Raw genomic sequence first — 55,392 nt, 5'->3', positions numbered from 1 at the left:
TGCCCTGGTTGAAGCGGGGCTGTAGGACGGACTGGATCTTCTGGGTGGCCGAGAACTTGACCTTGGCCTTGGGGAACGCCTTCTCGTACGACGCGACCGCGTCCTTGGCGTACTGGGTGCCGAAGCCGCCGTCGAACAGGACGAACTCCAGGTTCGCCGACTCGTCGACGCCGAGCGGGTTCTTCGCGGTCTTGGTGCCGGTCTTCGCCTTCTCCTCGCTGTCGCCGCCACTGCTGGCGCAGGAGGTCAGGAACGACAGCGCCGGTGCGGAGACCAGCCCGAGCGCTGCGGTCGTCCGGATCATCGTGCGGCGGCCGACGCCTGCCGGTCCCCGGCTTTCTGCGGATGTGGATCCCATGCTCAAGTCCTCGCCTTCTCCAGGACTCAGGGCGGCACCGGATCAGCTCCGGGGCCGCGTCGGGTCAAGCAGGGTCGTGCAGGAAACGCCGACAGGTATAGTCCATTTCCCGGGGCAGGAGCAAGATCGAATGCAAGGTTGGTCAAGCCTGTTTTCCAAGTTGAGACCTCGCGGAAATCCGAACGGCCCGCTCCGCATCGGACCGTCGAATTCGCGCCGCCACAAGCGCTTTCCCCAGTGAACGTCCTTGACATCACAGGCCACTTGACCACCTACTGATTCCCGTACCACCCAGGGGAAAACGTTGTCCGGTCCGGGGTGTCCGAGCGGTCGGGAGGCCCCGGCGGGGCAAGCGGTTTCACCCGATCGTGGTGGTCCGTGCGAGCCGCCGAGTTGGGGGATTCATGCCGTCGTCCGAGAGTCTCGACCGCCTCGATGCCGCGTGGCTGCCGCCGGAGGCGTTCCGGGCGGTGGGGGTCCGGCGGGTGTGCGTGCGCGGGGGCGGGGGGCTGGTGGAGACCGTGCGGGAGGAGGTGCGGGCGGCTTGCGGGCGGTTCGGTGGGGAGGCGGTCGCGCAGGGGGTTGCTTCGGGGGGCGCTTCGGAGGTGTACGACCTGCTGCTGGAACTCGGCGAACTCGGGGCGTCCGGCGAACTCGTGGGCTCCGGAGAGGAGTTCACGTTCGCCTTCGACGGCTCCCGCGCCTCGGTCACCGCGTCCGGCGGGGCCGGGCTGCTCCACGGGCTCTTTCACGTCGTGCGGCTCGGCGAGGGCGCGTTCAGCGGGCCGGCGCGCAGTGAACTCCACTCCCCCGCGCTGCCGTTGAGGATGGTGGACCACTGGGACAACGTGGCCGTGCACCCGGTGATGGGGCAGGTGGAGCGGGGGTACGCGGGCGGGTCGGTGTTCTGGGCGGACGGGCGGGCCCGGGGGGACGCTGCGCGGGTGCGGGCGTACGCGCGGCTGCTCGCGGCCTGCGGGGTGAACGCGGTCGCCGTGAACAACGTCAACGTGCACGCGGTGGAGGCGCGGCTGCTGACCGAGCGGATCGGTGAAGTCGCCTTCGTGGCCGACGTGTTGCGGGCCTACGGGATCCGTACGCATCTGTCGGTGACGTTCGCGGCGCCGATCGTGCTGGGTGGGCTGGAGACCGCCGATCCGCTGGACGCGGGGGTGCGGGAGTGGTGGGCCGGGGCCGTGCGGGGGGTGTACGACGCGATCCCGGACTTCGGGGGGTTCGTGGTGAAGGCGGACTCCGAGGGGCAGCCGGGGCCGTTCGCCTACGGGCGCTCGCACGCGGACGGCGCCAACATGCTGGCCGCCGCGCTCGCGCCGTTCGGGGGGACGGTGCACTGGCGGGCGTTCGTGTACGACCACCGGCAGGACTGGCGGGACCGCTCGACGGACCGGGCGCGGGCCGCGTACGACCATTTCGCGCCATTGGACGGGGAGTTCGCCGAGGGCGCGGTGCTCCAGGTGAAGCACGGGCCGATGGACTTCCAGACCCGGGAGCCGGTGTCGCCGGTGCTGGGGGCGCTGCCCCGGACGCGGTTCGCGGTGGAGGTGCAGGCGACCCAGGAGTACACCGGGCAGCAGCGGCACGCCTGTTGGCTGGGGCCGATGTGGAGCGAGGTGCTGAGGTTCCGGCCGACGGGTGAACAGGGGCCGTCCGTCGGGGAGTTGGCGGCCGAGCTGATCGCGGTGTCGAACGTGGGGGACGATCCGTTCTGGACGGGGCATCCGCTGGCGCAGGCGAACCTGTACACGTTCGGCCGGTTGGCGTGGCAGCCGGATGCCGAGCCGCTGGACATCCTGGACGAGTGGATCCGACTGACCTACGGGGCCGGGCCGTTGGCGGAGCTGCGGTCGATTCTGGCCACGTCCTGGGCGACGTACGAGAAGTACACGGCGCCGCTCGGGGTGGGGTTCATGGTGCAGCCGGGGCATCACTACGGGCCGAGTGTCGACGGGTACGAGTACAGCCCCTGGGGGACCTACCACTTCGCCGACCGGGACGGGGTGGGGGTGGACCGGAGCGTGGCGACCGGGACGGGCTACGCGGGGCAGTACGGGGAGCCGTGGGCGTCGGTGTACGAGTCGGTGGAGAGCTGCCCGGACGAACTGCTGCTGTTCTTCCACCATGTGCCGTACGGGCATGTGCTGAAGAGCGGGAAGACCGTGATCCAGCACATCTACGACACGCACTTCGAGGGGGTCGAGGAGGCGGAGGAGGCCCGCCGGGTGTGGGCGGGCCTCAAGGGGGTGGTGGATCCGGAGCGGTTCGCGCGGGGGGTGGAGCGGTTCGAGGAGCAGGTGCGCAGCGCCCGGGAGTGGCGGGATCAGGTGAACACGTACTTCTTCCGGAAGTCGGGGATCGCCGACGAGCGGGGGCGGGTCGTCTACTGATCGGCTACTGATCGGCCTTGAGGACCACGACGCCGAGCGGGTCGAGGATGAGGGGGGAGCCTGCCTCGACCCGTTTGCCGGTGAGGAGGTCGGTCGTGGTGGTGTGGGCGGTCAACTCGGCTGTCTCGCGGGCGTGGTTGAGGAGGAAGAGGAGCGGGGTGCCGTCCTCGGTGACGCGGGTGGCGGTCTCGACGGCGGGGTGGTCGGCGTAGGGGCCGATGAGGTGGTGGCGGGCGAGGACGAGACGGACGACGTGGTCGACGCCGGGCTGGTCGAGGGCTGTGGCGACGTACCAGCCCTCGCCGCCCCGTTCACCGAAGCGGTTGCGGGTGACCGCGGGTGTACCGGCGTAGAAGTCCGCGCCGTACGGGGCCACGGGTTCGGCGCCTCTGAGCTGGACGATCTCGAAGACCAGGCGGGCCTGTGACTCGGGGCCGTCCGGAAGTACTACGGGTTGTACGACCTCCGGGGGACGGGAGTCCCACTCGTCGATCCTGATACCCAGGAGGGATGCCAGGGGGCCGGGAAGGTCGGTGAGGAAGGCGCGGTCGTGTTCGTCGGAGCGGGCGGACAGGAACGTCGCGAGCACGGTCCCGCCGCGCTCGGCGACCTCTTCGAGGCGGGCCGCCAGGTCGCCCTTGACGAGGTGGAGGGCGGGGGCGAGGACGACGTCGTACGGGGTGAGGTCGGCGGTGACGGGGACGACGTCGACGTCCGCGCCGGCCTCGCGGGCGGCGCGGTAGTAGGCGTGGACGACGTCCAGGTAGCGGACGAGGCGGGAGGGGCCGTCGGACAGCTCCAGGGCCCACCAGCTGTCCCAGTCGAAGAGGAGCGCGGTGCGGGAGGGGGTGCGGGCGCCCAGGGTGAGGTCGCCGAGGTCGGCCAACTCCCGGCCCAGGGCGGCGACTTCGCGGAACGTACGGGTGTCGTCGCGGCCGGCGTGGCCGATGACGGCGCCGTGGTACTTCTCGCAGGCGCCCCGGGAGGCGCGCATCTGGAAGTACAGGGCCGCGTCGGCGCCGTGCGCGACCGCCTGCCAGGTGGCGAGGCGGAGTTCGCCGGGGCGGTGCAGGGGGTTGACGTCGCGGCACGCCGTCGTGGACGGGGTCTGTTCCATCAGCCAGAAGGGGGCGCCGTCCTTGAGGCCGCGCATCAGGTCGTGCGCGAGGGCCGGGCGGGTCGGCGGGGCGTCCAGGGGCGGGTAGTTGTCCCAGGACGCGAAGTCGAGGTGCGGGGCCCAGCGGTGGTAGTCCAGGGGGCGGTAGGTGCCCATCATGTTCGTCGTCACCGGGGTCTCCGGGTCGTGCTCCCGGATCGCCGCCTTCTCCGCCGTGAAGCAGCCGAGGAGGGCGTCGGTCATGAACCGCTGGTAGTCCAGGGTGATGCCCTGGAACGCGGTGTGGTCGGGGCCCCGCCAGTGCTCGGTGAGCGCGCTCGGGGGTTCGATCTCGGCCCAGTCGGTGTAGCGGTGGGACCAAAAAGTCGTCCACCAGGCGTCGTTGAGGGCGTCGAGGGTGCCGTGCCGCGCCTTCAGCCAGTCCCGGAACGCGTCCGCGCACAGGTCGCAGTAACAGGCGCCGCCGTACTCGTTGTTGATGTGCCAGGCCAGCAACGCCGGGTGGGTCGCGTAGCGTTCGGCCAGGCGGGACGCCATCGCCGTCGAGAGGCGGCGGTACGCCGGGGAGCTGGGGCAGAAGTTGTGGCGCTGGCCGTAGCGGTGGCGGCGGCCCTCGAAGTCGGTGCGGTTGACCTCCGGGTACTTCTTCGCGAGCCACGGAGGCAGGGCGGCGGTGCCGGTCGCCAGGCAGACGCTTCTGCCCTCCGCCGCCGCGCGGTCCAGGATGTCGTCCAGGACCGTGAAGTCGTAGGTGTCCTCGACCGGTTGGGTCAGGGACCAGATGAACACGCCGACGGTGAGCGTGTCGATGCCGGCCTCGCCGAACAGACGGTGGTCCTCCGTCCAGACCTCCCGCGGCCATTGCTCGGGGTTGTAGTCGCCGCCGTACCGGATCCTGTCGGTCATGCGGTGAAGTCCTCCGTCGTCTCGGCGATCACCGGGCGGGCGGTGTGGAGCAGGGAGAGGAGCAGGGGCGCCGCGAGCAGGGCGGGGAGGGCCTCGGTGAGCAGGGCCGTCATCGCGCCGGTCAGGATCAGCAGGGAGAGGGCGCCCAGGGTGACCTTGGCGCGGCGCAGGAGGAAGTACGCGGCCAGGCGGGCCGTGTCCCTCGCGCGGAACGTGAACAGGGAGGTGAGGACCAGGGCGTGGGCGCCCCACAGGAGGGTGGTGAGGGCGGTCGCCGCGATGATCAGGGCCCACCAGGCGGGGAGGCCGGTGGCCTGGAAGTGGGTGAGGGTGAAGGCGGTTACCGTCAGCCAGGCCAGGAGGGGGGTCCAGAGTTTCAGCGCGGGGAGGGTGTTGGCGCGCAGGCCCTGGAGGTAGAGGCGGGTGGGGTGGAGGTCGGTGAGGTCGGTGCCGCGGTGGTGGAGGGCGTAGAGGGCGGCGGAGGTGGCGGGGCCGAGGGGGAGGAGGAAGAGGGCGGCGAGGGGGGTGGGGCCCACGAGGAAGAGAGGGATCAGGCCCGGGGCTGCGGTGGTGAGGAGTAGCGCTTCTGTGGTCAGGAGGGTGTGGATGAGGGCGGCGGCTTTTGAGAGGGGTCCACTGCCGAAGTCCCGGGTGCGGGTTGTGGGGGGCTGGTCGCGCCCCGCGGCGGAGCCGCTAATAGATACAGCCCCGCGCCCCTGAGCGGCGCTGCGCGGCCGCAGTTGAGCGTCAGCGCTCATTTGTCCTCCCCAACAGCCGTCCCTCGTCCCACCAATCGAAGCTCTCGTCCACCACCGGCGCCAGCTCCACCAGCGTCACTTCGTTGCGGGCCAGTGTGAGGCGCAGGTCCGCGCGGCCCTCTGCGAGGGGGAGGCGGAAGTGGGTGCGGGACGGTTCCGCCGCCTCGTGCAGCATGTCCAACTGGCCCTGTTTCGGGGAGCGGGGGCTGCCCATCTCCCGCCATGCGGTGTACGCGTTGCCGTGGTCCTCGTCCACGGTGGAGCGGCGTACGAATGCCTCTGCCCCACGCAGCGGGATCGAGAGGTGGACCTCGTGGTGGGTCGGGCCCAAGGTCTCCCCCGTGGGGTCGACCGGGGCCCAGGCCAAGAGAGTTACCCGGCCGTCGGGATGGCGGGTGACCAAGTGGTGGTCGCCCCTCGACAGGAGGTCGGGGCCCATGCGGGACATGAACGCGTACAGGTGGAACGTCGGCTTCTTGATCTGACGGTGCGTCAAGAGGCCGAAGCCGCCGTGGAAGAGGGCCGTGGGGACGCCCGCCTCCTCGAACATGTCGCTGAACGTCCAGTAGGAGAAGGAGTCGGCCAGCTCGCCGCCCTCCGCGAGGACGGGGGCGAGGTAGGCGGCGTTGAAGGCGGTGTCGTGGATGAGGTTGTCGGGGCAGTAGGAGGAGTTGAACTCGGTGATGTGGACGGGGAGTTCGGCGTACCGGGTGCCGTCGAGCTGGCGGCGCGGGGTGGCGAACTGGTCGAGGAGGCCGGAGGCCGGTGCGAGGGTCTGGTACGAGGTGAACGGGACGCGCTGGGCCGGGCCCGACGTGTAGGCGTGCCGGGAGACGAAGTCGAGGGGGACGTCGTTGCGGTCGGCGAACTCGGCGAAGCGGGGCAGCCATTCGTCGGCGCCGGGCGAGATCGCCGGGCCGCCCACCTGAAGGCTGGCGTCAACCTCCTTCACGGCATGGGCGGTTACCTCGTAGAGCTGGTGGTACGCCTTTTCGTCGGCGTTCTCCCAGAAGCTGTCGAGGTTGGGTTCGTTCCAGACCTCGATGGGCCAGGTGCGGACCTCGTCGAGGCCGTGGCGGTCGATCAGGTGGGTGAGGGTGGCCCGGACCAGGGCGGCCCACTCGGTGTGGGAGCGGGGCGGGGTGACGTTGCCCTTCCACCAGAAGATCGTCTGGGAGCCGGAGGCCAACTCCTCGGGCATGAAGCCGAGTTCGAGGAAGGGGCGGATGCCGAGCTCCAGGTAGGAGTCGATGACCTGGTCGACGTACGTGAAGTTGTGGTGCAGACCCCGGGTGTCCCGGTGTTCGTAGGGGCGGACGACGCCCATGCCGTCGCCGAACAGGCCGTGGCCCCTGATGTGCCGGAAGCCGATCTCGCGCTGGACCAGCTTCAGGGAGTCGAAGTAGTCGCGGCGCAGGGCGAGTTCGGTCCGTCCGGTGCCGACGCAGTGGCGCCAGGCGTCGGAGAAGGGACCGAGGGGCTCGGCGGGGACGCGGATCACCCGTGGTCCTTCCGGTAGCGCTCGTACGCCTTGTTGTGCAGGGCGACGAGCTGGTCCATGTTCTTGGCCTTCAGCTCCGAGACGTAGGAGTCCCATTCGGACAGGGGGCGCTTGCCCAGGGCGAACTGGAGGGCGTTCTGGCCGACGTGGTCCTTGAGGGGGGTGTCCCAGAGGGTGGCCTGTTCCTGCTCGAAGGATTCGAGGGGGTGGGCGGGAGCGACGGGGAGTTCCTTGCGCTGGGCCATCGCGTCCTGGAACTTCTTCTCGTCGGGGCTGAAGTTCGAGGAGACCAGCGCCCAGCTGCCGCCGTAGGTGAACACGCCGTTGAAGAAGCCGAAGTCCTTCTGGAGGTCCTTCGGGGCGTCGGGGATCGAGCCCATGAGGGAGATACCGGGCTCCAGTTTGTACTGGCCGCCGCTGTAGGTGTAAGTCGTGCCCTGGACGCCCCACTTGGAGAAGCGCTGGCCCTCGTCGGAGTACCAGAGCCAGTCGACGAACTGCATCATGGCCACGAAGTCGTCGCTCTTGAGGGCCTTGCTGGAGATCATGAGGCCGTTCTCCAGCCGGCCGCCCCCGAGGACGACGGGCCCGGCGGGGCCGAGCGGCACGGGGACCATCTCGATGGTGGCGCCCCGGACTTGCTTGGTCAGGTTGTAGCGGTACTCCTGGACCAGGACCTGGGGGTTGGCGCTGATCGCGAAGGACTTCTCGGCGAGGAGCTTCTGCTGCGCGTTGTCGTCGGTCTGGGTGAAGCTCTCGGGGTCCATGAGCTTCTCGGAGACCAGCTTGGCGACGAACTCGATCATCTGGCGGAACTCGTCCCGGGCGCCGGTGAAGACGAACTGCTTCTTGGCGGCGTCCCAGCTGAGGTTGTCGTAGGACCAGCCGGCCTGGACGCCGTACGCCTGCCCGAGGTAGCCGAAGAACGCCCCTGGCGGGAACGGGGTGTTGACGTTCCAGCGGTCGGAGAAGGGGTAGCGGTCGGGGTATTCGGTCTTCAGCGCCTTGAAGACGGTGTAGACCTCGTCCCAGGTGGTGGGCAGGGCGAGGCCGTGCTTGTGGAGGACGTCCGTGCGGAAGGCCATGGAGTAGCCGGACTTGAGCTTCTCGTGCAGGCCGGGCAGCAGGTAGTAGTTGCCGTCGGCCTGGCGGATCGCGTCGAGTTCGGGCTCAAGCTTCCATCTCTTCACCTTGTCCTGGAAGTTGGGCATCAGGTGGACGTACTCGCTGACGGGGAGGATCGCGCCGGAGGAGACGAAGGCGGCCTCGGCGGGGTGGTACGTCTTGGGGATGAGGAAGGGCGCGTCGCCCGCGCCGATGAGGAGGCTGCGCTTCTTCTCGTAGTCGCTGAGCGGCACCGAGATCGGCTTGAGGGTGACGCCGGTGCGCCGGGTCAGCTCCTTCCAGAACAGCCAGCTCGACTTCATCGGGTAGGCCGGGTTGTCGTTGTGCAGGACGTCGAAGGACAGCGGCTTGGCCGCCTTGAACTGCTGGCCGACGCGGAAGTCCTCCATCGCGCCGTTCTGCTTCTTCGAGAGGTCCTTGGAGTCGCCGCCGTCGTCGCCGCTGCCGCAGCCGGTGAGGGTGGCGAGGCCGACGAACCCGGCGGCGGCCAGGATCTGACGGCGTGACAACTGGCCTGCGTTGGGGCGGGAGTTCTTCTTCACCGGATACTCCTTGGGAGGTGGGGGCGGTCAGCCCTTGACCGCGCCGAGCATCACGCCCGAGACGAAGTAGCGCTGGACGAACGGGTACACGCACAGGATCGGCAGCGAGGTGAGCACGATCGTCACGGCCTGGATGGAGGCCGCGACCTGTGTCCCCTGCTCCGTGGTGGCGCCGGCGTTGGAGGCCCCGGTGGCGCCCGCGATGATGTTGCGCAGATAGACGGTGACCGGCATGAGGTCGGTCCGGTCCATGTACAGGAACGCCTGGAACCAGGAGTTCCAGAAGGACACCGAGTAGAACAGGATCATCGTCGCGACGACGGCCTTGGACAGCGGCAGCACGACGCGCAGCAGGATGCCGTACGTACTGAGCCCGTCGATCTGGGCGGCCTCCTCCAGCTCGCTCGGCAGGGACTCGAAGAACGCCTTCATCACCAGCAGGTTGAAGACGCTGATGGCGTTGGGCAGGGCGATGGCCCACACGGAGTTCTTCAGGTCGAGGCTGGTGATGAGGACGTAGTTGGGGATGAGACCGCCGGAGAAGAACATCGTGAACACGGCGACGCCGACGAGGAATCCGCGCCCTTTGAGGTTCCTCTTGGACAGGACGTAGGCGTAACAGGTCGTCAGGACCATGGCGACGGCGGTGGCGACGACCGTGTACAGGACGGTGTTGCCGTAACTGCGCCAGAACGTCGAGTCGTTGATGACGATGCGGTACGTCGTGAGGTCGAATCCCTTGGGCCACAGGGTGACTTGGCCGGAGCGGATCTCGCGCTCGCCGCTGAAGGAGCGGGCGACGATGTTGAGGAACGGGTACAGCGTGAGGACGACGACGCCGGTGAGGATCACGCCGTTGACGCCCTGGAAGACGCGGTAGCCGCGCGTCGGCTGGTTGACCGAGGTGCGTACCCTGACCTTGCTCACCACAGGCTGGTCCCCACTGTGCGGCGCGAGAGCTGGTTCGCGGAGGTGATGAGGACGAGCCCGATGACCGCCTCGAACAGGCCGATGGCCGCCGCGTAGCTGAAGCTGTTGGACTCGACACCGGCCCGGTAGAGGTAGGTCGAGACGACGTCGGCGGTCGGATAGGTCAGCGGGTTGTACAGCAGCAGGATCTTCTCGAAGCCGACCGCCATGAACGTGCCGATGTTGAGGATCAGCAGCGTGATCATCGTGGGCCGGATCCCGGGCAGCGTGACGTGCCAGATCTGCTGCCAGCGGTTGGCGCCGTCGATGCGGGCGGCCTCGTACAGGTCGTCGTCGATGGTGGTGAGCGCGGCGAGGTAGAGGATCGTGCCCCAGCCGGCGGTCTGCCAGATCTCGGAGCCGACATACACCGTCCGGAACCACTCGGGTTCCTGGATGAACCGGATCGGATCGTGCCCGAGCCAGCCCAGGACGTGGTTGACCGGCCCGTCGGTCGCGAGCATCTGCATGGTGATACCGGCGACGATCACGATCGACAGGAAGTGCGGCAGATAGGACACCGACTGCACGAACCGCTTCAGCGCGGTGCGGCGCACCTCGTTGAGAAGCAGCGCCAGCACGATCGGGATCGGGAAGCAGAAGACGAGGGTCAGCAGGCCCAGCCACAAGGTGTTGCGGAAGACCTGCCAGAAGGTCGGATCGGTGAGGAACATGCGCACATAGCGCAGCCCCACCCACTGCTCGCCCAGGATCGAGCCGCCCGGCTCGAACCGGCGGAACGCGATGACGTTCCCGATCATCGGCAGATAGCGGAAGACCAGGAAGAACAGCAGCGGCAGGACCACCAGCGAGTACAACTGCCAGTCGCGCCGCAGCGCCCGGCGCCAACTGCGGCGCGCGGACGGGTACTTCGTGCCACCCGGGGACTTCGGGGGTGGCGGGTCCTGGGTGCCCGGCGGGGGCGCCGACGTGGTGGAGGTGCTCATGCTCGGGCCTCCCGGAGCGGGGACGCGGAACCGAAACTTTCGAGCTCTTACCGGTAACTTCGCGGCAACTTATGGGCACGTAGAAACCGCTGTCAATGGGTCATGCAGGAGATTCCTGAGGAAGCGGTGGTGCGTTGGAACCGTCGGCGAGGGGGTAGAACAGGGACGTCCGGCCCTTCCCAGCTCCGCAAGTTTCCCTTCCGTAACCGAATCCTGCGAGGTGTCGCCGTGGGTGCGTTCGATCTGCCGCTGATTGAACTGGAGTCGTTCCGGCCGCCGTTGGACGAGCCCGCCGACTTCGACTCGTTCTGGCACGAGACGCTGAAGGCCGCCGCCGAGGTGCCGTTGCGGGTCCGCACCGAGCCCGTGCGCAACGGGCTGAAGCTGACGGAGACCTGGGACGTCACGTTCCCCGGCTTCGGGGGGCATCCCGTACGGGCCTGGTACAGCAGGCCCGCCGGTCTCACCGACCCGCTGCCCACCGTCGTCGAATACGCCGGGTACGGGCGCGGGCGGGGGCTCGCCCACGAGCGGCTCACCTGGGTCAACGCGGGTTACGCGCACCTGCTCATGGACAACCGGGCCCAGGGGGACAGCTACGGGAGCGGTGGCGTCGGGACCCTCGACCTCGGGCCGGCTGTCGCCGGTGGGCCGGGAGTTGTCGTACGGGGGCTGCTCGATCCGTACCAGTACCACTACCGGCGGCTCATCACCGATGCGGTGCGGGCCGTGGAGGCGGTACGTACGTTGCCCGGTGTCGATGCGGGTCGGGTCGCCGTCGTCGGGAACAGCCAGGGTGGAGGGCTGGCGTTGGCCGTCGCCGGGTTGGTGCCCGACCTTGTCGCCGCGCTCGTGACCGCGCCGTTGCTGTGTGGGGTTCGGCGGGCGTTGGATCTCACGGATGCGGGGCCCTATGGGGAGATCGCCGCGTATCTGGCTGTGCATCGGGGAGTCGAGGCGGCCGCGTATCGGACGCTGTCCTATGTGGACGGGGTCTCGTTCGCCCGGCGGGCTCGGGCCCATGCGCATTTCGGGACGGGGTTGCGGGACCGGGTGTGTCCGCCGAGTGGGGCGTTCGCCGCGTTCAATCGGTACGGGGAGGTGGGGGGTTCGGAGCCCCGGCGGGAGATTCATACGTACGCGTACAACGGGCATGAGGGTGGGGACGCGGTGCATGTCGCCTTGCAGTTGGAGTGGTTGGCGGGGGTGTTTGAGGGGGTGGGGTGAGTTGATGCGTATCCATGTGGAGAGTGAGTGCTCCATGATGGGCGGGACATGGGTGAGATTCGGTGGGGTTGGCGGTCGGCTGCGGGTTCGTCGTGGTTGCTCGCGCCCCGCAGCGGAGCTGCAAATAGATGCAGCCCCGCGCCCCTGAGGTACGGCGCTGACGCGCCGGTACCTATAGCTCGTGCCGGGCTCTTTGCTGTGGTTGGCGCCGCCCTGGGGGGAACTGCTCACCACCTCATCGCCGAGGAACCACCCCACTGGCAGCGCGTGTTGGTCGGCGCGGCTGTGCTGTTCGTGCTCGGACTGCTGGGCGTCCGGCGCCCCCGGTCCCTCCCTGTCGTCGCGCTCGCCTGCGCTCTCGCTCAAGGCGGGCTGCATCAGTGGCTGGCGGCAGGCCACCACACCAGCGGGCACGCCCACCATGCCCCGGAAGCGCACAGTTCCTGGACCATGACCGCCGGGCATGCCCTCGCCGCCCTGCTTGTCGCCGCCCTGCTCCAACGCGCGGATCGAGTCGTCTGGCGGCTCACCCGAGGCATACGGCACCGCACCGCCGCTCTCAGAGCACTGACGCGATTCACCCCCACCGCCCCTGATGCACAGGTCTTTCCCCCTCTCACCAACCCCCTCCCCCACCGCGCCGGCGGCATGACACTCGCACATGTCGTCGTCCGCAGAGGCCCTCCAGCAGCCAAGTCAGCTCACGCCAACTGACCTCCCCCGGACGGCAATTGAGCCGATCCGCACTGCAACTCTGCCTGGAGAACCCCAACCATGCTCAGGAAAACCCTCACCACCCTCGCCGCCACCACCCTCGTCCTCCTCACCGCCCACTCCGCAGCCGCCCACGTGGAGGTGAAGGCCGACAACCCCCAGGCCCTCGCCCAGAACGTCGAGCTGACCTGGTCCGCCGAGTCGGAGTCGGCGACCGCCGGCATCAAGGAAGTCCGCGTGGTCCTCCCGAAGGGCATCGCCCCGTCCGACGTCACGTTCGCGAGCGGCCCCAAGAGCTGGGCGCTCACGGCGACCTCGGACGGCTTCGCGGTGAAGGGCGCCCCCCTCCCGGTCGGCGAGGACGCCGAAGTCTCGGTCACCGTCAAGCAGTTGCCGGACGCGGAGGAATTGGTCTTCAAGACCCTCCAGACCTACGGCGACGGCAAGATCGACCGCTGGATCGAGCTGGAGGAGCCGGGCAAGAAGGAAGAGGAGGGCGACCACTCCCACAGCGGAAACCCGGCCCCGGTCCTGAAGCTGAAGGCGGCGGCGCTGGTCCAGAACACTCCCACCCCCACACCCACGCCGAGCACCCCCGAGAACACCCCGGCCCCCTCCACGTCCCCGGTGGCCGCTGAGAAGGACGACAACGGCGGCATGTCCGGCGGGACCTGGGCCGCGATCGGCGCCGGTGTGATCGTCGCGGCGGGCGCCGGATACTTCGTCGTCCGGCGCCGGAGCCAGGCGGCCGGCTGACACCGGAACGGGGTCGGACGGCACCCGGCCGCCCGACCCCAGGGCACGTCAACTCATTTGACTTAACCGGCAGTTGAGGCTGTACAGTACAAGCACAACCTCCTCGACAACGTTATCCACCGATGACGTTGCCGACCCGCACTCCCCCAGCTCCGTGTCGTCGTCCGGACGCCGGGGGACCTCCCCGGACGGCCCCCTCCCCCCCCTGGGGCCCGTCCGGATCGCGGACCCGGTGGCACACGGCTCGATGCCACCGGGTCCGCTCGGAGCGCCCCAGCTGTCCGACCAGTTGCTCAGCCGACGCGACAGGGCAAGGACGTCGTACTGTCCGCGTTGGCCCCGGTGACGACGTACCCGAAGGTCGTACTCTGCCCCGGACTCAGCGAGCCGTTCCAGCCCGCGTTGTGGACCATGACGTCCTGGCCGGTATAGGTGGCCGCGCCGTTCCAGAGGCTGTCCACCTTCTGCCCGGAGGCCAGCGTCCAGTTGACCATCCAGCCGAGCATCGGGACGTTGCCGGAGTTGGTGACGGTGACCTCGGACTGGTAGCCGCCGCTCCAGCTGCCCGTCGTCCGGCGGGTTGCGGTGCAGGTGCCCGGCACGGGCTCGTTCGGGTTGCCCGGCTCGTGGATGCCGGTGACCTCGCCGTTGCCGCCGTCGAAGACGACGTCGGAGCAGGAGTAGAAGGTCTCCGCGCTGTCCGAGCGCTGCCAGACCATGTAGATGATGTGGCGGCCCGACTTGTTCGCGGGAAGCGCGCCGCTCCAGGAGTAGTTGGCCTCGACCGTGCCCGGGGAGCCGTTGAGCGCCGGGTGGTCGACGCTGAGGAACGGCGTCGACTCCATGTCGTCCCACGTGAGGGTCTTCGTGGGGTCGAAGCCGTCCTTCGTGACGTAGAGGTAGAACCAACCCGGGTGTGCGGCCCAGGCGTTGTACGAGAAGGCCATCGTGCGGCCGGCCGTCAGGTGGGTGAGCGGCCAGTCGTTGCGGGGTGCGTTGAAGCCGGTGAAGTTCGTGTTGCCGCCGCTGCACAGCTGGCCGTCTGGGACGAAGCCCCGGGTTCTGCCGGCGCCGTCCGAGCGCAGGACGGAGAACCAGTTGTAGAACGGCGTCGTCCCGCTGACCTGTTGGGCGTTTCTGCACGCCGGGTTGATGGGCTTGATCTCGCCGGTGTCCGTCAGGCCGTCCTGCCAGCACAGGAAGGTGCGACTGCCGGGCTTCATGGGTGTGCCGTGGGCCTCCGCCTTGCCGCCGGTCGAGACGATCAGACCGAGGGCGGGGATGACGGCGAGGAAGGAGAAGAGGACGAGGAGGAGGGGGCGGGTGCGGAGATACTTCGATAAGTTTGTCGTGATCATGCCATGCGCGGGCGTGGGGGACATGGTGATGGAGCCGTCCTTTCTGTACGGCTGTGCGGGTATGGGGTGGGGCGATCCTCGATGGGTTCCGGTCCACCGGTGGGAGCGCTCCCACCCCACCTGTGCGGAAGGTAGCGCTGCCGGGCGCCTATGTAAACGGGGGTGAAGCTAATTCGGCGACTGCGGGTGCATTGTGGCTGGTCGCGCTCGCGCGGCGGTAGCCGCATATGGGTACAGCCCCGCGCCCCTAGGTAGGCTGCTCCACTGCCACTTTGACAGCCCCGGAAGTTTCCCTCACCAACGGTAGTTCGATCGTGAACTCCGTTCGGCCTGGCTCGCTTTGGACCGTGAGTACGCCGTCATGGGCCCTGACTATCCCCGCTGCCACCGCCAAACCCAGACCCGAACCCACCTGCGCCCCATGCGCCCGCGCCCTCGACGCATCCCCCCGCGTGAAGCGGTCGAACACCCCCGGCAGAAGACTCCGCGGGATCCCCGGGCCCGCGTCCCGCACCCGGATCACGCAGACGCTCCCCGCCACCCCCACGCTCACCGTCACCCGCGTCCCCACCGGCGTATGCACCCGCGCGTTCGTCAGGAGCTGCGTCACCACCTGGTGCAGCCTCGCCTCGTCCCCCAGGACCAACACCCCCTCCCCCGCCCCGAGTTCGAGCTCCCACTCATGCCCCTCCCCCTCGGTCCGCGCCTTCCACACCGCCTCCGTCACCACCCCCGCGAGGTCCACCTCCGCCTTCTCCAGCGAACGCCCCTCGTCCAAGCGCGCCAGCAGGAGCAGGTTCTCGATCAGCCCCGTCATCCGCGCCGACTCCGCGCTCACCCTCCCCCACGCCAACTCCGCAGGCATGAACCCGGCGTCCCGGCTCATCAGCTCCGCGTACCCGGAGATCGAGGCGAGCGGCGTACGGAGTTCGTGGCTCGCGTCGGCGAGGAAGCGCCGCATGCGTTCCTCGGTGTGCCGCCTCTCCGCGGTCAACCGGTCGAGGGCGGTGGCGAGTTGGCCCGCCTCGGTGAGCGGTGTGCGGGACACCCCCGCCGCTGTCGCCAGGAGCCTGTCCAGGGGCCGGAGTTGACGGCGTATCACCAGCGCGCAGCCGCACGCCGCCGCCGTCAGGCCGACCGCCGCGACGGTCGCCTCGATGAGGAGGAGACCGCGGATGGTGTTCTGGACGTCGCGCAGGGGGAGGCCGGTGAGGACGTTGCCGCCGGGTGCCGTGAGGCGGTAGTCGCCGAGGCCGGGGACCGTACGCGTGTGCTTGCCGCCGTCGGGCGTGATGCCGGTGAGCGCCTCGCGCTGTACGGGGGTGAGGTCGCCGTGTCCGGTGACGTGCGCGGCGAGGACGCGGCCGGTGCCGTCCGTGCGGGCGGCGAGGAGCCCGGCAGGGGCGGCGCCCTGTTCGGCGGCTGCCGTGACGCGGTCGTCCAGGTCGCCGAGCAGGTAGGCGCGTTGGACGAAGACGGTCGTCAGCGCCATCGCCGTACAGACGATCGCCAGCATCGCGCCGACGAGGAGGAGCAGGCGGGTACGGAGCGTCATGTCCCGATCTTGTCCCGGTCGGCTGGGGGAAGCCTGTGGTCGAGCTGAGGCGGGGCGATGTAACGGGGCGGATACGGCGGAAGGGCCGCACCCCCGACATTCGGGGATACGGCCCTCAAGCCCGTAAAGAAGGGCCCAACTGCCTTGCGGTGAGCCTTACTTGCGGATCAGGCTGCGCAGGACGTACTGCATGATGCCGCCGTTGCGGTAGTAGTCCGCCTCGCCGGGGGTGTCGATGCGGACGACCGCGTCGAACTCGACGCCCGTGTCGGTGGTGACCTTGACCGTGGCCGGGGTCGTGCCGTCGTTCAGCTCGGTGACGCCGGTGATGGAGAAGGTCTCCTCGCCGGTGAGGCCGAGGGAGTCGGCGTTCTGGCCGGCCGGGAACTGGAGCGGGAGGACGCCCATGCCGATGAGGTTCGAGCGGTGGATGCGCTCGTACGACTCGGTGATGACGGCCTTGACGCCGAGGAGCGCGGTGCCCTTGGCGGCCCAGTCTCGGGAGGAGCCGGAGCCGTACTCCTTGCCGCCCAGGATGACCAGCGGGGTGCCGGCGGCCTGGTAGTTCTGCGAGGCGTCGTAGATGAACGACACCGGCGCACCTTCATCGGACCGGGTGAAGTCGCGGGTGTAGCCGCCCTCGGTGCCCGGCGCGATCTGGTTGCGCAGGCGGATGTTGGCGAACGTGCCGCGGATCATGACCTCGTGGTTGCCTCGGCGGGAGCCGTAGGAGTTGAAGTCGCGGCGCTCGACGCCGTGCTCCGTGAGGTACTTGCCGGCCGGGGTGTCGGCCTTGATGGCACCGGCCGGGGAGATGTGGTCGGTGGTGACCGAGTCGCCGAGCTTGGCGAGGACGCGGGCGCCGGCGATGTCGGTGACCGGCGTGGTCTCCATCGTCATGCCCTCGAAGTACGGGGGCTTGCGGACGTACGTCGACTCCGCGTCCCACTCGAAGGTGTTGCCGGTCGGGATCGGCAGCGACTGCCACTGGAGGTCGCCGGCGAAGACGTCGGAGTAGGACTTGGCGAACATGTCCTCGCCGATCGCGTTCGCGACGACGTCGTTGACCTCGGTCTCGGAGGGCCAGATGTCGGCCAGGTAGACGGGCTTGCCGTCCTGGTCGGTGCCGAGGACGTCCTTGGTGATGTCCACCTTCATCGAGCCGGCGATGGCGTACGCGACGACCAGCGGCGGGGAGGCGAGGTAGTTCATCTTGACGTCGGGGTTGATGCGGCCCTCGAAGTTCCGGTTGCCGGAGAGGACCGAAGTCACCGCGAGGTCATGGTCGTTGACGGCCTTGGAGACCTCCTCCGGCAGCGGTCCTGAGTTGCCGATGCAGGTGGTGCAGCCGTAACCGACCAGGTTGAAGCCGACCTTGTCGAGGTACGGCGTCAGACCGGCCTTGTCGAAGTAGTCCGTGACGACCTTGGAGCCCGGCGCGAGCGTGGTCTTGACCCACGGCTTGCGGGTCAGACCCTTCTCCACGGCCTTCTTCGCGACGAGCGCGGCGGCGACCATGACGTACGGGTTCGAGGTGTTGGTGCAGGAGGTGATCGCGGCGACGGTGACGGCGCCGTGGTCGATCTCGTACGTCGAGCCGTCGGGGGCGGTCACGGTGACCGGGTTGGACGGGACGCCGTTGGTGGCGGCCGGGGCGTCGGAGGCCGGGAAGGACTCCTTGCCCGCCTCGTCGGCGGTGTCGACGTAGTTGAGGACGTCGGAGGCGAACTGCTGGGCGGCGTTCGCGAGGACGATGCGGTCCTGCGGGCGCTTGGGGCCGGCGATCGACGGGACGACCGTCGAGAGGTCCAGCTCCAGCTTCTCGGAGAAGTCGGGCTCGGCCTGCGGGTCCAGCCAGAGGCCCTGCTCCTTGGCGTACGCCTCGACGAGCGCGAGCTGCTGGGGCGAACGGCCGGTCAGGCGCAGGTAGTTGATCGTCTCGGCGTCGATCGGGAAGATCGCGGCGGTCGAGCCGAACTCCGGCGACATGTTGCCGATGGTGGCGCGGTTGGCCAGCGAAGTCGCGGCGACGCCCTCGCCGTAGAACTCCACGAACTTGCCGACGACGCCGTGCTTGCGCAGCATCTCGGTGATCGTGAGGACCAGGTCGGTCGCGGTGGTGCCGGTGGGCAGCTCGCCGGTCAGCTTGAAGCCGACGACGCGCGGGATGAGCATCGAGACCGGCTGGCCCAGCATCGCGGCCTCGGCCTCGATGCCGCCGACGCCCCAGCCGAGCACACCGAGGCCGTTGACCATCGTGGTGTGCGAGTCGGTGCCGACGAGGGTGTCGGGGTACGCCTGGCCGTTACGGACCATGACCGTACGGGCCAGGTGCTCGATGTTGACCTGGTGGACGATGCCGGTGCCCGGGGGGACGACCTTGAAGTCGTCGAACGCGGTCTGGCCCCAGCGCAGGAACTGGTAGCGCTCCTTGTTGCGGCCGTACTCCAGGTCGACGTTCTGCTTGAACGCGTCGTTGGTGCCGAACTTGTCGGCGATGACGGAGTGGTCGATGACCATCTCGGCCGGGGAGAGCGGGTTGATCTTCGCCGGGTCGCCGCCGAGGGCCGCGACGGCCTCACGCATGGTGGCGAGGTCCACGACACAGGGGACACCGGTGAAGTCCTGCATGATCACGCGGGCCGGGGTGAACTGGATCTCCTGGCTGGGCTGGGCCTGCGAGTCCCAGCCGCCGAGGGCGCGGATGTGGTCGGCGGTGATGTTCGCGCCGTCCTCCGTGCGGAGCAGGTTCTCCAGCAGGACCTTCAGGCTGTACGGAAGGCGAGCCGAGCCTTCCACCTTGTCCAGCCGGAAGATCTCGTACGACTCGTCGCCCACGCTGAGCGTGGCGCGGGCGTCGAAGCTGTTCGCCGACACGACAGTCTCCTTCATTGATGTGCGCGTACCACCGCATCCTGCCGCCACGCCTACTTGGCCGATCCGCTAAGGTAGGGCTAAGTTAGGTAACCCTTACTAGAGGGGGCGGCTCCGGTACGCCTTCGGCAGATATCTCGATGTCGAGATAACTCTAGTACATGGGGGCTGGTTGGTCATGCCCGGGGGGCGGTGAGGCCCGTCATGTCAGGGCGAGCCGGTCCACCAGCAGCTTCAGGCGCGCTTCCGTGTGCTCCGGAGGCAGGCGGCCCGAGCGGGTCAGGGTCGCCACTCCGTGCAGGGCCGCCCAGAACGTCTCGGTGAACAGTCCCGCGGCGACCCCCTCCCCCGCGGCCTCGCCCAGGGACTCCAGGAGGGCGGCGAAGGCGTCCTTCAGGGGTTCCGGGGTGTCGTCGCGGGCGTACGGCAGGCCGCCGTCGAGCTGGAAGATCGCGTCGTAGACCGCCGGGTTGCGTTCGGCGAAGTCGAGGTAGGCGCGGGCCAGGGCGTACACACGGGCGCGCGGGCCGTCCGCCGCGGCCGTCGCGGCCCGTACGGCCGCGGCCAGCTCCGTGGCGCCCTGGAGGGCGACGGCGCCGATGATCTCGCGTTTGCCGCGGAAGTGGCCGTAGAGGACGGGCTGGCTGTACTCGATGCTCTCGGCGAGGCGGCGGGTGGTGACCGCGTCCCAGCCCTGCCGCTCGGCGAGTTCGCGGGCCGTCGCCACGATGAGGCGCTCGCGCTCGGCGCGCTCCCGTTGTTTGCGTTCCTGTACCGACATACCTCGATCCTAGCAGTGCTAGACAATCAAGCAGTGGCAAGTCTAGCGTTGACCCATCAGCTAGCAACGCTAGAAAGAGGGGGTCGTCATGTTCGACGTATTCGACGTACTGGAGATCGTCACCATCGTGGTCGTCGGCGTCATGGTGGGCGTGGAGTTCTCCGTCGCCTTCGTCCTGAACCGGATCCTCGACGCGCTGCCCGAGGACAGCGGGCAGCTCGGGCACGCCCACGGCGGGCGGATGCTCGGCGCCGTGATGCCGGTCTGGTACGTCGGCTCGCTCGTCCTGACCGGGATCTGGGCCGCCGCCGACCGCGCCGGCCTCGTCGCCGCCGCCGGTGCGCTGCTGCTCCTCAGCGTCGTCATGTCGGTTCTCCTGCTCGTCCCGATCAACAACCGGAACAAGACCTGGACCCCCGAGAACCGGCCCGCCGACTGGAAGCGGCAGCTCGACCGCTGGGGCCGGCTGCACCACATCCGCCTCGGCGTCATCCTCGCGGCGTTCGCGTCGCTGGTCACCGCGCTCACGTGAACGCGCCGGCGTTCTCCTCGGCCCACTGCCGGTACGTCCGTCCCGGGGCGCCGGTGACCTCCGGGACCGTCGTGCGGACCCTGAGGAGCCCGTCGTTGACGTCTCCGCCGGTCAGGTCGAGGATCGCGTCCGCCGTCCCCGGGTCCATGGCCGCCGTCATGGCGTCGTGGGCCTCGGCGCGGCTGAGTTCGGTGAGGGCGAGGGGGCGGCCGAGGACGTCCGCGAGGTCCGCGACCTGCTCCCGCACGGTGACCCGGGCCGGGCCCGTCAACGCGTACGTCCGGCCCCGGTGGGCCGGGGTCGTCAGGGCGCGGTGGGCGACCGCCGCGATGTCCGCCGGGTGGATCGCGGGGAGGCCGGTGTCGGCGTAGGGGGCACGGACCTCGCCGAGTTCGCGGATCGCGGGCGCCCACCACAGGGTGTTCGACGCGAACTGGGTGGGGCGCAGGACCGTCCACTCCATGCCGCTCGCCCGGAGGGCCTCCTCCACGGCGCGGTTGCGCCGCGCCTCCGGAAGGTGGGGGTGCGTCTCGACGGTGATCGAGGAGACGAGCACGACGTGCTCGACGCCGGAGCGGCGGGCGCGTACGAGGACCTCCTCCTCGGCGCCGGTTCCCTGGAGCAGGAACAGTGAACGGGCCCCGGTCAGCGCGGAGTCGAGGGACTCGGGGCGGGTGAGGTCGCCGGCCACGGCTTCGGGGAACCCGGCGTGGGCCGCGTCGCGGGTGAGGCCCCGGAAGGGCGTGCCGCGCAGCTCCTTCAGCAGCGCCCGCCCGATGTTTCCGGTCGCGCCGGTCACGAGGATCATCGCCGTGCATCTCCTTGGTCGTCGGTGGAGCAGCACGTTAGGAACTCAACTCGGCTTGAGGTCAAGGCGGTTCGGGAGAGCCCCGGGATAACCGCGAGCGTGCGCCCCCCGACTCCCCCTACGATCACCCCACATGCCCCTCCACATCACCGAATTCCCCGTCCCCGACGCCAAGTCCGGCCCCTACGGCATCACCCTCGGCCCGGACGGCGCCCTGTGGTTCACGATGGTCCACAGCGGGCACATCGGCCGCCTCACCCCGGACGGCGACATCACCACGTACCCGCTCGACTCCCCCGGCACCGGCCCGACCGTCATCACGCCGGGGCCGGACGGCGCGCTCTGGTTCACGGAGTTCCAGGGACACCGGGTGGGCCGGATCACCGTGACCGGCGAGGTGACGTCGTTCCCGCTGCCGACCCCGGACGCGGGCCCCTTCGGCATCGTCGCCGGCGCGGACGGCGCCCTGTGGTGCACGGAGGCGAACGCCGACCTCATCGCCCGCATCACCCCCGACGGGCACGTGACCGAGTTCCCGCTCCCCCTCGCCGGCGCCTTCCCGGCGGGGATCGCCGCGGGCGGGGACGGCCGGCTCTGGTTCACGCTGAACCAGGCGAACGCGATCGGGGCGATGACCTACGACGGTGAGATGACCGTCCGCAACCTGCCCACGCCGGGCGCGGCGCCGGTCGGCATCACGGCCGGGGCGGACGGCGCGATGTGGTTCGTGGAGATCGGCGCGGGTCAGCTCGGCCGCATCGAACTCACCGGCGAGATCAGGGAGTTCCCCCTCTCCGACCCCACCGCACGCCCGCACGCGATCACCGCCGGCCCGGACGGCGCGTACTGGTTCACGGAGTGGGCGGCGAACCGGATCGGCCGGATCACCCCGACCGGCGAGATCACCTCCACCCCACTGCCGACCCCGTCCTCCGAGCCCCACGGCATCACCCTCGGCCCCGACAACTCCCTCTGGACGGCACTGGAGACGGGCAAGATCGCCCGCATCACACCGCCCACGACAGGCTCTTGAGCCCGGCCACTCCACAACACGCCCCGCAGCAGAGGCAGTCACCCATCAGGGAACGAGCCGCGACAGCCCCTCACACCACCGACTCCCGGTGCGGATCCGTCGGCAACAGGGCGTGGTCATCGAAGAGTTGCTCCAGCGCCTCCGTGCCGTGTTCCCGGCGGTAGGCGATCTCCTCGGGGGTGACGGGGAGGGAGTGGCCGGCGTCCAGGGGGTGGCCGGTCCGGTGGTAGACGGCGAGCATCGTCACCAGCTCCACGAACCGCTCGTCCCGGGCGTGTGCCTCCACCGCTTCACTCATACCCTCAACACCCGCCCCGTCATGACCCCTTCGACGGCGTCCACATACGCCTGGGCCACCTCGGCGACAGGCGTCCCGGCCGTCGTCTCGTCGCCGAGGCCCCGCAGCGTCTCCTCCACCCACCCCGGGCTCACCGCGTTCAGCCGTACCCCGCGCGGGAGTTCGTGCGCCGCGTTGGCCACGAACCCCTCCAGGCCGGAGTTGACGAGGGCGCCGAGGGAGCCGTCGGGGAGGGGGGCGGGGAAGGTGCCGGAGGTGAGGGTGACGGAGCCCGCGTCGGGGAGGTGGGCGGCCGCGCGGCGGGTGAGGGCGATCTGGCCGAGGAGTTTGCCGTGGAGGGCGGTGGTGAAGGCGGTGTCGGGGAAGGCGGCCAGGTCCAGCAGGGGGGCGAGAGGGCCGCTCGCCGCGCAGCAGACGACCGCGTCGAGGGGACCCGCCTCCTCGAACAGTGCGTCCAAGGTCGCCGTATCCGCGAGGTCCACCCTCAAAGGCCCGCTCCTCGATGCGCGGAGAACCTCGTGCTCACCCGCCAGCGCCTGCGACACCGCCCGCCCGATGGTCCCCGTCGCCCCGATCACCAGTACACGCATGCGGCCGAGGATGTCAGAGGACGCCGGATCGGGGTACCCGATCACGGCACCGCGACAGCCGTAACGGCATTTCAGGCATAAGCCCATAAAGGCAGATCAGAGCCGCCTCGTTCACCCGAACGGTCCACCCGTCGGGCGGCATCTCATATCTGAGATAACCTCAGCCTCATGGCAGACGACTACCTCGTACGCATCGGCAAGCTCATCCGTGACGCCCGTCAGCACCGCGGCTGGACACAGAGCCAACTGGCGGAAGCGCTCGGCACGAGCCAGAGCGCTGTCAACCGGATCGAGCGGGGCAACCAGAACATCAGCCTTGAGATGATCGCCCGCATCGGTGAGGCCCTCGACAGCGAGATCGTTTCGTTGGGATACGCGGGCCCGATGCACTTGAGGGTCGTCGGCGGCCGCCGCCTCTCCGGCGCGATCGACGTCAAGACGAGCAAGAACGCCTGCGTCGCCCTGCTGTGCGCCTCGCTGCTGAACCGGGGCCGTACGGTCCTGCGCCGCGTCGCCCGCATCGAGGAGGTGTACCGCCTCCTGGAGGTCCTCCAGTCGATCGGCGTCCGCGCCCGCTGGATCAACGACGGCGTGGACCTGGAACTCGTCCCGCCCGCCGAGCTGGACCTCGCGGCGATCGACGCGGAGGCGGCCGTACGCACTCGCTCGATCATCATGTTCCTCGGCCCGCTGCTGCACGAGGTGCACCGCTTCAAGCTGCCGTACGCGGGCGGCTGCGACCTCGGGACGCGGACGATCGAGCCGCACATGATCGCGCTGCGCCGGTTCGGGCTGGACATCGCGGCGACGGAGGGGCAGTACCACGCGGTCGTCGACCCGACGGTCCGCCCGGACCGCCCGATCGTGCTGACCGAGCGCGGGGACACGGTTACGGAGAACGCGCTGCTGGCCGCCGCCCGGCACGGCGGGGTCACCGTCATCCGCAACGCGTCGTCCAACTACATGGTCCAGGACCTGTGTTTCTTCCTGGAGGCGCTCGGCGTCAAGGTCGAGGGGATCGGTACGACGACCCTGACCGTGCACGGCGTGCGGGACATCGATGTCGACGTCGACTACTCCCCCTCCGAGGACCCGGTCGAGGCGATGAGCCTGCTGGCCGCGGCCGTCGTCACCGAGTCCGAACTCACCGTGCGCCGGGTGCCGATCGAGTTCCTGGAGATCGAGCTCGCGGTCCTGGAGGAGATGGGCCTCGACCACGACCGCACGCCCGAGTACGTCGCCGACAACGGCCGCACCCGCCTGGTGGACCTGACCGTACGGCCCTCCAAGCTGGAGGCGCCGATCGACAAGATCCACCCGATGCCGTTCCCCGGCCTCAACATCGACAACGTCCCCTTCTTCGCGGCGATCGCGGCGGTCGCGCAGGGCCAGACCCTCATCCACGACTGGGTCTACGACAACCGCGCGATCTACCTCACCGACCTCAATCGCCTCGGCGGCCGCCTCCAACTCCTCGACCCGCACCGCGTACTGGTCGAGGGCCCGACCCGCTGGCGGGCCGCCGAGATGATGTGCCCGCCCGCCCTGCGCCCGGCGGTCGTCGTCCTCCTCGCGATGATGGCGGCGGACGGGACGTCCGTCCTGCGCAACGTGTACGTCATCAACCGGGGGTACGAGGACCTCGCGGAACGCCTCAACTCGATCGGGGCGCAGATCGAGATCTTCCGGGACATCTGACGAGGCAGCGGCCGCTCCGGGCGAACGGGCGTTCGTCCGGAGCGCAAGACGTACGCCGTCACCAAGGAGTGCGCGCTCCCTCAACTGTCCGAGGCATGCGTAAATCGCGCCGCCGGCCAGCGGTCGACGGTCTTCCGGACTCACACTGCACCTGGAGACGAGGATCTGTTCCCGGGGGTTGCTGAGTATGGAACCGCTCGCCCTGAACACGGTGGCCGGCTGGCTCGCCGACTACGCGGCGCAGGTGGCAGGAGGCGTCGTCGACTCGGCGGTGGCCGATGGAGTGCGCCGGCTGTGGGACGCGGTCGCGGCGCGCTTCGGCGGCGATCCGGTGGCCGAGGGGGCGCTCGACCGGCTCCGTGAGCAGCCGGAGAACACCCGGCGGCAGGGGGCCGTCGAGGATCACCTCGAAGAACTCGTGCGCAGCGACCCCGAGTTCGCGCGCACGCTCGCCGAACTGGTGCGGGCGCTCGGGGAGGAGTCCGCCGCCGAGGGCAGCACGCACGTGCACGGCTCGGGTGCCGTGGCGGCCGGGCAGGGCAGGGTCAGCATCAGCGGCACCTACGCGGGCGGCAGGGACGTCCACGTGCACGGGGTGACGCCGCCCGCCGGGAACGAGTGACGCCCGTGCGTACCAGGGCGGTCCGACGCGCGGCGCTGGTGACGGCGGTGCTGGGCGTGCTCGTCACAGGATGCGGCGGCTCGCCGGGCGGCAGTGACTCGGCCGAGGCCACAGACGGGGCGACCAGCAGCGGTCTGCTGGAACCGTGGGAGAAGGAGTCACCCGAGAGCACGCCGACGGGATCGGCCGGGGACACCGACGATCCTGGCCCGTCGGGCTCCGCGAAGAGAGACGGTACGACCAGGGGCACGAGTCCGACCGGAAGCAGTGATCTGACGAAGCAGAAAGGCACCGTCGGGCCGACGGGAGACGTCAGATCCTCGCGGCCCGCCACGAGCAGCACCCCGGACGACGAGGACGACCGGGACCCCCCGGTCAAGAAGTGCGGCATCACCGCGCCGACCGGCACGCAGGACGGCCGTCGAGCGCAGACCGTCGTCCTCCCGCCGCTGGGCACGCATCACACGTTCCCCCACATCACCGTCCCCCTGCGCGGCTGTGCCACCTCCGGACTCCCCGTGGTCTACACGGTCGACCGGGCGTCCAACTGGAACAACTGCAATCTCGAACCGGCCGAGAATCCCACCCACGTCGAACTCAGCGGCACCTCGGGCGGCTGTACGGTCATCGCGTCCCAGCCCGGCGACAGCACCTGGGCCCCGGCGGAAGCGGTAGGTCAGCAGTTCCGCGTCGGCTACCAGCCGGTCACTCTCAGCTGGGCCGATCCCAGGGCCGATCTGCCGTACCCGGGCACTCTCGCCGTACGCGTCGGGATCAAGAGCCCGGACCCCCTTGAGGCCGACATCCGCATGAGGGCCACGGGCTCCTGCGACTTCGGCGGCAGCGGCACCACCTACGTGCGTGCCGCGCGGCAGACTCGCGTCACAGCGACCCTGAACGCGCGCGACCCCGGCCCGGGCGGCAAGGGCGGCTGCGAAGTCTCAGCCTCGGTGGTGTCGGACCACACTGTCTCCAACACCATCGACAAGCGCACGTACAACGTGATCGCCTCACCCGCACCGCCACCCCAGTGACCACCCCTCCCCCAGACATCGACGACTCCGGAGCCGTCGCCTTCGGCCATGGCCAGGTGTCGATCAGCGCGCCCGGCGGCTTGGCGGCGGGTCGCGACAACAACCTCTTCTTCACACTGGTGCGTCCCGCCGGAGGCCCGCGCGCGGCCGGGTCCTGCCCCTACCCGGGCCTGGACCACTTCGACGAGAGCTGGGGCGAGTTGTTCCACGGCCGGGGGGAGGAGACCGGGCACGTCCTCGATCTGCTGGTCCACCACCCGTTCAGCGCGGTCGTGGGGGCGTCGGGCAGCGGCAAGTCCTCGTTGCTCGCGGCCGGGGTGGCGCACGCGCTGCGCAACGGCGCGCAGTCCGGCAGCGAGAGCTGGACGGTGCGTGTCGTACGTAAGACGTCCGGGGCCCTGGACGCCCTGTGCGCCACCGTGCGCGCCGCGTACGAGGACGCCGGCCAGGTGCTGGATCCCTGGCCCGGCGCGGACGCGCTGCGTGAGGACCCGGCCCTCTTCGGGCGGCTGTCGGCCGGACTCGCCCGGCTCACCGGCCGGCACGTGGTGTGGCTGCTGGACCAGTTCGAGGAGTTCCTCGCGCCGAACCTGCCCGCGGCGGACGTCGTCTGCGCGGCGCGCGCGGTGCTGTCGGTGCGGGACGTGCCACAGGTTCCGCCGGTCCGGGTGGTGGTCGCGCTGCGCAGCGACCTCTACCACCGGCTGGAGGCCGTGCCGGAGCTGGCCACCGAGGTGTCGGCCCACCAGTACTGGCTGGGCCCGCTCAGCGCGCGAGGACTGCGCGACGCGGTACGCCGGCCGGCGCGGACGGCCGAGCTCGGGGTCGAGGACGAACTCGTCCAGCGGATCGTCGCGGAGGCGGCCGAGGGCCCCGGCACCCTGCCGCTGATCGCGTACGTGCTCCAGCGGATCTGGGAGCGGGACGACTCCCCGGTGCTGACGCTGACCGCCTACGAGGCGGCGGGCGGGGTGGGCGCGGCGCTGGACAGCGATGCCGAGGACGTCTGGTCCCGGCTCACCCCGGCACAGCGGGCGGTCGCCCGGCGGGTGTGGACGCGGCTGGCGTACGTCGGCCGGGGCGAGCGCCCGACGCGGCAACGGGCGTACGCCCGTGACCTGGTCTCGGAGCGGGACGACGAGGTGGCCGTGGTCGAGGTCGTGGAACGGTTCGTCAAGAAGCGGCTGCTGACCGTGGGCGACGGGGACGAGCGAGGCAGCGAGCCGACCGTCGAAGTGGCGCACGAGGTGCTGCTGGAGAAGTGGGGGCGGCTGCGCGAGTGGCTGCGGGCGGATCCGGCCGCCAAGCAGTTGCAGGACGACATCGCGGCCGGCGCCGCCCGATGGCACGCGCAGGGCGAGGACGAGGGGTTCGTGCTGAGCCCGGGACAGCTGCGGCTCCTGGAACTGCTGGACCCGCAGCTGTGGCCGCTCAACGAGCGGGAGCGGGCGTACGTCGAGGCGTCCCGGCGCGTCGAGGAGCAGGCGCGGGCGGTCAGGGAACAGGCCCGCACCTTCAGGCGCCGGTGGCGGCTGACCGCCGTGGGCCTGGCCGTGGCGGCGGCCATGGTGGCACTGGCGCTCGCCCTGGTGTTCGTGCTGCGCGACGCCGAACAGCTCGCGCAGCGGGACAGGACTTCCATGGACGCGCTCCGGCTGTCGGCGCAGGCCCGGTCGGCGGCGGGTGAACGGCGGGACGTGGCGGCGGCGCTGGCGGTCGCGGCGGTGCGGCTGGACGACATGGCCGCGACCCGGACCGCGCTGATGGACGTACTGGCCGCACCGGGCGGTCAACTGGCCGTCCACCGCCCGGCCTTCGGCGCGGCGACGCCCAATGTCCTGGCCTCCGGGCCGACCGGGGACGGGGCGCTCGTGCTGGGCTGCTCGGACGGGGCCCTTCGCCGGGTGGACCCGGTCACGGGCCGACTGCTCGGGACGCTGCCCGCACGGCACGGCGACGGGGTGTCGGCCGTGGCCCTGTCCGGTGGGCTGGTCGTGTCGGGGGACGCGACCGGCGGGGTCGTCGTCCAGCCCGCCGCCGGTGACGGTGCCCCCGTGCGCCTGCGGATGCCGGGCGGGGCGGCGGTCGCCGCCGTCGCCGTGGACGGCACGGCGCACGTGGTGCTGGCGGGCGGGACGGACGGGACGGTGGCCCGCTGGACCGTGCGGGGCGAGGCGCTGGAGCCGCTGCGCCTGCCGGAGGAGGTCGTGGCGATCGCCGTGCACCGGCCGGGAGCCGTGGCCGCCGTGACGACCCGCACGAACCATGTGCTGGAGGTCCCGACCGAGGGGGCGTGGCGGCCCCGGCCGGTGTGGGACACGACGGTCGCGGCCGCCGGCGGGAACGCCGTCGCGGCCGCACCCGGTGCCGGGCTGGCGGTCGTCGACGGCGCGCGGCTGCACCTCCCGCACGGGAGCACGCCGTCCCCGAACTCCAGCGCCGTCGCGGCCACCGCCGGGACGGTGTACGTCGGGGACACGACCGGACGTGTACGTGCCTGGTCGACGTCCGGCGGCGTTCCGCGGGCGCTCGGCGAGACGTTCACGGGGCCGCCGGGTGACGCCGTCGTGGGACTCGCCACGGACGGTCGTCTGCTGGCCGCCCTGACCGAGGAGGGCCGCCTGGTCGTCTGGGACGCGGCCGGCCGCCGTTCACCCGCCGCCGTACCGCGCCCCGCCGACGCGGGCCGTACGGTGACCGCCGTGGCCCACGGCCCGGCCGGCACCCTGGCTCGCGGCGACAACCGCGGAGACGTGGTGTTGTCCGGGGCCGGCCCGCACGCGGGCGCCCGGATCACCCTGCCCGGCGGCAAGGCCGTCGCCGGTCTCGCCTGGACGGGCCCGGGGACCCTTGCCGTGGCCACGGCGGACGGCGTCCTGCACGGTGTGGATCTCGCCACCCGCAGACATCAGCGCCTCACCGACGAGCCCTCCGGCTTCCTGGACGTCCGCGCCACCCTCGACGGGACGGTCCTCACCGCGTGGGACGACCGGGTGCTGCTGCATCGCCGAGGTGCCACCGCGCCGCTCGAAGGGTTCGACGGCCGGGGCGTACGCGCGGTGGCGCTCGGCCCACACGGTGAAGTCGCCGTCTCCTACGGCACGGTCACCGATCCGCAGGTTCTGTTGTGGACGGGAGACGCCACCACGACCGCACCCCGCGCCCTGGCGACGGGCCATCGCCTGTACGTCGCCGCGCTCGCGTTCTCTCCGGACGGCCGCGTCCTGGCGACCGGGAGCGACGACCGCGCGGTCTCCCTCTGGGACGTCCGCACCGGCGACCGGCTCGGCGCTCCCCTGACCGGACACACGGACACGGTCCGGTCCCTGGCCTGGTCGCGCGGGGGCCTGCTGGCCTCGGGCGCGGAGGACGGCACCGTCCGCCTGTGGGACACCCGAGCCGGCACCGCGGCCGGACCGCCCCTCCGGTACACCGACGACCGCCCCGTCACCTCTCTGTCGGCCTCGCCGGACGGGAACGAACTGGCCGCCGCCGATGGCGGATTCACCGTCCTGTGGCCCTTCGCCCCAGCCGCCTGGCTCTCCTCGGCCTGCGCGCTCACGGCCGACGTACGTCCCGAGGACATCGCCGGCTACGCGGGTGGGAGCCGGCCGAAGGACGAGTGCCCCCGGCCGGATTGAGCGCATGGAGCCGTCCGGTGCACCGGACGAGCGGGCGCGGCCCGAAGCCCCTGGTCACACCTCTGTGAGCGTCACCGGCCCGGTTTCACGGGCGTGGAAACGCGGCAGCGGCAACCCGCCCTCCGGGGCGAGTTCCATCAGCGTCGCCTCGACTCTCGCCTCGCCGGGGGTGAGGGTGGACGGGGACGGTCTGCCGGTGTTCTGCCAGGCGTGCTCGGCGCCGTCGCAGAGGGCGGTGGTACCGCCGATGCCGTGGCTGACGTCGCCGGAGTCCTGGTTGACGGAGCTGCTCACGAAGACGGGGCCCTTGTTGCCGAGGCAGCGGTAGGTGCCGGTGAGGGTGACCGTGCCGTCGGCGGCGATCCGGGCCACCGGGTCGACGGTCACCGTCTCGGCGGGGTCCGCCTGGGCGGTGGGTGCGGTCAGCAGGAGCAGCGTGGCGCCGGCGGCGACGCCGAGCGCGGAGCGGAAGGACATGGGGTACCTCCTGGTTCGGGGTGTTCCCGACCAGCGATACCGGGGCGTGTGACCCGCTTCGCGGTGGGTGGTGCCGGTTCGGGGCGGAGTCCATGCCATCGGTCGACGCGGATACGACCGTACGGCGGCATCGCCTCGTGACCGGACGTCCACGGAGCGGTGACCGGCGTCGGGGAACCGTCCCGGAGTTGTCCTGGTGTTGTCACGCTTGCGGCGGAGCCGTTCCGATGAGTTCGCGGCGGGAGCATGGTCTGTCCATGCGGGACGGTCCGCTCGGGCCGCTCCCCCGCCACTGGAGGTGCGCCATGTGTTCCCACACCGTCTCCGGGACCGTCGAGAGTCCCGCACACGTCGTCGCCGCCCACCCGGAGCAGGGCTGGAACCTGCTGTGCGACGGCACGATCGTCTTCGACGACTCCGGCGAACTGCTGCCGGACGGCAGGGTCGTGGCACCGGCGAGGCGCCTGGTCGCGGCCTGAGCCCACGACGCCGGTTCACTCCAGCACCGCGAACCCGTCCAGCTCGATCAACGCCGTCTCGTCCCACAGCCGTACGATGCCGACGACCGCCATCGCCGGGTAGTCCCGGCCCGCCGAATCCCGCCAGATCCGGCCCAGTTGAGGCGCGGCGGCGCGATACGCGGGGACGTCCGTGACGTACGCCGTCACCCTCGCGAGGTCGGCCGCGCGGCCCCCGGCCGCCGTGAGCGCGGCCAGCAGGTTCCGCAACGCCACCTCGAACTGTTCGGCCAGCGTCTCCCCCACGACCTTCCCGTCCGCGTCGAGAGCGGTCTGCCCGGCGAGGAAGACGAAGCGGCTGCCGGTGGCGACGACGGCGTGGGAGAAGCCGGAGGGGGGTGACAGCCCGGCGGGGTTCAGACGTTCGAGGCTCATACGGCCCGCCCCTCCCACTCCGTGTACAACTCCTTCGCGATGATGCCCCGTTGGATCTCGCTGGCCCCCTCGTAGATCCGCGGCGCCCGCACCTCCCGGTAGAGGTGCTCCAGCAGATGCCCCCGCTGGAGCGCCCGCGCCCCGTGCAACTGCACCGCCCTGTCGACGACGTACTGCGCGGCCTCCGTCGCGAACAGCTTGCCCATCGCCACGCGCCGGGGGACGTCCGGTCCGCCCGCGTCGTACGCGGTGGCCGCCGCGTGGACCATCAGGCGGGCCGACTCGACGCGCAGGGCCATCTCCGCGACCTCGTGGGCGACGGCCTGGAGGTCCCTCAACTTGCCGCCGAACGCGTCCCGTTCGGACGTCCAGGCGAGGGTGGCGTCCAGTGCGGCCTGCGCCATCCCGACCGCGAACGCGCCGACGCTGGGCCGGAACCGGTTGAGGGTGCCCATCGCGACGCGGAAGCCCCGGCCGGTCTCGCCGAGGACGTCGTCGGGGCCGACGGGGACGCCGTCGAAGGTGAGCGCGCCGATGGGGTGCGGGGAGAGCATGTCGAGGTGGGTGCCGGTGAGGCCGGGCCGGTCGGCGGGGACGAGGAACGCGGTGATGCCGCGCGCACCGCTGTCTCCGGTGCGGGCGAAGACCGTGTAGAAGTCGGCCTCGGGGGCGTTGGAGATCCAGCACTTCTCCCCGACGAGCCGCCAGCCACCGCCAGCACCGGCACCGGCACCGGCACCGGCACCGGCACGACCGGAACCCCCCGAACCGCCCCCGGCATCGGGTACCGCCCGCAACTCCAGCGCCGCCGCATCAGACCCCGCCCCCGGCTCGCTCAACGCGAACGCCGCCACCACCCGCCCCGCCCGCACCCCCGGCAACCACCGCTCCCGCTGCCCCGAACTCCCGTACCCGTGCACGGGATACGCCCCGAGCCCCTGCAACGCGAGCGCGGTCTCCGCCTCCGTGCAGCCGTACGCCAGCGACTCCCGCAGCTCGCAGAGTTCGACGGCGCCGGAGGTGAACAGCCGGTCCAGCAGCCCCCGTTGACCCAGTTCGGCGACGAGGGGACGGTTGACCCGGCCCGGTTCGCCCTTCTCCGCGAGCGGACGGAGGACTTCGGCGGCCAGTGTGCGCAAGTCGGAACGCCCCATGGCGTACACCCCCTCGGCCTCGACCATATCGCGCTCCCTTGACCGCCGTCACCAACGCGTTACGCTCGACGCACGACCCCGAACCGACAAGGGGGCGAGCCACCGTGCAGCTCTCGGCCCACGTCGACACCTTCGCGCGCGACCACCTCCCGCCGCCCGGCGCCTGGCCCGAACTCCGCTTCGACCTCCCGGAGTTGGCCTACCCGCCCCGCCTGAACTGCGCCACGGAACTGCTCACGGGCCAGCCCGACGACGCCCCCGCCCTCCGCACCCCGACCACGACCTGGTCGTACGCCGGACTGCGGGCCCACGTCGACCGCATAGCCCACACCCTCACCGCCGATCTGGGCGTGCTCCCCGGCAACCGCGTCCTCCTTCGCGGCCCCACCACCCCCTGGCTCGCGGCCTGTTGGCTGGCCGTCCTCAAGGCGGGCGCGATAGCGGTCACGGTCCTCGCCCAGCAGCGCGCACACGAACTGGCGACGATGTGCGAGATCGCCCGCGTGAGCCACGCCCTGTGCGACGCCCGCTCGTTGGACGACCTCGTCAAGGCGGAGGTCCCGGGCCTGAGGATCACCCCGTACGGCGGCGACACCCCGGACGACCTCCTCAACCGGCCCGCGCCCGGGCTCCCGTACGAGGCAGTGGACACGGCGGCCGACGACATCGCGCTGATCGCGTTCACCTCCGGAACCACCGGCCGCCCCAAGGGCTGTGCGCACTTCCACCGCGATGTCCTGGCGATCGCGGACACGTTCGCGCGACACGTCCTGCGGCCGACGCCGGACGACGTGTTCACGGGCAGCCCCCCGCTCGGGTTCACGTTCGGCCTCGGTGGTCTCGTCGTGTTCCCGCTGCGGTGCGGCGCGAGCGCGCTGCTGCTCGAACAGGCGGGTCCGAAGGCCCTGTTGGAGGCGATCGCACGGCACCGGGTGTCGGTCCTGTTCACCGCGCCGACCGCGTACCGCGCGATGCTGCCCGACCTCGACGCGTACGACGTGTCGTCCCTGCGGCGCTGCGTGTCGGCCGGGGAGAACCTGCCGTCGGCGACCTGGGAAGCCTGGCACTCACGGACCGGCGTGCGGATCATCAACGGCATCGGCGCCACCGAGCTGCTGCACATCTTCATCTCGGCGGCGGACGAGGCGATCAGGCCCGGGACGACGGGAGTTGCCGTGCCGGGCTGGGAGGCGCGGGTGCAGGACGGCGCGGGGAGACCGGTCGCCGACGGCACTCCGGGCCTGCTCGCCGTACGCGGCCCGGTGGGGTGCCGGTATCTCGCCGACCCCCGGCAGGGGGAGTACGTGCGGGGCGGCTGGAACGTCACCGGGGACACCTATGTCCGGGAGGCCGACGGGTACTTCAGGTTCGTCGCCCGTGCCGACGACATGATCGTGTCCGCCGGGTACAACATCGCGGGGCCCGAGGTCGAGGAGGCGTTGCTGCGGCATCCGGACGTGCTGGAGGCGGCGGTGGTGGGGCGGCCGGACGAGGAGCGCGGGCAGGTGGTCGTGGCGTACGCGGTGCTGCGCGAGGGGGCGCGGGAGGACGTGGCGGCGCTACGGGCGTTCGTGAAGGCCGAGTTGGCGCCGTACAAGTGTCCGCGCGAGATCCACTTCCCGGCCGAGCTGCCGCGCACGGCGACGGGAAAACTCCAGCGGTTCCGGCTGCGTACCCGAGGTGACCAGCACTGATGCCGAAGACCTAAGATGATCAACGTGTCCGACCAGCATGCACCACGGTCTCTGATCGTCACGCTCTACGGCGCGTACGGCCGCTTCACGCCGGGCCCCGTGCCCGTCGCGGAGCTGATCCGGCTGCTCGCCGCGGTGGGGGTCGACGCCCCCTCCGTGCGTTCCTCCGTGTCCCGGCTCAAACGCCGCGGGCTGCTGCTGCCCGCGCGCACCGAGCGGGGTGCGGCGGGGTACGAACTGTCGCCTCAGGCGCGGCAGTTGATGGACGACGGGGACCGCAGGATCTACCCGGCCGGGCCGCCCGGCGACGAGGGCTGGGTGCTCGCGGTGTTCTCCGTGCCGGAGTCCGAGCGGCAGAAGCGGCACGTCCTGCGGTCGCGGCTGGCCGGGCTCGGCTTCGGGACGGCGGCGCCCGGTGTGTGGATCGCGCCCGCGCGGCTGCACGACGAGGCGCGGCGAACGCTGGAGCGGCTCGGACTCGGGCCGTACGTCGACCTGTTCCGGGGCGAGCACCTCGGGTTCACGGCGACCGTCGAGGCGGTGTCGCGGTGGTGGGACCTCGCGGCGATCGCCAAGGAGCACGAGGCGTTCCTCGACACGCACGAACCCGTGCTGCGGGCCTGGCGGGAGCGTACGGACACGCCGCCGCAGGAGGCGTACCGGGACTATCTGCTCGCGCTGGACTCCTGGCGGCGGCTGCCGTACGCCGATCCGGGGCTGCCCGCGCGGCTGTTGCCGGCGAACTGGCCGGGGGCGCGGTCGGCGGGCGTCTTCCACGAGCTGCACGCGCGGCTGCGGGACGCGGGCGAGGGGTTCGTGCGGGCCGGGGCCTGAAGACCCCGGACTCCCGGGGGCGCTCAGTGAATCCTCAGGTTTCTTGACGGGTTCTCTCAGACTCCTTACCTAGCGTGCGGCTCATGAGCCTCATGCGCAGTCTGAACCGGGCGCTGACCGCCACGACGGGACTCCAGGTCCGCCGGGCGGCCCGGCCGTCCGCCGCCCCGGCGCGGCCTCCGGTGTACCACGAGCCGTCGGCGGAGGACCGGTTGCTCAGACGGCCCGTGTTCGTCATCTCCTCGATCCGCTCCGGGTCGACGCTGCTGCGGATGATGCTGGACACGCACTCGCGGCTGCGCGCCCCGCACGAACTGCACATCTCCCGGCTCGAAGTGGGCTACGGGAGCAGTGTCTCCGAGTACGCGATGCAGAACCTCGGCCTCGAACGCGGGGATCTGGAGCACCTGTTGTGGGACCGGGTGCTCCACCGTGAACTGGTGCGCTCCGGCAAGGAGTTCATCGTCGAGAAGACCCCGGGGAACGTGTTCTGCCACGAGCGCATCCGGGACTCCTGGCCCGACGCCCGCTTCCTGCTGCTGCTGCGCCACCCCGAGTCCGTCGCCCGCTCCTGGCACGAGAGCGACCCCGTGAAGCGGCCGTACGAGCAGGCCGTCGCGGACGTCCTGCGGCATGTCGAGGCCGTCGACCGGGCCCGCGGCACCCTCGGCGAGGCGTGCACCGTGCGGTACGAGGACATCACCGCCGACCCGGACCGGGAGCTGCGGCGCCTGTGCGCGTACCTGGGCGTCGAGTTCGAGCCCGGCATGGCCGACTACGGCGCGAAGAGCGACCCGGACCTGAAGCGGGGCCTCGGCGACTGGCGGGCCAGCATCCGCACGGGCACGGTCCAGCCGGGCCGCGCGCTGCCCGCCCCGGACGAGGTCCACCCGTCCCTGCGGCCGTACTGCGCGTCCTGGGGCTACTCCTGAATCAACTCCCCAGTGTCAAGCGGGGTTTGGGGGCGTCCGTGCGGCCCGTCGATGGTCTTCTGCTCCCCGCGCGGTACTGCACCGGCCACACCACGCCCGGCCCTTCGTAGCCCTGCTCGGCAGCCGCGTGCAGTGTCCAGTGCGGGTCGTAGAGGTGGGGGCGGCCGAGGGCGCAGAGGTCCGTACGCCCCGCCAGGATCAGGGAGTTGACGTCGTCCCAGGAGGAGATCGCGCCGACGGCGATGACCGGGACGCCCGCCTCGCTGCGGATGCGGTCGGCGTACGGGGTCTGGTAGGAGCGGCCGTATTCGGGGGTCTCGTCGGCGACGACCTGGCCCGTGGAGACGTCGATCGCGTCGGCGCCGTGGGAGGCGAAGGCGCGGGAGATCTCGACGGCGTCCTCGGGGGTCGTGCCGCCGGGGGCCCAGTCGGTGGCGGATATCCGTACGGTCAGGGGGAGTTCGGCGGGCCAGACGTCCCGTACCGCGTCGAGGACCTCCAGCGGGAAGCGCAGGCGGTTCGCGAGGGAGCCGCCGTACGCGTCGGTGCGGTGGTTGGTCAGGGGGGAGAGGAAGCCGGAGAGCAGGTAGCCGTGGGCGCAGTGGAGTTCGAGGAGGTCGAAGCCGGCGTGGGCGGCGCGGCGGGCGGCAGTGGTGAACTCGCCCCGGATCTGCGCGAGTTGGGCGCTGGTCAGCTCGCGCGGGACCTGGCTGTCCGGGCGGTACTTCAGGGAAGAGGCCGCCACCACCGGCCAGTTGCCGTCGTGGAGGGGTTCGTCGATGCCCTCCCACATCAGCTTCGTCGAGCCCTTGCGGCCGGAGTGGCCGAGCTGGACGCCGATCGCCGTGCCGGGGGCCTGGGTGTGGACGAAGTCGGTGATCCGGCGCCAGGCGGCGCCCTGCCGGTCGTCGTAGAGGCCGGTGCAGCCCGGGGTGATGCGGCCCTCGGCGCTGACGCACACCATCTCGGTCATCACGAGCCCCGCCCCGCCGAGCGCGCGGGCGCCGAGGTGGACGAGGTGGAGGTCGCCGGGCACGCCGTCGGTCGCGGAGTACATGTCCATCGGGGAGACGACGACCCGGTTGCGGAGGGTCAACTCCCGTAACCGGAAAGGCGTGAACATGGGCGGCGTGTCCGGCGGGCAGCCGAACTCCCGTTCCACGGAGGCCGTGAAGCCGGCGTCGCGCAGCCGGAGGTTGTCGTGGGTGACGCGGCGGCTGCGGGTGAGGAGGTTGAAGGCGAACCGGCGCGGCGGCTGGCCGACGTACAGGGGGAGGTTCTCGAACCACTCCAGGCTGGCCCGCGCGGCGCGCTGGGTGGAGGCGACGACGGGCCGCCGCTCGGCCTCGTACGCGGCCAACGCCCTTGCTGTGTCCGGCTGTTCGTCGAGGCAGGCGGCGAGCGCGAGGGCGTCCTCGACGGCGAGTTTCGTGCCGGAGCCGATGGAGAAGTGGGCGGTGTGCGCGGCGTCCCCGAGGAGGACGACGTTGCCGCTGGACCAGCGGTCGTTGACGACCGTACGGAACGTCGTCCAGGCGGAGTTGTTGGTCCGCAGGGTGTGTCCGCGCAGGGTCTCCTTGAAGAGTTCCGCGCACCGCTCGACGGTGAACTCCCCGGCCCGCCACACCTCTTCGCGCATCTCGACGATGACGGTCGAGGCGCCGGGCGCGTACGGGTAGCCGTGGAGCTGGACGACGCCGTGGTCGGTCTCGGCGATGTCGAAGCGGAACGCGTCGAGCGCGAGGTCGGTGCCGAGCCAGATGTAGCGGCAGCGGTGGGCTGTCAGCCGGGGCCGGAACGCGGTGGCGAACGTCTCCCGGGTCGCGCTGTGCACGCCGTCGGCGGCGACGACGAGGTCGTACGTCTCGGCGAGCCAGGCCGGGTAGGGGGCCTCCGTGCGGAAGCGGAGGTCGACGCCGAGGTCCCGGCATCGTTCGTGCAGGATGTGCAGGAGTCGTCTGCGGCCGAGCGCGGCGAACCCGTGTCCGCCGGAGACGTGCCGTCGCCCCCGGTGGGTGATCTCGATGGAGTCCCAGCGGACGAACTCCCGTTCCAGCGCGGCGTACACGGCCGGGTCGGCGTGTTCGATGCCGCCGAGGGTCTCGTCGGAGAGGACGACGCCGAAGCCGAAGGTGTCGTCGGGGGAGTTGCGCTCCCAGACGGTGATCTCCCGTGCCGGGTCGAGGCGTTTGAGGAGGGCCGCCGCGTAGAGTCCGCCGGGGCCGCCGCCGATGACCGCGATCCGGCCGGTCATCGTCCTTGCCACTTCGGCGGGCGCTTCGCGGTGAACGCGGCGTGGAACTCCCGGTAGTCGGCGCCGGTCATGAGCAACGCCTGGGTGGCGGCGTCGAGTTCGACGGCGGCGGCGAGCGGCATGTCCAGTTCGGCGGTGAGCAGGGCCTTGGTCTGGGCGTGGGCGAGGGCGGGGCCGTCGGCGAGGCGCCGGGCGAGGACGAGGGCGGCGGTGTCGGCGGCGCCGGGTTCGGTCAACTGGCTGAGGAGGCCGATGCGTTCGGCTTCGGGTGCCTTCACCGGGTCGCCCAGCATCAGCAGCCGGGTGGCGTGGCCGAGGCCGACGACGCGGGGCAGGAGGTAGGCGGCGCCCATGTCGCCGCCGGAGAGGCCGACCTTGGTGAAGAGGAAGGCGAACCGGGCGGTGGGGTCGGCGATGCGGAAGTCGGCGGCGAGCGCGAGGACGGCTCCGGCGCCGGCGGCGACGCCGTGGACGGCGGCGATCACCGGGAACGGCGCCTCGCGCACGGCCCGGACGACCTGCCCGGTCATGCGGTTGAAGTCGAGGAGCTGGGCGGTGTCCATGGCGAGGGTGGCGCCGATGATCTCGTCGACGTCGCCGCCGGAGCAGAAGCCGCCGCCCTCTCCGCTCAGCACGAGCGCCCGCACGGACCGCTCCCGGGACAGCTCGGCGAGGAGGTCGCGCAGGTCGGCGTAGGCGCCGAAGGTGAGGGCGTTCAGTTTGGCGGGGCGGGCGAGCGTGACGGAGGCGACGGCGTCCGTGACGTCGACGCGGAGGTGTTCCCAACGGGGTGTGCGCGCGGCGGATCCGGTGAAGGGACTCACGCCTTCGAAGTTATCACCCGTATGTGACTGTCGTCACGGGTGCGATATAGCAGTGTCACCGGTCGTCGATAAGGCGGTAACAGCGGGATCAGCGAGGCGGGAGGGGCCGTTGGGACGGGTAGAACCCCGCGCACCTCCCCTGGTGCACAAGGACCGGGGGCCGCCGTACCATTCCACAAAGTTGAAAGCAGGACTGCCTGATGTCGATCAAGGGGACCTGCGCCATGAACGGACTCGCCTTGCCTGAACGACCGGCCTCAGCCTCCTGGCGCATCGCGCTGCCGCACACCGCCGCCGCCGTCCCCGTCGCGCGCGCCCTGGTCCGTACGGCGCTGGCGGAGGTCGAGTGCGGCGCGGACTGCGACACGGCGGAGCTGCTGACGGCCGAGCTGGTGGCGAACGCGGTCGAGCACACGGCGGGCGGTGAGCCGATAGAGCTGGTCGTGCACTTGCTGCCGAGCGGCTGCCAGGTCGAGGTGCACGACCAGGACCCGGCCCCGCCGGGCGAGCTGACCCGCCCCTCCGGCGGCGACCCCGACCCCTGGCAGGAACACGGGCGGGGCCTGCTCCTGATCCGCGCCCTGTCCTCCTCCTGCGGCCACCGGCCGACGGAGAAGGGCAAGGCGGTGTGGTTCCGGCTGGCGGTGCTCCCGGCGAGCGCCTAGCCGAGCGTCGCCACCAGGATCGCCTTGATCGTGTGCATCCGGTTCTCCGCCTCGTCGAAGACGACCGAGTGGGCCGACTCGAAGACCTCGTCGGTGACCTCAAGGGATTCCAGGCCGTACGTCTCGAAGATCTCCCGGCCGACCTTGGTGCCGAGGTCGTGGAAGGCCGGCAGGCAGTGCAGGAACTTGACGTCGGGGTTGCCGGTGGCGCGCAGGACGTCCATGGTCACGGCGTACGGCACGAGCGCGGCGATCCGTTCCGCCCACACCTCCTGGGGCTCGCCCATGGAGACCCAGACGTCGGTCGCGACGAAGTGGGCGCCGGTGACGCCCTCGGCGACGGACTCGGTCAGCGTGACCCGGGCGCCGCTGGTCTCGGCCAGCTCCCGGGCGCGGTCCACGATCTCCTGGGCGGGCCAGTACTGCTCGGGCGCGACGATCCGTACGTCCATGCCGAGCAGGGCGCCGGTGACCAGGTAGGAGTTGCCCATGTTGAAGCGGGCGTCGCCGAGGTAGGCGAAGGAGATGTCGGTCAGCGGCTTCGTGCTGTGCTCGGTCATCGTGAGGACGTCCGCGAGCATCTGCGTGGGGTGCCAGTCGTCGGTGAGGCCGTTGTAGACGGGCACCCCGGCGTACGCGGCCAGCTCCTCGACGACCGTCTGCGCGTCCCCCCGGAACTGGATCGCGTCGAAGAAGCGCCCGAGCACCCGCGCGGTGTCCTTCGTGGACTCCTTCTTGCCGATGTGCGAGCCCGAGGGGTCGATGTACGTCGTCGAGGCGCCCTGGTCGGCGGCGGCCACCTCGAACGCGCAGCGGGTGCGCGTCGAGGACTTCTCGAAGATCAGCGCGATGTTCTTCCCGGTCAGCCGGCGCGTCTCGGTCCCGGCCCGCTTCGCGGCCTTCAGCTCGGCGGCGAGCGCGAGCAGACCGCGCAGCTCCTCGGCGGTGAAGTCCAGCTCCTTGAGGAAGTGGCGGCCGGCGAGGGCGGTCGGGACTGTCGCCATGGGGGCGCTCCAGAGGTACGTGAACAGACTGACCTGTGGAAGTCTATACGATACTCGGCATTTCTATTCAGTCTGCGGTACGACGATACGCACGGACCCCCGTCATACGGCGTCCCGCTCCACCGGACAGCTCATGCAGCGCGGCCCGCCCCTCCCCCGCCCCAGCTCGCTCCCCGGGATCTCGATCACCTCGACACCCTGTTTGCGCAGGTGGGTGTTGGTGGTGGCGTTCCGCTCGTACGCGACGACGACCCCCGGCTCCACGCACAGCACGTTGCAGCCGTCGTCCCACTGCTCGCGCTCCGCCGCGTGCACGTCCTGCGTCGCCGTCAGCACCCGGATCGCGTCCAGGCCGAGCGCGGCGGCGATCGCCCGGTGCATGTGCTCCGGCGGATGGTCGGTGACCTTGAGCTCCTTCTCGCCCACACCGGGTTCGATCGTGTAAGACCGGAGCATGCCGAGGCCCGCGTACTGGGTGAAGGTGTCGCCGTCGACCATCGTCATCACCGTGTCCAGGTGCATGAACGCCCGGCCCTTCGGCATGTCCAGCGCCACGATCGTCTCCGCCGAGCCCGCCGCGAACAGCTTGTGCGCGAGCATCTCGACGGCCTGCGGGGTGGTCCGCTCGCTCATCCCGATCAGGACGGCGCCGTTGCCGATCACCAGGACGTCCCCGCCCTCGATGGTCGACGGATAGTCCGCCTGCCCCTCCGACCAGACGTGGAAACGCTCGTCCCGGAACAACGGGTGGTGCCGGTAGATCGCCTCGAAGTGCACGGTCTCCCGCTGCCGCGCCGGCCACCGCATCGCGTTGATGGACACCCCGTCGTAGATCCACGCCGACGTGTCCCGGGTGAAGAGGTGGTTGGGCAGCGGCCCCAGCAGGAAGTCGTCCAGCTCCATCACATGGAACCGCACGGAGGTCGGCTCCGGGTGCACCTCCAGGAACTCCCGCTTCGTCATCCCCCCGACCAGCAGCTCGGCGAGCTCGGCGGACGGCAGCGTCTCGAAGGCGGCTCTGAGGTGGTCGGTGGCGAGCGGACCGTACTCCTTCTCGTCGAAGACGCGGTCCAGTACGAGGGTTCTCGCGGCCGGGAGCGCCAGCGTCTCGGTGAGCAGGTCGCCGAAGAGGTGCACGGCGACGCCCCGGTCCCGCAGCACGTCCGCGAACCCGTCGTGCTCGGCCCTGGCCCGCCGGACCCAGAGGAGGTCGTCGAAGAGCAGGGCGTCCTTGTTGGTGGGGGTGAGCCTTTTCAGCTCCAGGTCGGGCCGGTGCAGGATGACGCGGCGCAGCCGCCCGGCTTCGGAGTCCACGTGGAATGCCATGTCTCCATCCTGACCTTCAGGGCGCCGGTTCACCCGGCTTCCGGGGGGTCTTTCTGCCGCGCGGCACAAAGACCCCCCTCACCTCACAGCCTCGGGTCCACCGGCTCCGACTCCAGGGCCAGCACCCCGAACACCGCCTCGTGGACGCGCCACAGCGGCTCGCCCTCCGCGAGGCGGTCCAGGGCCTCCAGACCGAGGACGTACTCGCGGATCGCGAGGGACCGCTTGTGGTTCAGGAACCGGCCGCGCAGGCGGGCGAGCTGGTCGGGACGGGTGTACTCCGGGCCGTAGATGATCCGCAGGTACTCCCGGCCGCGCACCTTGACGCCCGGCTGGACGAGGCGGCCCTCCTGGTCGCGGACCACCGCTCCGAGGGGCTTGACCACCATGCCCTCGCCGCCCGCCCCGGTCAGCTCCAGCCACCAGTCGACGCCGCCCTGCACCGACTCGGGGTCGGTCGTGTCGACGTACAGGCGCCGGGTCGTCTGGAGGAGGCCGGTGGTGTCGTGCTCCACCAGCCGGTCCAGCAGGGCGAGTTGCTCGTCGTGCGGGAGCGCGGCGAGGCTGCGGCCCTGGACCGCGAGGAACTGGAACGGCGCCAGGCGGACCCCGTCGAGACCCTCTGTGGGCCAGCAGTAACGCCGGTACGCGTCGGTGAACGCCGAGGCGTCGGCGGCGCGTTCCCGCTGCCGGGTCAGCAACTCGCCCACGTCCACGCCGCGTTCGGCGGCTCCCTGGAGCGCGGCCAGCGCACCCGGGAACACCGCCCCGGAGGCCGCGCCGACAGCGGCGTACTGGGACCGCAGCAGCCCGGTCGCCTTCAGCGACCACGGCATCAACTCGGCGTCCAGCAGCAGCCATTCAGTGTCGAGGGACGCCCAGAGCCCGGCCGCGTCGGCAGCCGCCCGCACCCGCCCGAGGATCTCCTCGGTGACCGCGGCATCGTCGAAGAACGGCCGACCGGTACGGGTGTACAGCGCCCCTGTCGGACCGTCCACCCCGAACCGCTTCCGCGCCGCCTCCGCGTCCCGGCACACCAGGACGACCGCCCGCGACCCCATGTGCTTCTCCTCGCACACGACCCGCTGGACCCCGCCCTCGGCGTACTGCGCGAACGCCTCCACCGGGTGCTCCAGGTACCCGTCGGCCCGGGAGGTCGCCGTCGGCGCCATGGTCGGCGGCAGGTACGGCAGCAGCCTCGGGTCGATCGCGAACCGGCTCATGACCTCCAGGGCCGCCGCCGCGTTCTCCTCCCGGACGGACACCCGCAAGGACCCCTCGTACCGGGTCGTCACGATCCGCCGTCCGTGCACGTCGGCGAGGTCCAGCGGACGCCCGTCGTGCCCGCCCGGCGCCTCGGAGCGCAGCGGCCTCGCCGGCTCGTACCAGACCTTCTCGGCGGGTACGTCGACGAGTTCGCGCTCCGGCCAGCGCAGCGCGGTCAGCTTGCCGCCGAACACCGCACCCGTGTCGAGGCAGATGGTGTTGTTGAGCCAGGTCGCCTCCGGGACCGGCGTGTGCCCGTAGACGACGGCCGCGCTCCCCCGGTAGTCCTCGGCCCACGGGTAGCGCACCGGCAGCCCGAACTCGTCGGTCTCCCCGGTGGTGTCCCCGTACAGCGCGTGCGAGCGGACCCGCCCCGAGGTGCGGCCGTGGTAGTGCTCGGGCAGCCCGGCGTGGCAGACGACGAGCTTCCCGCCGTCCAGGACGTAGTGGCTGACCAGCCCGTCGATGAACTCCCGTACCTCGGTGACGAACTCCTCGCTCTCCCCCGCCATCTGCTCGATGGTCTCGGCGAGCCCGTGCGTGTGCTGGACCTTGCGGCCCTTGAGGTGACGCCCGTACTTGTTCTCGTGGTTGCCCGGCACGCACAGCGCGTTCCCGGACTTGACCATCGACATGACACGCCGCAGCACGCCCGGGCTGTCCGGCCCCCGGTCGACGAGGTCGCCGACGAACACGGCGGTACGGCCCTGCGGGTGCACGCCGTCGACGTACCCCAACGTGCCGAGCAGCGCGTCCAGTTCGCTCGCGCAGCCGTGGATGTCGCCGACGATGTCGAACGGCCCGGTGAGGTGCGTGAGGTCGTTGAACCGCTTCTCCGTGCGGACGGTCGCGGCGTCGACCTCCTCCACACCGCGCAGGACGTGCACCTTGCGGAAGCCCTCGCGCTCCAACTGCCTGAGAGAGCGCCGGAGTTCGCCGATGTGCCGTTTGATGACCCGGCGCGGCATGTCGGCCCGGTCGGTGCGGGCCGCGTTGCGCTCGGCGCACACCTCCTCGGGGACGTCGAGGACGATCGCGATCGGCAGGACGTCGAACTTGCGGGCCAGGTCGACGAGTTGGCGCCGAGCGTCGGGCTGGACGCTGGTCGCGTCGACGACCGTACGGCGGCCGGCGGCGAGCCGCTTGCCGGCGATGTAGTGCAGGACGTCGAAGGCGTCCCGGCTGGCGCTCTGGTCGTTCTCGTCGTCGGAGACCAGGCCCCGGCAGAAGTCGGAGGAGATGATCTCGGTGGGCTTGAAGTGCCGTGCCGCGAACGTGGACTTGCCCGACCCGGAGGCGCCGACGAGGACGACGAGGGACAGGTCGGTGACAGGGAGTTCGCGTCCCCTGGTGTGCTGCTCGGTCATGCCGCCTTCGCCTCCTTCTCGGTCTCTGTCTGCTGCGCCTTCTGTGTGAAGACCGCCATCTGGGTCGGCGGTCCCACCTCGGGGTCGTCGGGTCCGACCGGGACGAACTCGACGTCGTAGCCGTGGAGTTCACCCACCTTCTGGGCCCAGGCTCCGAACTCCTCGCGGGTCCACTCGAAGCGGTGGTCTCCGTGCCGGACGTGCCCGGCGGGCAGGGACTCCCAGCGGACGTTGTACTCGACGTTCGGGGTGGTCACGAGGACCGTGCGCGGGCGGGCCGCGCCGAACACCGCGTACTCCAGGGCGGGCAGGCGCGGCAGGTCGAGGTGTTCGATCACCTCGCTGAGGACGGCCGCGTCGTACCCCTTCAACTGCTTGTCGGTGTACGCCAGCGAGCCCTGGCGCAGGGTGACCCGGGACGCCTGGCGCTCGCCCATGCGGTCCAGCTTGAGGCGGCGGGCAGCGATGGTGAGCGCCCGCACCGACACGTCGAGGCCGACGATCTCCGTGAAGCGGACGTCCTTCAGCAGCTCCTTGACCAGCTCGCCCTGGCCGCAGCCCAGGTCGAGGACGCGGGCCGCGCCCGCCGCGCGCAGGGCGGTGAGGATCGCCTCGCGGCGCTGGACGGCCAGCGGGGTCGGCTTCTCCTCCGCCTCGGTCTCCGACTCGACCGCGTTGTCGATCTCCTCGACCTCGCTGTCGTCGGTCTCCGCGAGCCGGACCAGTTCGAGGGCCTCCAGCGCCTGCCGGGTCAACGACCAGCGCCGGGACAGATAGCGGCTGGTGATGAGCTTCTGCTCCGGGTGCGCCGAGAGCCAGCCCTCGCCGGCCCGCAGCAGCTTGTCGACCTCCTCGGAGGTGACCCAGTAGTGCTTGGCGTCGTCGAGCACCGGGAGCAGGACGTACAGGTGACGCAGCGCCTGGGAGAGGGTCAGCTCCTCGGACTCCAGGACGAGTCGGACGTACCGCGAGTCGCCCCAGTCGGGGAACTCGGCGTCCAGCGCGACCGGTTCGGCGGTGACCTGCCAGCCGAGCGGCTCGAAGAGGCCGCGGACGAGGTCGGCGCCGCCGCGCGCGGGCAGGGCGGGTACCTCGATGCGCAACGGGCGCGGCTGTTCCGGGAGTTCGGGGCGGGCGTGGCAGGCGCCCTTCATCGCGCTGGAGAACACGGCGCCGATCGCCACGGCGAGCAGTGAACTCGCCGCGTACGGGCGGTCGTTGACGTACTGGGCGAGCGCCGCGTCCGGGGCGCCGCCGCGGCCCTTGCCCTTGCCCCGCCGGACCAGTGCCACCGCGTCCACCTCCAGCAGGAGCGCCGCCGTGCAGCGATCCGCGTCCGCCTCTGGGTAGAGGACGTGCGCCGTGCCGTAGGAGGTGGAGAACGTCTGCGCCTTGTCGGGATGCTTGTGCAGCAGGTAGCCGAGGTCGGTCGCCGGGCGTTCGGGCGTGCCGGTGGTGGTGATGGTCAGGAACATGGGCCTCTCCGGCCGGGTGTGAGAGTAGGTGAAAGCGGTCGCACAGACTTTCTCATACCGGGTCTGACCGGCGCCTTTGCTTTATGCCGGGCGGCCCTACCGCTCCTCGCGCTCCCAGGCGCCCACGCCAAGTCGTCCGGTGGTGCCGAGGTCGAGGTCCGGGGAGATCACGACGGGGTCGGCGCCGGACTTGGCGCGCACCCGGACGTACGGGACGTTCGACGCGTCGCCGAACCCGGTGGTGTTGCGCCATGCCAGTCCCGCCGACGCGCGCTCGCCGGGCTTCAGGGTGATCGGGCGGGGCGGCGCGCTGTCGGGGGCCATCGGGATGTCGCCGGTGCCCTTGAGGATCTCGATGCCCTCGACGGTCCGGTACTGGTCGTCGAGGAGGGTCAACTCGGGGTATCCGTCGAGGGAGTAGGGGGTCGTGCCGCAGTTCTCCAGGTGGATGCCGACGACCCTGAGGCCCATCGCCGCGTCGCCCCGGTCGGCGTACACCCGGATCCCCGACGCCGGGCAGGCGCCGCCCTGCGAAGGTGCCTCGGCGGTGGGCACCTTGGCGGCCTTGATCACCTTGGCCGTGACCGCTCCGGCGACGCCGATCGCCTCCACGGTCCCGGTGACCGTCCTGCCGGGCGCGACCGCCTTCACGGTCACCTCCCGGTTGTCCAGCGCCTCGCCGGCCGCCGAGCGGAAGGAGACGGTGACGGTGTACGTCATCGTCTGCGGCCCCTTGTTGACGACCTCGTACGCGGCCGTGACCCGGGCCAGGCTGTCCGGCCGTACGACGTAGTCGCCGCTGGGCCGGGGCGACGGGGCGGGCGGGAGCCGGACGGAGGTGATCCGGACGCCGTCGACACCGGGGTCACTGACCGGGGAGGCGGACGCCACCCCGCCCCGGGCCCCGACGTCCGCCTTCTCGGCACCGCAGCCGGAGACGGCGAGCAGAACGGCGACGGCCGGGACGAGGAGGGGAAGTCTGCGCATCGGCCCACCCCATCAGGCGGCGTGATCACGGGGCTGTGACGGAGGCCACACCTCCGGTCACAGGCGTGTCACAGCTCGGGCGGGGCTCGGGCGGGATGGGCTCAGGCGGGAGGCGGGCTCGGGTGGGCCGGGGCCAGGCGGTGGGCCGGGGCCAGGCGGTGGGCCGGAGCCGGGCGGTGGGCCAGGGCCGGACGGTGAGCCGAAGCCGGACGGTGAGCCAGGGCCGGACGGTGAGCCGAAGCCGGGGTCGGGCTCCACCCGCCGACCCCGACCCCGACCCCGGCCTCGACTCCGACCCCAGCCCCGACCCCGGCCTCGACTCCGACCCCAGCCCCGACCCTGGCCCCGGCCCCGGCCCTGACTCCGACCCCAGCCCCGACCCCAGCCGTGACTCCGACCCCAGCCCCAGCCCCAGCGCGTCGCGTATCCGCCCCGGGCTCAGCCCAGTTGCGACTGCACCTGCGACGAGATCAGCTCCAGGTGGTCCAGGTCCGTGAGGTCGAGGATCTGGAGGTAGAAGCGGGTCGAGCCGATCTCCGCGTACCGGCCGAGCTTCTCGACGACCTCCGCCGGGGTGCCCGCGAGGCCGTTCTCCTTCAGTTCGTCGACCTCGCGGCCGATCGCGGCGGCGCGGCGGGCGACCTCCGCGTCGTCCTTGCCGACGCAGACGACGAGGGCGTTGGAGTAGGTGAGGGCGTCGGCGGGGCGCCCGGCTTCCTCGACGGCGGCGCGGACGCGGGCGAACTGCTGGTCCGTGTCCGCGACGGAGGCGAACGGCATGTTGAACTCGTCGGCGTAACGGGCCGTCAGGCGCGGGGTGCGCTTGGGGCCGCCCCCGCCGATGAGGACGGGGATCTTCGCCTGCGCGGGCTTGGGCAGCGCGGGCGAGTCGGTCAGCGTGTAGTGGGTGCCCTCGAAGTCGTAGGTCTCCCCGGCCGGCGTGCTCCACAGGCCGGTGACGATCTCCAGCTGCTCCTCCAGGCGGCCGAACTTCTCCGCCGGGAAGGGGATCCCGTACGCCGTGTGCTCCTGCTCGAACCAGCCCGCGCCGAGGCCGAGTTCGACCCGGCCGCCGGACATCTGGTCGACCTGGGCGACCTGGATGGCGAGGACGCCGGGCAGCCGGAAGGTCGCGGCGGTCATCAGGGTGCCGAGCCGGATGCGCTTCGTCTCGCGGGCGAGCCCGGCGAGGGTGAGCCAGGCGTCGGTGGGGCCGGGGAGGCCGTCGCCGTCACCCATCTTCAGGTAGTGGTCGGAGCGGAAGAACGCGTCGAAGCCGAGGTCCTCGGCCGCCTTCGCGACGGTGAGGAGGGTGTCGTAGCTCGCGCCCTGCTGGGGCTCGGTGAAGATACGCAGATCCATGGGCCCATGCTCGCACCCCGTACATCCGTGCGATCGTCAACCCCGCCGGTCAAGGGCGCCCCAGGAATCCCCTCCCGGGTGAATATCGCGGGCGCCGGGCGCGTCGGGCAGTGACCGGCCCTCGTGATGATCGTTGGGACGTCGGAGCCGGACCGCCCGGCACCCGTGCCCGGCAGGTCAACGCCGGGGCGTCACCCGTATCGGCCTCCTGAGGGGGGCCGCGGGCCGAGGAGGCCGTCATGTCCGAGGAACTGGGCTCCGCCGGGCAGCCGAAGGGCTTGCTTCAGCAGATGGAAGAGCTGATGGCGTCGTTGAACGCGGACCTGTCCGCACTGGACGCGGACCTTCAGTCGACCGGGAGTTCATCGCGGGCGGTGCCCGAGGAGGGCGAGGCCGGAGCTCCGACCGGCTGAGGCCGGGCGTACGGCGCCTGCCGAAACCTTCCGCATCCCGTCCGGCCCTGCCACAGGGCCGGCGCCCCCCTCGCACCCCGGGGCCGACGCCCCCTCACATCCCGGGACCGGCGGCGCCCCTCACGCCAGGAACCGGCGCCCCTCGCCTCGACGAGTCGGCGCCCCGTCTCTTCCGCAAAGCCCCCGCCCCAAGGAGTCTGTGCCTCCCAGGCCGAGGGGCCACACTCGCAGCCCGGACGCCGACGCCCTCCGGCTCTCCACCCGCCTCGCGACGAAGCCCCGGCCTCCCGGCGGAGCCTCACCGCTCCGGTAAAGCCTCCTCCTCCCGCGCCGCCAGCTTGCGCAGCATCTCCAGGACGCGGTCCCGGGATTCGTCCGCCGCGTCGATGGCCTCCATGCACTGCCAGTACCTCGCCTGGTCGGGGGCGGTGGAGGCGAGGCCGACGAGGGCGATGCCGACCTCGCCGAGGAGGCCGCCGAGGCACAGCAGGGTCTGGCGGGCGTCGTCGAGGTCGGTGAGCTGGGCGGCGCGCAGGGCCTCGGGGGCGAGGTCCGGCGCGTCGAGGACCCCGCAGCCCCGGCCCGCCAGCTCCGTCAGCCCCAGGGCCTCGCCGCGCAGTTCGGGTGGGCCCGAGACCGCGAGGCGGCTGCCGATCGCCTGCGCGAGTGCCTGCGCCTGCCACACCTCCGCGAGGAGCTCGGCGCCGTCACCGCCCCGCGCCAGCGCCCACCGGCTCGCCAGGATGAGCCGCACCGCGTCCATGGGCCACCCCCGTCCGTCCCGGACCCGTTCCTCACGCGCCCGTCTCAACTCCCTTGTCCACTACCCAGAGTGAGGGACCCTGAGACGAAAAGCCAGAGGAAGGCGGAAATCTGTGGACAACAAATCGGTTTCGGGCGGCTGAACGATTACTCAGAGCGATAGCGGACGTGCCTGTTCCAGCACGCCGCTCATTCCGCTTCCGCTCCGGGCCGCTCCGCCGGGAAGCGTTTCTCGTTGCGCTCGATCTTCGCCGCGAGCGCGGCGAGCGGGTCGACGCCGAGGATCTCGCAGAGCTGGAGCAGATACGCGAGCACGTCGGCGACCTCGTCCCGGACGCGGTGGGCGGTGTCCGGGTCGGACATCACCCGGGCCGACTCCTCAGGGGTCAGCCACTGGAAGATCTCCACCAGTTCGGACGCCTCCACGCTGAGCGCGGCGACGAGGTTCTTGGGAGTGTGGAACGGCTGCCAGTCGCGGGCGGCGGCGAACGCGGCCAGCCTGCGCTGGAGTTCCGGCACGTCGAGGGGGGTGGTCTCTCCTGTCACTTCTCAAGGTGTACCACCGTGACGCCGGGCGCCCCGACCGCCCACCCGGCGTCGGGGGAGGTGCCGAGGAGGCGGACGTGCCCCCGGTCGGCCATCAGGGCGGCGAGTTCGAGCAGCGTGTGCCGCTGGCGCAGGTCCAGCAGGTTGTCGAAGTTGTCGGCGAGCACCGTCAACGCGTTGAGCGCGGTGGGGCGTTCGCCCGGCGCGTCGACCGTCAGGACGCCGGTCCCGGTGAGCAGGACCAGCGCGAGCCCGAGATGCCGCAGCTCACCGTCCCCGAGCCGCGGCAGCGCGGTGGTCCCCGTGCCGTGGTCGAGGACGACATGCAGACGGCCGTCCCGCGTCGCCTCGGCCCGCAGGTCCACGACCGGTCCCGCGCATCCGGCGTCCACCGCGACGACCAGCGCCGCGTGCCGTGCGGCGCACTCGCCGCGGGTGCGGAAGACGACGTCGGCGAAGTTGTCGCAGCCGGCCACCAGCCGTCCGGAGCCGGGCAGGACCGGTACGCGCATGGCGTCGGGGCGGGGGTCGCAGAAGAAGGCGGACCGCAGCGCGACGACCATCTGCTCGGCGGCTGCGAGCACATGCCGCTGCCCGCCGGTCCGGCCCGCGACCCGCAGCGGCAGCAGGGAGGTCACGAGCCGGTCGTCCGGGAAGGGCGCGCGCATCCTCGGGGAGGAGCCGCCGGTGTACCAGGCGGCGTCCACGTACGACTGGGTCGGGTCCCGTAACGCCGTCTCCAGCAACACCCTGCCCCCGGCGCTGAGCCGCTCCCCCACGATCCGCATGCGTGGTTCGGCCTGTACGGCGACGTCGAGCGCGACGGGTCCCTCCGGGCCGTCCGCCGTACACCCGATCCGGAAGCCCCGGCGCCCTTCCCGGTCCGCACGCGCCCACACCGGCACGCACTCCCCCACGTCCGTGAACACCTCCCGCACCGGGCTCCCGCCCCCGAGCCGCGACAACGCCGCGTACGCCCGCAGCGCGCTGCTCTTCCCGCTCCCGCTGCGCCCGCTGAACAGCGTGACCGGCCCCAGCCGGTACACCCCGCGCCGGTGATTGGCGTAGGCGGAAAGCCGCAGTTCGGTGAGACAGGGCCGCTGGATCCGGTCCTCGGGGCCACCGGGGAACGGCGGCAGGGCGGCCACGACGGAAGCGATCCTGGAACCGCCTTCCGCCCTCCGTCCGGCGCGGCTGCGGGGCGGGGGCACGCGCGGCGCGCGCAGGGACGGCGCAACGGCTTGCCGCGGCGGTGACGCGTGGGAGGTGGTCATGTCGGGACCGTAGGAGTCCGGTGAGCGGGCGAACCGTTCCGCCCGTCGCCCGTTCCCCCGAACGAGCGACCACCGCAGCGGGATCCGGCCGGAGTTCGTGGCCGAAACCGGCGCCGGTGCGATGGTCGGCCCGGCAGACAGGCCCTACACCCCCGCGCCCTCCATGATTCCGCTGACCTCGGTCCCGGGCGGGGTCAGCAGGAAGACGTTCCGGTCGACCCGGTGCATCCCGCTGGCCAGGCCGAAGACCACGCCCGTCGAGAAGTCGAGGACGCGTTTGGCGACCTCGGTCTCGGCGCCGGTGAGGTCGAGGAGGACCGGGATGCCGGCCATGAGGGTCTCGGCGACCTCGCGGGCGTCGGCGAAGACGTTGATGCGGAGGACGACGAAGCGGCGGCGGGCCTCGGTGTCCGGTTCAGGCAGGGCTCGATGGCCGACCGCCGAAGGCCACGCGTCGCGGCCCCTCAGCGGCACGACCTGGGCGAGCCCTTCCCACTGCTCATCGGTGACGTCGTATCGGTTCACCGGCACCCCCCGAACTGACTCGCGTTCCATCCTGCACCAGTCAATTCTTACGCCATGTCACCCGTTCGGCCCAACAACGACACGGACGGCGACACCACCGCACCCCTTCTCACCGGCCTCTTCACAGCCGCCGTCACCCCCGCGCCCCAGCAGTGGCACCGGATCCTGACACTCCCGTCGGCCACGACGCCTGGACGCAGGCCGCCTCTCACGACCGCCGGCCGGTGATCCTGATCACGGCGCCGGCGGCGACGGCCCTGCCGGTCTCGACGGTCACCGTCTGGCGCGTCGGGAACTCCGGCCTCCTCGGGGTGGGTCCGCGGACGCTGTCCAGCCAGGACGTCCAGGTGAAGTTGCCGTTGCCGCGCCGGAGTTGGCGTCAGCCCTTGCGGGTGAAGCGGAGGGCGGCCGTGATGGTCGTCCGGTCCTTCATCATGCCGAGCTGGTTCCAGTCGAGTCCGAAGTCCTTGCGGTCGATGACGAATTCGGCGTTCAGGGTGACCGCGTCGGCGCTGACGTCGGCGAGGCCGGCGGTGAAGGTGTGCGGGCGGCTGATGCCGCGCACGGTGAGCTGGCCGGTGACGTGCACCTGGTCCGAGCCGCGCAGTTCCGCCGTACGCACCGCGTAGGTGATCTCCGGGTGGTTGTCGGTGTCGAAGAAGTCCGCCGAGCGCAGGTGGACGTCGCGCTTCTCGTTCTTCGTGTCGATGGAGGCGGCGGCCACGGAGAAGACGCCGGTGGCGGTGGAGTCCTCGCCGACCTCGCCGCTGCCGGTGACGCCGGAGAAGACGCCCTTCACGGTGACCAGACCCCACATCGTCTTGTGCTTCAGCGCGACGGTGGTGGCGGTCGGGTCGAGCTGCCAGAGCCCTGTTGCGACGGCGACGGTCATGGTTCACAACTCCAGGTCGATCCGGTTATCCAAATTTGGATGAGAGGAGCGTATCCAGTAATCCAAATCTGGACAACCCCCTGGGGAAAATCCGGACCGCCGATACACTCGAAACCATGGCCGCCAGCGACGAACACCCCACCGACCTGCCCCAATGCCCTGGAAAAGTGCAGGGTGGAGACCTCCCGCGCGAGCTGCGGGGCTGGATGCTGCTGCTGGCCGCGACGGGCGCGGTGGAGCAGCGGCTGCACACGCTGGTCAAGGAGCGGCTGGACGTCTCGCACGACGAGTTCCTGGTCCTGTGCCTGCTCGCGGACCGGCCCGAGGGCCTGCGGATGACCCGGATCGCGGAGCTGCTGGGCCGCCCCAAGACCCGGCTCACCTACCAGATCGCCTGCCTCCAGCACTCCGGCCTCGTCACCCGGGGCTCCGTCTGCGGCGACAAACGAGGCATCACGGTCCTCCTCACGGACAAGGCCCGCGACCTCCTCCGCGAAACGTCCTGCACGCTGGCGACAACCGTCCGCGAGGCGTTGGGCGAGGTGATGGGCCCGACAGAGGTGAACGCCCTGTGCGGCCTCCTGCCGGACCTGGCGGGGGGCGAGCCGCAGGAGGTGGAGACGGACAGCGGGGAGCGCCCGACGGAGGCGGTGCGATAACCCTCCGGGGCGCGCGCGAGGCCGACTCGGCGCACACCGGCGCCCCTCGGCACGAAACCGGCCAGGCGCCCCCCTGCCCGGCGACCCGCGTCCCGCCCACCGCCGGCACCGCCGTGGGCGATCGGCCCGGCAACCACCTCCCGCCACCGCCCGTACCCCCGCGCGGAAGCCACCCGGCCGTCGCCTACCGCCCACCCCCGCCGCGCGCCCTGCCTACGGCGACCGCTTCCCGCCCGTTCCCCTGCGGCCCCAGACCCGGGCACCACCTCTCACCCTCCGCGCGAAAGGGGCCCGCCCACCCCGCCCCCATCCCGCCTACGACGACCAGTTCCCGCCCGTTACCTGCGTGCGCCCCTACTCCCCCAACCGCCCCAGATACGCCCCCAGCAGAGTCTTGAGGTGGGACAGGAGGGCCGGGTCGCCCTCGGGGGTTGCGCGGAATGCCTCCTGGGTGACCGCGTCCGCCGCGAGGAACGCCGTGCGGCAGGCCGTTGCCGCGTCCTCGGTGTCGGGGAGGCGGTGTTGGGCGATCAGGACGCGGTGCAGGCTCTCGGCCATGGCGTGTTTGTGGCGGCGGTCGGCCTCGCGGGTGCCTTCGGTGAGGTGGCGGCCGAACCAGAGGGCGCGGAAGCCCGGCTGGGAGCGGTAGAGCCCGGCGAAGGCGTCGACGAGGACGGTGACGGGGTCGGGCCAGACCTCCTCGCGGGCCTGGTGCACCAGCGTCTCCATCGCCGCCTCCAGCCGCCCCAGATAGAGGTCGGCCAGCGCCTCGACGATCGCGTCCCGGTCGGGCAGGTACTGGTACAGCGCCCCGACGGACACCCCGGCCTCGGCCGCGACCCGGGTCGTCGTCAGGACGTCCACACCGTCCTCGGCGAGCAGCCGCTCGGCCGCCGCGAGCACTTTCGCCACCTTCTCCACCGACCGCGCCTGCCGGGGCCGCCGCCGCAACCGCACCCCGTCGAGTTCCCCCGGCTGCATCCTGTTCCTCTCGGTCGAACTCCCCGGCGTCATCGGGTGACTTGCCTGGATCCTGAAACCAAACGTGACTTTGTTTCAGGTTCACGTTAGCTTTCGCGTCATGACGGAGGCGAGTCCAGATCTGGCGGAGGCCCGGCGTGCGGTGGCGGATGCGGGGCGGCGTCTCGCGGAGGCCGGGCTGCTGATCGGCACGGCGGGCAATGTGAGCGTACGGACCGGCGACGCCGTGGCGGTCACCGCGACCGGCGCGGTCCTCGCGGGGGTGACCCCGGACGAGGTGACGGTCGTCGACCTGGACGGCCGGGTGCTGGCCGGGAGCCTCGCGCCGACGTCGGAACTGGAGCTGCACCTCGGCGTGTACCGGCGTACCGGCGCGGGCGCGGTCGTCCACACGCACTCGCCCCTGGCCACCGCGCTCTCCCTGGTCCTCGACGAACTCCCGTGCGTGCACTACCAGATGCTGCTGCTCGGCGGCGCGATCCGGGTCGCCCCGTTCGCGGTGTTCGGCAGCCCGGAACTGGCCGGCCACGTACTGACCGCGCTGGAGGGCAAGTCGGCGGCGCTGATGGCCAACCACGGTGCGGTGGTGCACGGTTCGACGCTGGAGAAGGCCGTGGAGAACGCCCTGCTCCTGGAGTGGGCCTGCGACGTCTACGCCCGCGCCGCCGCCCTGGGCA

The 55,392-nt window shown here is 71.3% G+C and carries 50 protein-coding genes (2 of these 50 running past the window's edge); 19 read left to right on the top strand and 31 right to left on the bottom strand.

The features are described from left to right. Positions 1–358: the start of an N-acetylglucosamine/diacetylchitobiose ABC transporter substrate-binding protein gene (gene ngcE / locus ACLZOT_RS06000; RefSeq protein WP_416967667.1), read on the bottom strand. It extends 1,094 nt beyond the left edge of the window; only the first 358 of its 1,452 coding nucleotides appear in the window; its start codon is at positions 356–358; the stop codon falls past the left edge of the window. A 404-nt stretch (positions 359–762) separates the two neighbouring features. Here ngcE and ACLZOT_RS05995 point away from each other — a divergent pair, with 404 nt between their 5' ends. Continuing rightward, positions 763–2,763, top strand: coding sequence for an alpha-glucuronidase (locus ACLZOT_RS05995; protein WP_416967666.1), 2,001 nt, complete (start codon positions 763–765; stop codon positions 2,761–2,763). 4 nt (positions 2,764–2,767) lie between these two features. Here ACLZOT_RS05995 and ACLZOT_RS05990 read toward each other — a convergent pair whose 3' ends face one another. Genes ACLZOT_RS05990 through ACLZOT_RS05965 form a run of 6 tightly spaced genes read right to left on the bottom strand, consistent with a single transcriptional unit; the run spans position 2,768 to position 10,628 of the window. Then, entirely contained in the window at positions 2,768–4,786 is a 2,019-nt protein-coding gene (locus tag ACLZOT_RS05990) for a beta-galactosidase (RefSeq protein ID WP_416967665.1), read from the bottom strand. Then, positions 4,783–5,544: a hypothetical protein gene (locus ACLZOT_RS05985; protein WP_416967664.1), complete on the bottom strand. Its 762-nt coding sequence runs from the start codon at positions 5,542–5,544 to the stop codon at positions 4,783–4,785. The genes ACLZOT_RS05990 and ACLZOT_RS05985 overlap by 4 nt, the downstream gene beginning before the upstream one ends. Next, positions 5,534–7,045, bottom strand: a complete 1,512-nt coding sequence (locus ACLZOT_RS05980; protein WP_416967663.1) for a GH39 family glycosyl hydrolase — start codon at positions 7,043–7,045, stop codon at positions 5,534–5,536. Before ACLZOT_RS05980 ends, ACLZOT_RS05985 begins: the two co-directional genes overlap by 11 nt. Next, positions 7,042–8,712 carry an extracellular solute-binding protein gene (locus ACLZOT_RS05975; RefSeq protein WP_416967662.1) on the bottom strand — a complete coding sequence of 557 codons (1,671 nt, stop codon included), beginning with the start codon at positions 8,710–8,712 and terminating at the stop codon, positions 7,042–7,044. The genes ACLZOT_RS05980 and ACLZOT_RS05975 overlap by 4 nt, the downstream gene beginning before the upstream one ends. A gap of 27 nt (positions 8,713–8,739) precedes the next feature. Further along, positions 8,740–9,639, bottom strand: a complete 900-nt coding sequence (locus ACLZOT_RS05970; RefSeq protein ID WP_416967661.1) for a carbohydrate ABC transporter permease — start codon at positions 9,637–9,639, stop codon at positions 8,740–8,742. Continuing rightward, positions 9,636–10,628 carry an ABC transporter permease gene (locus ACLZOT_RS05965; protein WP_416967660.1) on the bottom strand — a complete coding sequence of 331 codons (993 nt, stop codon included), beginning with the start codon at positions 10,626–10,628 and terminating at the stop codon, positions 9,636–9,638. Before ACLZOT_RS05965 ends, ACLZOT_RS05970 begins: the two co-directional genes overlap by 4 nt. 228 nt (positions 10,629–10,856) lie before the next feature. Here ACLZOT_RS05965 and ACLZOT_RS05960 point away from each other — a divergent pair, with 228 nt between their 5' ends. The 3 genes from ACLZOT_RS05960 (at position 10,857) to ACLZOT_RS05950 (ending at position 13,325) form a co-directional block, all read left to right on the top strand. Further along, positions 10,857–11,855 (top strand): acetylxylan esterase, encoded by a 999-nt coding sequence (locus ACLZOT_RS05960; RefSeq protein ID WP_416967659.1) that lies wholly within the window; start codon positions 10,857–10,859, stop codon positions 11,853–11,855. Positions 11,856–12,053: 198 nt separating this feature from the next. Continuing rightward, on the top strand, positions 12,054–12,569 hold the full coding sequence (locus tag ACLZOT_RS05955; protein WP_416967658.1) for a hypothetical protein: 516 nt from the start codon (positions 12,054–12,056) through the stop codon (positions 12,567–12,569). A 60-nt stretch (positions 12,570–12,629) separates the two neighbouring features. Further along, entirely contained in the window at positions 12,630–13,325 is a 696-nt protein-coding gene (locus tag ACLZOT_RS05950) for a DUF1775 domain-containing protein (protein WP_416967657.1), read from the top strand. Positions 13,326–13,618: 293 nt separating this feature from the next. Here ACLZOT_RS05950 and ACLZOT_RS05945 read toward each other — a convergent pair whose 3' ends face one another. The 4 genes from ACLZOT_RS05945 to ACLZOT_RS05930 all read right to left on the bottom strand — a co-directional run bounded on the left by ACLZOT_RS05945 (position 13,619) and on the right by ACLZOT_RS05930 (position 19,893). Next, positions 13,619–14,683 carry a lytic polysaccharide monooxygenase auxiliary activity family 9 protein gene (locus ACLZOT_RS05945; RefSeq protein WP_416967656.1) on the bottom strand — a complete coding sequence of 355 codons (1,065 nt, stop codon included), beginning with the start codon at positions 14,681–14,683 and terminating at the stop codon, positions 13,619–13,621. Between the two features lie 247 nt (positions 14,684–14,930). Continuing rightward, entirely contained in the window at positions 14,931–16,238 is a 1,308-nt protein-coding gene (locus ACLZOT_RS05940) for a sensor histidine kinase (RefSeq protein ID WP_416967655.1), read from the bottom strand. Positions 16,239–16,394: 156 nt separating this feature from the next. Beyond that, positions 16,395–19,115: an aconitate hydratase AcnA gene (acnA, locus tag ACLZOT_RS05935; protein WP_416967654.1), complete on the bottom strand. Its 2,721-nt coding sequence runs from the start codon at positions 19,113–19,115 to the stop codon at positions 16,395–16,397. 199 nt (positions 19,116–19,314) lie between these two features. After that, positions 19,315–19,893, bottom strand: a complete 579-nt coding sequence (locus tag ACLZOT_RS05930; RefSeq protein ID WP_416967653.1) for a TetR/AcrR family transcriptional regulator — start codon at positions 19,891–19,893, stop codon at positions 19,315–19,317. An 88-nt stretch (positions 19,894–19,981) separates the two neighbouring features. On the opposite strand from ACLZOT_RS05930, the gene ACLZOT_RS05925 reads away from it, so the two are divergent. Further along, positions 19,982–20,425, top strand: coding sequence for an anthrone oxygenase family protein (locus ACLZOT_RS05925; protein ID WP_416967652.1), 444 nt, complete (start codon positions 19,982–19,984; stop codon positions 20,423–20,425). On the opposite strand, the gene ACLZOT_RS05920 is transcribed toward ACLZOT_RS05925, so the two are convergent. Next, entirely contained in the window at positions 20,418–21,233 is an 816-nt protein-coding gene (locus ACLZOT_RS05920) for an SDR family oxidoreductase (protein WP_416967651.1), read from the bottom strand. The two genes, ACLZOT_RS05925 and ACLZOT_RS05920, sit on opposite strands and share 8 nt — an antisense overlap. Before the next feature lie 133 nt (positions 21,234–21,366). Here ACLZOT_RS05920 and ACLZOT_RS05915 point away from each other — a divergent pair, with 133 nt between their 5' ends. Beyond that, the gene (locus ACLZOT_RS05915) at positions 21,367–22,266 is read left to right on the top strand and encodes a virginiamycin B lyase (RefSeq protein ID WP_416967650.1); all 900 of its coding nucleotides are present in this window, start codon (positions 21,367–21,369) and stop codon (positions 22,264–22,266) included. Positions 22,267–22,336: 70 nt separating this feature from the next. Here the strand turns inward: ACLZOT_RS05915 and ACLZOT_RS05910 are convergent, their stop codons facing one another. Further along, on the bottom strand, positions 22,337–22,564 hold the full coding sequence (locus ACLZOT_RS05910) for a suppressor of fused domain protein (protein WP_416967649.1): 228 nt from the start codon (positions 22,562–22,564) through the stop codon (positions 22,337–22,339). Further along, positions 22,561–23,154: a short chain dehydrogenase gene (locus ACLZOT_RS05905; protein ID WP_416967648.1), complete on the bottom strand. Its 594-nt coding sequence runs from the start codon at positions 23,152–23,154 to the stop codon at positions 22,561–22,563. Before ACLZOT_RS05905 ends, ACLZOT_RS05910 begins: the two co-directional genes overlap by 4 nt. A gap of 168 nt (positions 23,155–23,322) precedes the next feature. Between ACLZOT_RS05905 and ACLZOT_RS05900 the strand changes: the two genes are divergently transcribed. From ACLZOT_RS05900 to ACLZOT_RS05885, 4 genes are all read left to right on the top strand, one after another. Continuing rightward, positions 23,323–24,852, top strand: a complete 1,530-nt coding sequence (locus ACLZOT_RS05900; protein ID WP_416967647.1) for a helix-turn-helix domain-containing protein — start codon at positions 23,323–23,325, stop codon at positions 24,850–24,852. A 187-nt stretch (positions 24,853–25,039) separates the two neighbouring features. Next, the gene (locus tag ACLZOT_RS05895) at positions 25,040–25,474 is read left to right on the top strand and encodes a hypothetical protein (RefSeq protein ID WP_416967646.1); all 435 of its coding nucleotides are present in this window, start codon (positions 25,040–25,042) and stop codon (positions 25,472–25,474) included. A 5-nt stretch (positions 25,475–25,479) separates the two neighbouring features. Continuing rightward, positions 25,480–26,508 (top strand): hypothetical protein, encoded by a 1,029-nt coding sequence (locus ACLZOT_RS05890; RefSeq protein ID WP_416967645.1) that lies wholly within the window; start codon positions 25,480–25,482, stop codon positions 26,506–26,508. Continuing rightward, on the top strand, positions 26,505–30,149 hold the full coding sequence (locus ACLZOT_RS05885) for a hypothetical protein (RefSeq protein WP_416967644.1): 3,645 nt from the start codon (positions 26,505–26,507) through the stop codon (positions 30,147–30,149). The genes ACLZOT_RS05890 and ACLZOT_RS05885 overlap by 4 nt, the downstream gene beginning before the upstream one ends. 54 nt (positions 30,150–30,203) lie before the next feature. Here the strand turns inward: ACLZOT_RS05885 and ACLZOT_RS05880 are convergent, their stop codons facing one another. Beyond that, positions 30,204–30,626, bottom strand: coding sequence for a DUF6299 family protein (locus ACLZOT_RS05880; RefSeq protein WP_416967643.1), 423 nt, complete (start codon positions 30,624–30,626; stop codon positions 30,204–30,206). A 305-nt stretch (positions 30,627–30,931) separates the two neighbouring features. Here ACLZOT_RS05880 and ACLZOT_RS05875 point away from each other — a divergent pair, with 305 nt between their 5' ends. After that, positions 30,932–31,105: a DUF5999 family protein gene (locus tag ACLZOT_RS05875; protein WP_416967642.1), complete on the top strand. Its 174-nt coding sequence runs from the start codon at positions 30,932–30,934 to the stop codon at positions 31,103–31,105. Positions 31,106–31,120: 15 nt separating this feature from the next. On the opposite strand, the gene ACLZOT_RS05870 is transcribed toward ACLZOT_RS05875, so the two are convergent. Beyond that, positions 31,121–31,519, bottom strand: coding sequence for a RidA family protein (locus tag ACLZOT_RS05870; protein ID WP_416967641.1), 399 nt, complete (start codon positions 31,517–31,519; stop codon positions 31,121–31,123). Next, positions 31,516–32,700 (bottom strand): acyl-CoA dehydrogenase family protein, encoded by a 1,185-nt coding sequence (locus tag ACLZOT_RS05865; protein ID WP_416967640.1) that lies wholly within the window; start codon positions 32,698–32,700, stop codon positions 31,516–31,518. The genes ACLZOT_RS05870 and ACLZOT_RS05865 overlap by 4 nt, the downstream gene beginning before the upstream one ends. A gap of 77 nt (positions 32,701–32,777) precedes the next feature. Here ACLZOT_RS05865 and ACLZOT_RS05860 point away from each other — a divergent pair, with 77 nt between their 5' ends. The 3 genes from ACLZOT_RS05860 (at position 32,778) to ACLZOT_RS05850 (ending at position 36,133) form a co-directional block, all read left to right on the top strand. Beyond that, positions 32,778–34,367, top strand: coding sequence for an AMP-binding protein (locus ACLZOT_RS05860; RefSeq protein WP_416967639.1), 1,590 nt, complete (start codon positions 32,778–32,780; stop codon positions 34,365–34,367). Positions 34,368–34,382: 15 nt separating this feature from the next. Then, positions 34,383–35,201, top strand: a complete 819-nt coding sequence (locus ACLZOT_RS05855) for a PaaX family transcriptional regulator C-terminal domain-containing protein (RefSeq protein ID WP_416967638.1) — start codon at positions 34,383–34,385, stop codon at positions 35,199–35,201. Positions 35,202–35,284: 83 nt separating this feature from the next. Continuing rightward, the gene (locus tag ACLZOT_RS05850; RefSeq protein ID WP_416967637.1) at positions 35,285–36,133 is read left to right on the top strand and encodes a sulfotransferase family protein; all 849 of its coding nucleotides are present in this window, start codon (positions 35,285–35,287) and stop codon (positions 36,131–36,133) included. Between the two features lies 1 nt (position 36,134). Here ACLZOT_RS05850 and ACLZOT_RS05845 read toward each other — a convergent pair whose 3' ends face one another. Next, positions 36,135–38,387, bottom strand: coding sequence for a bifunctional salicylyl-CoA 5-hydroxylase/oxidoreductase (locus ACLZOT_RS05845; protein WP_416967636.1), 2,253 nt, complete (start codon positions 38,385–38,387; stop codon positions 36,135–36,137). After that, positions 38,384–39,211 carry an enoyl-CoA hydratase family protein gene (locus tag ACLZOT_RS05840; protein ID WP_416967635.1) on the bottom strand — a complete coding sequence of 276 codons (828 nt, stop codon included), beginning with the start codon at positions 39,209–39,211 and terminating at the stop codon, positions 38,384–38,386. The genes ACLZOT_RS05845 and ACLZOT_RS05840 overlap by 4 nt, the downstream gene beginning before the upstream one ends. Before the next feature lie 224 nt (positions 39,212–39,435). Between ACLZOT_RS05840 and ACLZOT_RS05835 the strand changes: the two genes are divergently transcribed. Beyond that, positions 39,436–39,876 carry an ATP-binding protein gene (locus ACLZOT_RS05835; protein WP_416967634.1) on the top strand — a complete coding sequence of 147 codons (441 nt, stop codon included), beginning with the start codon at positions 39,436–39,438 and terminating at the stop codon, positions 39,874–39,876. On the opposite strand, the gene argF is transcribed toward ACLZOT_RS05835, so the two are convergent. The 6 genes from argF to ACLZOT_RS05805 all read right to left on the bottom strand — a co-directional run bounded on the left by argF (position 39,873) and on the right by ACLZOT_RS05805 (position 48,663). Continuing rightward, complete coding sequence (argF, locus tag ACLZOT_RS05830) at positions 39,873–40,880, bottom strand: ornithine carbamoyltransferase (protein ID WP_416967633.1); 1,008 nt, start codon at positions 40,878–40,880, stop codon at positions 39,873–39,875. The genes ACLZOT_RS05835 and argF overlap by 4 nt on opposite strands. Positions 40,881–40,982: 102 nt before the next feature. After that, a complete protein-coding gene (locus ACLZOT_RS05825) occupies positions 40,983–42,206 on the bottom strand; it encodes an arginine deiminase (protein ID WP_416967632.1) in 1,224 nt (407 codons plus the stop codon). Between the two features lie 83 nt (positions 42,207–42,289). Beyond that, positions 42,290–44,839 carry a polynucleotide kinase-phosphatase gene (locus ACLZOT_RS05820; protein WP_416967631.1) on the bottom strand — a complete coding sequence of 850 codons (2,550 nt, stop codon included), beginning with the start codon at positions 44,837–44,839 and terminating at the stop codon, positions 42,290–42,292. After that, the gene (locus ACLZOT_RS05815; RefSeq protein ID WP_416967630.1) at positions 44,836–46,314 is read right to left on the bottom strand and encodes a 3' terminal RNA ribose 2'-O-methyltransferase Hen1; all 1,479 of its coding nucleotides are present in this window, start codon (positions 46,312–46,314) and stop codon (positions 44,836–44,838) included. The genes ACLZOT_RS05820 and ACLZOT_RS05815 overlap by 4 nt, the downstream gene beginning before the upstream one ends. Before the next feature lie 96 nt (positions 46,315–46,410). Then, on the bottom strand, positions 46,411–47,301 hold the full coding sequence (locus tag ACLZOT_RS05810) for a DUF4232 domain-containing protein (RefSeq protein WP_416967629.1): 891 nt from the start codon (positions 47,299–47,301) through the stop codon (positions 46,411–46,413). Between the two features lie 438 nt (positions 47,302–47,739). Then, positions 47,740–48,663, bottom strand: a complete 924-nt coding sequence (locus tag ACLZOT_RS05805; RefSeq protein ID WP_416967628.1) for an LLM class F420-dependent oxidoreductase — start codon at positions 48,661–48,663, stop codon at positions 47,740–47,742. 239 nt (positions 48,664–48,902) lie between these two features. Between ACLZOT_RS05805 and ACLZOT_RS05800 the strand changes: the two genes are divergently transcribed. Beyond that, the gene (locus tag ACLZOT_RS05800; protein WP_416967627.1) at positions 48,903–49,076 is read left to right on the top strand and encodes a hypothetical protein; all 174 of its coding nucleotides are present in this window, start codon (positions 48,903–48,905) and stop codon (positions 49,074–49,076) included. A 298-nt stretch (positions 49,077–49,374) separates the two neighbouring features. Here the strand turns inward: ACLZOT_RS05800 and ACLZOT_RS05795 are convergent, their stop codons facing one another. The 4 genes from ACLZOT_RS05795 to ACLZOT_RS05780 all read right to left on the bottom strand — a co-directional run bounded on the left by ACLZOT_RS05795 (position 49,375) and on the right by ACLZOT_RS05780 (position 52,213). Further along, on the bottom strand, positions 49,375–49,839 hold the full coding sequence (locus ACLZOT_RS05795; RefSeq protein WP_416967626.1) for a DUF6099 family protein: 465 nt from the start codon (positions 49,837–49,839) through the stop codon (positions 49,375–49,377). A 188-nt stretch (positions 49,840–50,027) separates the two neighbouring features. After that, on the bottom strand, positions 50,028–50,384 hold the full coding sequence (locus ACLZOT_RS05790) for a nucleotide pyrophosphohydrolase (RefSeq protein ID WP_416967625.1): 357 nt from the start codon (positions 50,382–50,384) through the stop codon (positions 50,028–50,030). Then, positions 50,381–51,658, bottom strand: a complete 1,278-nt coding sequence (locus tag ACLZOT_RS05785) for an ATP-binding protein (RefSeq protein ID WP_416967624.1) — start codon at positions 51,656–51,658, stop codon at positions 50,381–50,383. The genes ACLZOT_RS05790 and ACLZOT_RS05785 overlap by 4 nt, the downstream gene beginning before the upstream one ends. A gap of 144 nt (positions 51,659–51,802) precedes the next feature. Next, positions 51,803–52,213, bottom strand: a complete 411-nt coding sequence (locus tag ACLZOT_RS05780; protein ID WP_416967623.1) for a cell division protein SepF — start codon at positions 52,211–52,213, stop codon at positions 51,803–51,805. A 24-nt stretch (positions 52,214–52,237) separates the two neighbouring features. On the opposite strand from ACLZOT_RS05780, the gene ACLZOT_RS05775 reads away from it, so the two are divergent. Further along, positions 52,238–52,411 (top strand): hypothetical protein, encoded by a 174-nt coding sequence (locus ACLZOT_RS05775; protein WP_416967622.1) that lies wholly within the window; start codon positions 52,238–52,240, stop codon positions 52,409–52,411. A 151-nt stretch (positions 52,412–52,562) separates the two neighbouring features. On the opposite strand, the gene ACLZOT_RS05770 is transcribed toward ACLZOT_RS05775, so the two are convergent. After that, on the bottom strand, positions 52,563–53,075 hold the full coding sequence (locus tag ACLZOT_RS05770; protein WP_416967621.1) for a YceI family protein: 513 nt from the start codon (positions 53,073–53,075) through the stop codon (positions 52,563–52,565). Between the two features lie 116 nt (positions 53,076–53,191). Between ACLZOT_RS05770 and ACLZOT_RS05765 the strand changes: the two genes are divergently transcribed. Next, positions 53,192–53,734, top strand: coding sequence for a MarR family winged helix-turn-helix transcriptional regulator (locus ACLZOT_RS05765; protein WP_416967620.1), 543 nt, complete (start codon positions 53,192–53,194; stop codon positions 53,732–53,734). Between the two features lie 354 nt (positions 53,735–54,088). On the opposite strand, the gene ACLZOT_RS05760 is transcribed toward ACLZOT_RS05765, so the two are convergent. Then, positions 54,089–54,715 carry a TetR/AcrR family transcriptional regulator gene (locus ACLZOT_RS05760; protein ID WP_416967619.1) on the bottom strand — a complete coding sequence of 209 codons (627 nt, stop codon included), beginning with the start codon at positions 54,713–54,715 and terminating at the stop codon, positions 54,089–54,091. 100 nt (positions 54,716–54,815) lie between these two features. On the opposite strand from ACLZOT_RS05760, the gene ACLZOT_RS05755 reads away from it, so the two are divergent. After that, positions 54,816–55,392, top strand: partial view of a class II aldolase/adducin family protein gene (locus ACLZOT_RS05755; protein WP_416967618.1) — the 5' portion only. It continues 92 nt past the right edge of the window; 577 of the gene's 669 nt are visible here — the first part of the coding sequence; it begins with the start codon at positions 54,816–54,818; the stop codon falls past the right edge of the window.

It is taken from the genome of Streptomyces sp. 4F14 (genome assembly GCF_048159485.1).
Classification (GTDB): domain Bacteria; phylum Actinomycetota; class Actinomycetes; order Streptomycetales; family Streptomycetaceae; genus Streptomyces.
Note: the sequence above shows the minus strand (reverse complement) of the source record. Positions and strands in the feature narration are given on the sequence as shown.

What these genes read in the sequence shown, in the direction of transcription:
- ACLZOT_RS05810 (WP_416967629.1), bottom strand. Translation starts at nt 47,301, where the DNA reads ATGCGCAGACTTCCCCTCCTCGTCCCGGCCGTCGCCGTTCTGCTCGCC.
- ACLZOT_RS05900 (WP_416967647.1), top strand. Translation starts at nt 23,323, where the DNA reads ATGGCAGACGACTACCTCGTACGCATCGGCAAGCTCATCCGTGACGCC.
- ACLZOT_RS05910 (WP_416967649.1), bottom strand. Translation starts at nt 22,564, where the DNA reads ATGAGTGAAGCGGTGGAGGCACACGCCCGGGACGAGCGGTTCGTGGAG.
- ACLZOT_RS05835 (WP_416967634.1), top strand. Translation starts at nt 39,436, where the DNA reads ATGAACGGACTCGCCTTGCCTGAACGACCGGCCTCAGCCTCCTGGCGC.
- ACLZOT_RS05780 (WP_416967623.1), bottom strand. Translation starts at nt 52,213, where the DNA reads ATGGAACGCGAGTCAGTTCGGGGGGTGCCGGTGAACCGATACGACGTC.
- ACLZOT_RS05905 (WP_416967648.1), bottom strand. Translation starts at nt 23,154, where the DNA reads ATGCGTGTACTGGTGATCGGGGCGACGGGGACCATCGGGCGGGCGGTG.
- ACLZOT_RS05785 (WP_416967624.1), bottom strand. Translation starts at nt 51,658, where the DNA reads ATGACCACCTCCCACGCGTCACCGCCGCGGCAAGCCGTTGCGCCGTCC.
- ACLZOT_RS05795 (WP_416967626.1), bottom strand. Translation starts at nt 49,839, where the DNA reads ATGGACGCGGTGCGGCTCATCCTGGCGAGCCGGTGGGCGCTGGCGCGG.
- ACLZOT_RS05855 (WP_416967638.1), top strand. Translation starts at nt 34,383, where the DNA reads ATGATCAACGTGTCCGACCAGCATGCACCACGGTCTCTGATCGTCACG.
- ACLZOT_RS05820 (WP_416967631.1), bottom strand. Translation starts at nt 44,839, where the DNA reads ATGACCGAGCAGCACACCAGGGGACGCGAACTCCCTGTCACCGACCTG.
- ACLZOT_RS05775 (WP_416967622.1), top strand. Translation starts at nt 52,238, where the DNA reads ATGTCACCCGTTCGGCCCAACAACGACACGGACGGCGACACCACCGCA.
- ACLZOT_RS05765 (WP_416967620.1), top strand. Translation starts at nt 53,192, where the DNA reads ATGGCCGCCAGCGACGAACACCCCACCGACCTGCCCCAATGCCCTGGA.
- ACLZOT_RS05815 (WP_416967630.1), bottom strand. Translation starts at nt 46,314, where the DNA reads ATGTTCCTGACCATCACCACCACCGGCACGCCCGAACGCCCGGCGACC.
- ACLZOT_RS05945 (WP_416967656.1), bottom strand. Translation starts at nt 14,683, where the DNA reads ATGATCACGACAAACTTATCGAAGTATCTCCGCACCCGCCCCCTCCTC.
- ACLZOT_RS05950 (WP_416967657.1), top strand. Translation starts at nt 12,630, where the DNA reads ATGCTCAGGAAAACCCTCACCACCCTCGCCGCCACCACCCTCGTCCTC.
- ACLZOT_RS05850 (WP_416967637.1), top strand. Translation starts at nt 35,285, where the DNA reads ATGAGCCTCATGCGCAGTCTGAACCGGGCGCTGACCGCCACGACGGGA.
- ACLZOT_RS05915 (WP_416967650.1), top strand. Translation starts at nt 21,367, where the DNA reads ATGCCCCTCCACATCACCGAATTCCCCGTCCCCGACGCCAAGTCCGGC.
- ACLZOT_RS05875 (WP_416967642.1), top strand. Translation starts at nt 30,932, where the DNA reads ATGTGTTCCCACACCGTCTCCGGGACCGTCGAGAGTCCCGCACACGTC.
- ACLZOT_RS05990 (WP_416967665.1), bottom strand. Translation starts at nt 4,786, where the DNA reads ATGACCGACAGGATCCGGTACGGCGGCGACTACAACCCCGAGCAATGG.
- ACLZOT_RS05865 (WP_416967640.1), bottom strand. Translation starts at nt 32,700, where the DNA reads ATGGTCGAGGCCGAGGGGGTGTACGCCATGGGGCGTTCCGACTTGCGC.
- ACLZOT_RS05770 (WP_416967621.1), bottom strand. Translation starts at nt 53,075, where the DNA reads ATGACCGTCGCCGTCGCAACAGGGCTCTGGCAGCTCGACCCGACCGCC.
- argF (WP_416967633.1), bottom strand. Translation starts at nt 40,880, where the DNA reads ATGGCGACAGTCCCGACCGCCCTCGCCGGCCGCCACTTCCTCAAGGAG.
- ACLZOT_RS05940 (WP_416967655.1), bottom strand. Translation starts at nt 16,238, where the DNA reads ATGACGCTCCGTACCCGCCTGCTCCTCCTCGTCGGCGCGATGCTGGCG.
- ACLZOT_RS05845 (WP_416967636.1), bottom strand. Translation starts at nt 38,387, where the DNA reads ATGACCGGCCGGATCGCGGTCATCGGCGGCGGCCCCGGCGGACTCTAC.
- ACLZOT_RS05805 (WP_416967628.1), bottom strand. Translation starts at nt 48,663, where the DNA reads ATGGATCTGCGTATCTTCACCGAGCCCCAGCAGGGCGCGAGCTACGAC.
- ACLZOT_RS05995 (WP_416967666.1), top strand. Translation starts at nt 763, where the DNA reads ATGCCGTCGTCCGAGAGTCTCGACCGCCTCGATGCCGCGTGGCTGCCG.
- ACLZOT_RS05965 (WP_416967660.1), bottom strand. Translation starts at nt 10,628, where the DNA reads ATGAGCACCTCCACCACGTCGGCGCCCCCGCCGGGCACCCAGGACCCG.
- ACLZOT_RS05870 (WP_416967641.1), bottom strand. Translation starts at nt 31,519, where the DNA reads ATGAGCCTCGAACGTCTGAACCCCGCCGGGCTGTCACCCCCCTCCGGC.
- ACLZOT_RS05895 (WP_416967646.1), top strand. Translation starts at nt 25,040, where the DNA reads ATGGAACCGCTCGCCCTGAACACGGTGGCCGGCTGGCTCGCCGACTAC.
- ACLZOT_RS05825 (WP_416967632.1), bottom strand. Translation starts at nt 42,206, where the DNA reads ATGGCATTCCACGTGGACTCCGAAGCCGGGCGGCTGCGCCGCGTCATC.
- ACLZOT_RS05760 (WP_416967619.1), bottom strand. Translation starts at nt 54,715, where the DNA reads ATGCAGCCGGGGGAACTCGACGGGGTGCGGTTGCGGCGGCGGCCCCGG.
- ACLZOT_RS05800 (WP_416967627.1), top strand. Translation starts at nt 48,903, where the DNA reads ATGTCCGAGGAACTGGGCTCCGCCGGGCAGCCGAAGGGCTTGCTTCAG.
- ACLZOT_RS05920 (WP_416967651.1), bottom strand. Translation starts at nt 21,233, where the DNA reads ATGATCCTCGTGACCGGCGCGACCGGAAACATCGGGCGGGCGCTGCTG.
- ACLZOT_RS05930 (WP_416967653.1), bottom strand. Translation starts at nt 19,893, where the DNA reads ATGTCGGTACAGGAACGCAAACAACGGGAGCGCGCCGAGCGCGAGCGC.
- ACLZOT_RS05880 (WP_416967643.1), bottom strand. Translation starts at nt 30,626, where the DNA reads ATGTCCTTCCGCTCCGCGCTCGGCGTCGCCGCCGGCGCCACGCTGCTC.
- ACLZOT_RS05985 (WP_416967664.1), bottom strand. Translation starts at nt 5,544, where the DNA reads ATGAGCGCTGACGCTCAACTGCGGCCGCGCAGCGCCGCTCAGGGGCGC.
- ACLZOT_RS05925 (WP_416967652.1), top strand. Translation starts at nt 19,982, where the DNA reads ATGTTCGACGTATTCGACGTACTGGAGATCGTCACCATCGTGGTCGTC.